Below are 48,674 nucleotides of genomic sequence, written 5' to 3'. Positions count from 1 at the left end.
ATTGTCCGGCACGTCGCAAATAGCATTGGCCGGTCCCGAAACCACCGTATATGTGTATAATCAAGGCAAATCCGATTATGCGGTGAATTTCGCTCAGCTGACCAAACGCGACGGTTCATTTCTGGTAGGACGCAAACCAGAAACCGATTTTAAGTGGGAAAGCCTTAGAGATAAGACCGTTATAGGGGCTCGCCCTGGTGGAATGCCTGAAATGGTATTAGAATACGTATTAAAGCAGCACGGCCTGATGCCAGGCAAAGACGTCGACGTTATAACCAATATACAATTGGATGCTGTGGCAGGGGCATTCAGCAGCGGTACAGGCGACTACGCGGCGTTGTTTGAACCTACAGCCACTATGGTAGAAAAAGAGAATCACGGTTACGTTGTGGCATCGATCGGTAAAGCCGGCGGTGAGGTACCTTATACGGCGTTTTCAGCTACCAAAAGCTATATAGAAAAAAATCCTGATATTATACAGAAATTCACTAATGCGATATATAAAGCCCAACTATGGGTGGAGCAGCACAACGCAAATGAAATTGCCGAAGCGATAAAATCCTTCTTCCCGGATACCGACATGGATGTATTGACGACGGTGGTACAGCGCTACAAGGATCAGGATACATGGGCCAAAGACCCGATAATGAAGGAAGAGGCCTTCATGCATATGCAGGATATAATCGAGGAGGCCGGCGAGCTTGATAAAAGAGCACCTTACGACGAATTGGTAACAGTGGAATTCGCTCAAAAAACCATTGAGAATATCAAGCCTTGAGCCGTAACTCAAAAATGCCCAATCCATAGGATTGGGCATTTTTGAATGAAACGGTACTTTTGCCTTAGCCATGGAATATAATGAAAAGGATCAACTTTGGAGGAGGCAGAACAAATGTCACAAATTATGGTACATGTGGACAGAATAGGACTGACATATCAGACCGCAGAAGGAGAAACCGATGCGATAAGAGATATATCAATGGATATATATGAAAAGGATTTTGTAGGCATTGTAGGACCGAGCGGCTGCGGCAAATCCACGTTGCTGTCTATTATAGCCGGTCTTATAAAGCCTACTCGCGGAATCGTGATTGTGGATGGTCAACCGGTTGACGGTCCATCCAATAAAATAGGATATATGCTGCAGGAGGATTACTTGTTTGAATGGAGAAGCATATGGCAAAACGTATTGCTGGGCCTTGAAATACAGAATAAAGTCAATGAAAGCACAAAATCGCACGTGGAGCAGCTATTAAAAAATTATGGCCTATACGACTTCAGACACCATTATCCGCACCAATTGTCCGGCGGTATGCGCCAACGCGCGGCTTTGATCCGGACGCTGGCACTGAACCCAGAGATACTGCTGCTGGATGAGCCTTTTTCAGCACTCGACTACCAAACCAGGCTGGCCGTATCTGAAGAAGTAGCCGCTATTATAAAGCAAGAAGGAAAAACAGCCGTTCTGGTGACCCATGACATATCGGAGGCTATATCCATGTCAGACAGGATATATGTGTTGAGTCAGCGCCCTGCCATCGTTAAGAATATATATGACATACAGCTTAGCTGCCAAGATAAAACGCCGCTCAATGCCAGAAAATGCCCCGAATTCAGGGAATATTTCAACAGTATATGGAAGGAGCTGGATATACATGTCGGTTAAGCGCGATACCGTCATCTCACCCGAAAGGCAAAGTTACTTAAAACAGATGAAAAAGCGACGCCAGAATATTGCTCTAGGAAGGATATTGATATTGATCGGCATTATCGTCGGATGGGAAGCAGCCGCCGATTTAGGTATAATCGATCCTTTTATAACCAGCCAACCGTCTAAAATACTTACAACCATAGTCGATCTGCATAATGATGGCCAATTATACAACCATATATGGGCTACCGTTGCGGAAACCATGGTCGGTTTCATCGTAGGCACAGCTCTCGGCACTCTGATGGCCATAGGTCTATGGTGGTCGGACTACGCATGTAAGATTTTAGATCCATATTTGGTAGTGTTAAACAGCCTGCCTAAACCGGCATTAGGCCCCATACTCATAGTATGGCTGGGCAACGGCAAGCCGGCCATTATAGCTATGGCCCTTTTGATATCGCTCATAGTAACTATTATAACGGTGCTGAACGGTTTTTTAGAAGTAGATAAAAATAAAATAAAGCTTTTGCAGACATTTGGCGCTGTCAAAGGGCAGATATTGACTAAAGTTATATTGCCTGCCAGTGTTCCCACTATTATATCGGCGCTTAAAATAAATGTGGGGCTTTCCTGGGTAGGTGTAATAATGGGTGAATTCCTGGTATCCAAAGAAGGGCTTGGATATCTTATAATATATGGCAGCCAGGTATTCGAATTGGACCTCGTTATGAGCAGCGTGATAATATTGGCCATTGTAGCTGCTATAATGTATCAGGCTGTAAGCTATCTTGAAACGCGGTTTATGCAATATAAAGATTAAAGTGTATGTTTTTGAAGCATAGAACCACAACAATCGTTTATTGCGTTATGGTTCAGCTTCACAGCTATTATCTTAACTGTTCCATAACTTTCCTTGTTACTTCAGCCACTATATCGGCTATATCGTCATTTTTTAGAGTTGATTGTTTTGGTCCGACCTGGCTATCCGATTGATTTTCTTCTATTTTGCACGTGCCATCAGCATATTGGCACCCTTCACAACCCGGATGACGTCCTTTTATACCCATCTTTTCCCTTACGTGCATCAATTTCTCCACATTGTCGGGCGATATGTCCTTTGCACCTCCAAGATTATTAGCCAGATACAACAATTGAGCGTAAAAATCCAGCGTTTCCATCTTGAAGTAGGCATTCATCAGATCATAACCATAGGTCAGAGCGCCGTGATTTTCCAGCAGCAAGGCATCATAATTCGGCAGGTATTTGGCTATGGCATTTGGTATTTCTTCGGTTGAAGGCGTACCATATTCGGCTATAGGTACCGCACCCAGCGAAATAACAGCCTCGGGCATAACGCAACGGGTCAGAGGTATGCCGGCTATGGCAAAGGCTGTTGCATATGGTGGATGAGCATGTACTACAGCTCTGACGTCCGGCCTGTCTTTATATACTCTCAGATGCATTTTGAGCTCGGACGACGGCTTCCAAGTACCGTTTACAACTTCACCGTTCATATTGACCTTGATCAACATATCCGGTGTCAGAAAGCCTTTGCTGACACCGGTAGGGGTAGTCCAAATTTCATCATCAGCTACCCTTACGGTTATATTACCGTCATTGGCTGCTACAAAGCCTCTATTGTATATGCGACGCCCTATCTCGCATATCTCTTCTTTTATCTTAAAATCAGAATACATAAGACCTTCTCCTCTTGTTGAATTAAATTTATACTTATTGTATCATTTATAAAGCAATTAATCAACATTTAAGTCCGTTTTATTTTGATTATAATCATTTGCTGCATCATTTTTCAGTGTATACAACAATTCTATATCATTATCCCTCATGAAAGTTTCCCATTCCTTAGGCAATGTTTCATCTGTTATAAACACGTCTATATCCTTTATAGAGCATATCGTAGCAAACGATACTTTATCCAATTTGGTATGGTCGGCCAATAACACGACGCGCTGTGCCGCTTTTATCATGATTTTCTTCAGTTCCGCTTCAAATTCGTTGGATTCGGTTACGAATCTATCCAGGCTCACGCCTTTGCATGACATGAAGAATATATCGGCATTATAATTGGATATGGCTCTCTCAGCTGAGTGACCCACAAAGGACAATGAGCTGCTACGCAACATACCGCCTGTGGAAATAACGGATATATTTTCATAAGGGGCTAATTCAGATGCTATTTTCAGGCCATTCGTTATCACTGTCAGGCGCTTTTTGTCTTTTAAAAATCTAGCCATCTGCAATACCGTAGTGCTGGAATCCATAATTATGGTATCCCCATCTTCGACAAGGCCGGCAGCCGCTCGTCCCATGAGTTCCTTGCTTTCTTTATTGGTTACCTCTCTTATTGATATAGGTAATTCTAAATGCAGGCCCTCGCTCAATACCGCACCACCGTACGTACGTCGCAGCAAACCTTCTTTTTCCAGTTTGGCCAAGTCCCTGCGCACGGTTTCCTCAGTTATATTGAACAACCGGCTCAGATCAGGCACAGCAACGCTTTGGTTTTCATAGAGAAGGTCCATGATTTTCTTTCGCCTTTCTACAGCTAACATAATGATCCTTCCTTCCCGTTTATCTATTGAATTATAGGAGTATTATATAATTTTATACGAAAATTATCAACACCAAATAAAAAACAAAGCCAAACCAAAAGATGATTTGGCCTGAAAAGCATGTCGATTTTGATTATACACGGAATTTTCTACTACCGGGTTTGACTACGGGGATACCATCCTTGCATAATGGACATTCTGATGTCTCATATGATGGTATATCCATAGCTATAGCAGAGCACAATTTTGTTCCAAAATCCACATTGCCATTGCTCCTGTCCACTACTACAGCCACACCGACCAATTCGGCATGGTATTGTTTTATTAATTCTATTACCTCTTTAACCGATCCACCGGTGGTTATAACATCTTCGGCCACTACCACTCTAGCGTTTGCCGGTATTTCAAACCCGCGTCGCAATGCCATGAGGCCGTCTTCCCTTTCGGCAAATATGGCTTTGGCATCAAGTTGCCTAGCCAATTCATATGCTATTATTATCCCACCTATGGCAGGGCCTATAACCAGATCCACTTTTTCATCCGAAAACCCTTCAGCCAGGGATTTACATACAAGTTGACTATATTCCGGGTACTGAAACAGTTTGGCGCATTGCATGTAGCGATCGCTATGCCTGCCTGATGTAAGAAGGAAATGGCCGTTCAATAAGACGCCGGTCTTATTGAGTATGTCCGTCACTTGTTCTTTTGTCAGCATATTAACCCTCCTGTTATATCTTTTATGGTTTTTAATCCATTATCGAGCATATATCGCTCTATATCATCTATGATTCTAACCGTTGCAGTAGGTTCTATGAGATTGGCCGTACCGACCTGCACCGCAACGGCTCCCGCCAGCATAAACTCGATGGCATCGTTGCCGTTCATTATACCTCCCATACCTATTACAGGTATATCCACCGTTTGCGCTGCCTGCCATACCATATAAAGTGCAACCGGTTTTATGGCCGGTCCGGATAGACCTCCCGTTACATTGCCTAATATCGGTTTTCTGGTGTGAGAATCTATGGCCATGCCGAGCAGGGTATTTATGAGCGATAATGCATCCGCACCGGCATTTTGCGCGGCCGATGCCACATCCTTTATATTTCCGACATTGGGGCTGAGCTTTACCACAAGCGGATGGTGGCAATAATTGCGCACCTGCCTTGTTATATCGTAAACGCTTTCAGGCGTCGCACCAAATGACAATCCGCCTTCTTTAACATTCGGGCATGAGATATTAAGCTCCAGCATATCTATATCAACTTTATCGAGTTTGTCTGCAGCGACGCAATATTCATCCCTGCTGTTGCCTGCCAGATTGGCTATTACAACGGTATCAAACTGTTTCAGATATGGCAGTTCATTGCTTATGAACGCATCGACGCCGGGGTTTTGTAAGCCTACGCTATTTAATATTCCTGCCGCAGTTTCTGCTATACGCGGAGGAGGATTGCCTTCCTTGGGGTATAATGTCAACCCTTTAACCGATATACCGCCCAATTTGTTTAGGTCTAAATATCTACTGTATTCGCGCCCGAAAGCGAAGGTGCCTGAAGCAGCTATGACCGGATTCTTAAGTTTCACGCCGCATATATCCACGCACATGTTTATGTCATTCATCGAAACTTACCTCATGGCTCCAAAATACTGGTCCGTCCGCGCATACGCGTCTATAGTGCCATTCACCGTCGCTTTTGATTTTACAATTGCATACTAAACAAGCGCCTATCCCACAGCCCATCCTCTCTTCCAGAGATACTATACACGGCACATCGTATTGTTCGGCTATATAGGCCAGCGATTTGAGCATCTTTGACGGCCCGCAACCCGCTATAATTTGGGGCTTATGTGCGCGCAACGCCAACGCCAGCTCGTCGGTTACCAAACCTTTATACCCATAACTGCCATCCTCGGTAGCTATGATAACGCGTTTGCTGTATTGCTCAAATGGTTGCCATAGAGGCTTAAATTCATCGCTTCTGAAACCCAGAATCGACACTATATCGGCTTTATCATTGTATTGTTGTGCTAGAAGCTGCAGAGGAAAAACACCTATTCCCCCGCCTACCAGCCACATTTCCTTAATATCGGCTGGCATTACAGCTTCAAACGAATTGCCGAGAGGACACAAAATATCGAGTTTGGCTCCTCTTACCTGTTCAGCCAGCCATTGGGTACCCTTACCTTTTACCTGATAGGTAATATATATGATACCATTCTCAACATCGGCCTGGCATACGCTTATAGGCCGTCGCAGTAACGGGTCATAACTTTGCCCGCATCGCACGTGCACAAACTGTCCTGCCAGTATGCTTTCGGCGGTATCCCCGAGCTGTATGCCCATCTTATATATGCTTGGCAATATCAAATCATTGCTGTATACTATCCCTGTCATAATTCTACTTAGCTCCTGAAAGCATGGCCTTTTCGAGGTCTTTAAGGTTCACAGGCCGCAATTTCTGGCCCTGGCGTTGTAAGCGCAGACTATTGACCAGTGCCCTTGCAGTATCCAAAGACGTGAGGCATGGGATGGATTGCTCCACTGCCAATCGCCTTATCTTAAATCCGTCCCTTTGAGGCTGCCTGCCTTTGGTGGGTGTGTTTATAACGAACTTCACCTTGCCTTCGAGCATCAGATCCATTATATTAGGGCTTCCTTCGTTAATCTTGTTAACGACGTTGGCGGCTACATAGTTGGCGTTAAGCACATGGGCCGTACCTGCGGTAGCTACTATATTATACCCCATATCTTGAAATGCCTGGGCTATCTCGATTAATTCATATTTATCCGCGTCGGCTACAGTCATCAGCACATAACCGCCGTCAGATACAGCATCTAATTTTATACCGCTGGCCAATAGGCCTTTGTATAGGGCTTCTGAATAATCTTTTGCTATGCCAAGCACTTCGCCTGTGGATTTCATCTCCGGCCCCAAGCCTACCTCCACATCCGGCAGCTTATCGAATGAGAATACAGGCACTTTTACCGCTATATATTCACCGGCCGGATATAATCCGGTGCCATAGCCCATATCGCGAAGCTTTTCCCCCATAACCGCTCTGGTAGCGAGATTAACCATCGGTATACCGGTTACTTTACTTATATACGGGACGGTACGGCTGGAACGTGGATTTACTTCTATTATATAGACATCATCGTTATATATGATAAACTGTATATTGACCAAACCTATGACATGCAGTGCTTTAGCCAATTTATAAGTATAGTCCACTATAATATCCCGATGTTTCGCTGATATATTCTGCGCCGGATATACCGATATGCTGTCGCCCGAATGTATGCCGGCTCGTTCGACATGCTCCATAATGCCGGGAATCAGTATATCCCGTCCGTCGCATATGGCATCGACCTCCAGCTCTTTGCCCATGAGGTACTTATCGACCAATATAGGATGTTCCTGCTTTACGCGGTTGACTATGCCTATATATTCTTCTATATCTTTATCGGAATGAGCTATCTCCATGCCTTGACCGCCGAGTACATACGATGGCCTTACCAGCACGGGATAACCCAGTCTGTTGGCCGCATCTATAGCCTCTTGAGCGGTGAATACCGTTGCCCCGGCCGGTCTCGGTATATTCAGCTCATTGAGAAGTTTATCGAATTCCTCTCTGTCCTCAGCCATATCTATATATAGCGGTTGCGTACCCATTATAGGCATACCCATGTCAGCTACTGACTTTGTCAGCTTTATGGCCGTCTGCCCACCGAATTGAACCACTACCCCCAACGGTTGCTCTGCTTCGAGGACATTGGCCACATCTTCGGTGGTCAAAGGCTCAAAGTACAGCCTATCGGATGTATCAAAATCGGTGCTGACGGTTTCAGGATTATTATTGATAATTATGGTACCGTAACCGGCTTCTCTCAATGCCCATACGCAATGCACCGAGCAATAATCGAATTCTATGCCTTGACCTATGCGTATAGGGCCGGAGCCTAACACGACTACTTTCGGCTTGTCGAATGGCCGCCAGTCATCGCCTTGATCATATGTCGAATAATAGTACGGGCTGACCGCTTCAAATTCGGCCGCACATGTATCCACCATCTTGAATACGGCTTTTATACCGTATTGTTTCCTCAATTGCCTCACCTCATCCTCCGATATACCCAGCCATTTGGCTATAGCTGCGTCTGCAAACCCCATTTTTTTTGCCCTAAGCAGCGTTTCTTTATCGAGAGCATCGCGGCTCAATGTTTTTATATGTTCCTCCAAAGCAACTATATTGTTGATCTTATTTAAGAAGAAGAAGTCGATTTTTGTTATATCATGTATATATTCCATGCTGAAGCCTCTGCGCAAGGCCTCGGCCACCACGAACAACCGTTCATCGCTTATCTCCGCTACCCTAGATTTGATCTCCTCGTCGGACAAGCGGTGTATATGATCTACTTCCAGCGAATATATGCCCAGCTCCAAGGAGCGCACTGCTTTGAGAAGGCTGGCTTCGAGGCTTGTGCTTATAGCCATAACCTCGCCTGTGGCTTTCATCCGCGTGCCCAGCGTCTTTTCTGCATATACGAACTTATCAAACGGCCATTTGGGTATTTTGGTGACCACATAATCCAGCGTGGGTTCAAAGCACGCATAAGTTTTGCCGGTAACGCTGTTTATTATCTCATCCAGCGTATATCCTATAGCTATCTTGGTTGCAACGCGCGCTATGGGATATCCGGTGGCTTTGGATGCCAATGCACTGGAACGGCTTACTCTCGGATTCACCTCTATTACAAAGTAATCCATGCTGTCCGGATCCAGCGCGAATTGGACATTGCAGCCTCCTTCTATTTCTAAAGCGTTTATTATATTTATAGAGGCCGACCGCAGCATCTGATACTCCTTATCCGACAAAGTCTGTGACGGGGCCACAACTATGCTATCCCCGGTATGGACGCCTACAGGATCTATATTTTCCATATTGCAGACGGTGATACAGTTCCCATTGCTGTCGCGCATAACCTCGTATTCTATTTCCTTCCATCCTGCTATCGAAGGCTCCACTATCACCTGATGCACGCGGCTCAATCTTAAACCATCTGAGGCTATACGACGTAATTCGTGTTCATCGCGGGCTATGCCACCTCCCGTGCCTCCGAGGGTATATGCCGGCCGCACTATAACAGGATATCCCACCTTCCGAGCAAAAGCCAGTGCCGCATCGAGATCATTGGCTATAACATTATCCACTATCGGTTCGCCTATCGCTTTCATAGTCTCCCTGAAAGCCTCGCGATCTTCGGCTTTCTTTATGGATTGTGCCGATGTGCCCAACAGTTTTATATTATATTTATCTAGTATACCCTTTTCGGCCATCTCCATTGCCAGGTTCAGGCCGGTCTGACCTCCCAGGGTAGGCAACAGGCTGTCCGGATGCTCTTTTTGTATTATAGCCTCTATCATATCTACGGTCAGTGGTTCAATATAAACATTGTCTGCCATGTTGGTATCAGTCATGATGGTGGCCGGATTGCTGTTTACCAATATCGTTTCTATGCCCTCTGCCTTCAAGGCCTGGCATGCTTGGGTGCCCGCATAATCAAATTCGGCGGCTTGGCCTATAATTATCGGACCTGAACCTATAACCATGACTTTTTTTACATCATCTCTTTTTGGCAATGTATTTATACTCCTCCTATCTTTTCCTTATCATAGCAGCGGCTATGTCGTTTCTCATATCTATGGCTTCGCACCGCGCCGCCTGATAAAACTCTTCTGGCGCGAAAGCTTTGTTCCATTTATCGCTTTTATAAGCGCATATAATGCTGCGCGAAGCGTTTACTATAGAACCCAGGCCGTATTCGTCGAAACCATTTATTATATCCTCGGCAGATGCGCCTTGTGCGCCGTAGCCAGGCACCAAGAAATAGGTATGTTTCATATCCTGTCGCAGCCGCAGCAACTGCTCCGGATAAGTAGCTCCTACCACTGCTCCTACAGCGCTGTAACCAAATTGGCCTATGACATCTTGCCCCCATTCTTCAACCAGCTGCCCTACGAGCTGATATATACTTCTGCCGTCTTGAGTTACCACATCCTGAATCTGCCCGGAAGATGGATTGGATGTCTTGACCAGTATGAACAGGCCCTTATCATAGGCTTTACATGCATCTACAAAAGGCTTTATGCCGTCGAATCCCAGATACGGATTTACTGTTATAAAATCCACGTCAAAGGCGTTGTGCGCCACACCATTATCTATGAAGGTTTGCCCAAGATAGGCTGTGGCATAAGCTTCAGCCGTAGCTCCTATATCGTTGCGCTTGACATCGCCTATGACTATAAGCCCCTTGCTCTTGGCATAGCGCGCCGTATCGTTAAAACATTTTATACCGTAGAAGCCATACATCTCATAATATGCCATCTGAATCTTAACTGCCGGTACTATATCATATACGGCATCTATTATGCTACAGTTAAACTCCAGTATAGCCTCACATGCCATCTTCATATCGATACCGGAAGCAAAATACCGTCTTTTTATATGTTCCGGTACATATTCGATACGTGTGTCCAGCCCCACAACAGTGGGATTTTGCTTTGCCACTGACGTTTGTATTAGCCTATCTATTATCATTGCCGTCCCCCTTAGCAATCTGTCCGCCGTAAACAGCATATCGTCCATCTACTATGGTATACAATACGCGCCCTTTTAGTCGCATACCGTCATAGGGCGAATTTTTCCCCTTGGATATGAATTTTCCTGTGTCTACCGTGTATTCGGCGTATGGATCCGCTATAACTACATCTGCGGGTGATCCAACCGATAATTGCCCAGCATTTATACCCAATATATCGGCCGGCACATGCGTCATCTTGGCTATGAACCGCATAGGTTCGAGTATACCTGTATCAACCAGATGGGTTATGCCTACAGACAATGCTGTTTCGAAGCCCGATATGCCAAAAGCCGCATTATATATGTCGTCGCCTTTGCTTGATAAATCATGAGGTGCATGGTCTGTGGCTATAGCATCTATGGTGCCATCTTTCAAGCCGGATATTATAGCGTCCACATCGGACGGCGATCGAAGCGGCGGATTAACTTTGGCTGCAGTATTATAGCCTTCAGCCATTTCATCAGTCAGAGAGAAATAATGGGGGCATGTTTCACAAGTAACATTTATACCCAACCGTTTAGCCTGCCTTATCATCTCAACAGAGCCGGCAGCGCTGACGTGGGCTATATGCAAACGCCCTCCTGTGGAAGCAGCCAATACGATATCACGAGCTACCATGACCTCTTCGGCGGCTGCCGGTATGCCTTTCAATCCCAGACGCGTAGCCACCGCCCCATCGTTTATAACGCCATCCGCCGCCAGCCCTTTATCCTCGCAGTGGGATATGATAGGCATATCGAATGATAAAGCGTATTGCAAGGCCAATCTCATGATACGGCTGTTTGCCACGCTGTCCCCGTCATCCGATAGGGCTACGGCACCGGCTTCTTTTAATATGCCAAAAGGTGCTAATTCCATGCCTTGGCGTCCCTTGGTTATACATCCGATCGGATAAACCTTTACTGCAGCCTCTTTCTCAGCTTTAAAGCGTATATATTCCACCATAAGCTTGCTATCGAGCGGGGGTTGCGTATTGGGCATGCATGCCACCGATGTAAAACCGCCGGCGGCAGCGCTGCGCGTACCTGTATATATGGTTTCTTTTGATTCGTAACCTGGTTCACGGAGATGGCAGTGCATATCTACTAATCCCGGAATTACCCATAATCCCCTGGCATCTATGACGCTGTCGGCATCGCATTCTATGTTATCGTCTATACCTTTGATGAAACCGCCTTCTATAAGAAGGTCCGATATTTTATCGGTATGAGAGAGTGGGTCTATTATACGGCCACCTTTAATCAGTATTCTCAATATCGTTGCCTCCTCCTAGTATAAGGTACAATAATGCCATGCGTACGGCCACGCCGTTTGCAACCTGCCGACTTATAACCGATTGCGGTCCATTTATGATATCCGCGCTTATTTCCACACCGATATTGGCCGGCCTGGGGTGCATCAATATGGCGTCGCTCTTAGCCATAGCCAGCCTTTGCGCGTTTATACCGAAATAGCGTGTATATTCGGCTAGCGACGGTACAAGGCCGGCGTTTTGCCTCTCTCGTTGCATACGCAGGCCCATTACCACATCAGCGTCTTTTATGGCATATTCGACGTCGAGCGATACTTGCGCCCCCATAGCCTCGATATCCTTCAGCAGTAGAGTGGGAGGCCCTGCTACTATGACCTGCGCGCCCATTTTAGTTAAGCCCCATATATTGCTGCGTGCCACGCGGCTGTGGTATATGTCGCCTACTATAGCGACTTTCAACCCATCCAGACGGCCCTTGTATTCAAGCATGGTATACATGTCCAAAAGGGCTTGGGTAGGGTGTTCATTCATACCGTCCCCGGCATTTATGATAGGTACATCGATCTTTAACGCCATGGCGGCCGGAGCACCTGAATGCGGGTGTCTTATAACGATAGCATCGGCCGCCATCATGGCTATGGTATCCAGGGTGTCTTCCAACGATTCTCCTTTTGCCACACTGCTGCCTTGTTCCGACATCGACACAACATGTGTGCCCAAGTATTTGGCGGCTAGTTCAAAAGAAAGGCGCGTGCGCGTGCTGTTCTCATAAAACACTATAGCCACGCTTTTGCCGGATAAAAGTTTCATATCCTTTTTGCCCTGTTGTAACAAGGCTTTCATCTTAGCCGTGGTATGCAATATCAGATCTATGGTATCTTTGGACATATCCTTCAGGCCAAGTATGTCATATCCATGTAATGCAGTTTGTCGCATTTATTCCTCCTTTTGTTCAAAAAAAGAGTAGTCGAAAACTACTCTTCTATAACGACTTTATCTATGCTATCTATCTCTTTGACATATACCGACACGACCTCCGCGCCGGAAGTGGGTACATTTTTGCCCACGAAATCAGCCCGTATAGGCAGTTCTCTATGCCCGCGGTCGATGAGCACGGCTAATTGGATTGATTTGGGGCGCCCCATATCCATCAGCGCATCCATTGCCGCTCTAACCGTTCTGCCGGTGAAGAGCACATCGTCCACCATCACGATCTTCTTATCGGCGATATCGAAAGGAATATCGGTAGTGGTGACGATGCATTTATCGGCGGCATCACCGCGATCGTCCCTGTATAACGTTATATCCAAAACGCCGACCGGAGGCAACAAGCCTTCTACCTGTTGCATTTTATCAGCCAATCGCAGGGCTAATGGCACGCCGCGACGGTGTATGCCTATAAACACCAGGTCGTCGACACCTTTGTTGCGCTCTATGATCTCGTGAGCTATGCGAGTTATGGCTCTATTCATCGCTATTTCGTCCATTATAAGGGCTTTTTCTCTCATCGTTTTCATCTCCGGACATAAAAAAATCTTACCTGTGCGGTAAGATTTTACAGATAATTCAATTCCACTGCAACTGCAATAACCTTACCAGCCTCACAGGGCTAATTTAAAGGTCATATATAAATTTTTTATAGTATACCATAAAGAAACAGCAATGTCCATAGTGAATTTTTAGCATCTTTATGCGCTTACACCAAAATAACCCTGTACTATCAGGCCAAAGATATAAGAAACTCCGGCGGCTCCCAGGCCAGATACCACCATCTCTATTATTTTGCCCTTTATATTCGCGTTTCCTGCGGATATTGATACTATCACAGCAACGGCGGCGAGTACAACGCCTGCCAAAACAGCCGATAGTATGAGCGCTGATATTGAGGATGGCAGTAAAAAGTACGGTAGTACAGGAAAGGCTACTCCCACTATATAAGCAAGACCGGTAAAAGCCGCCGAACGCATCTCATTTTCGTCGCTTTCCTCTATCAAAAGCCCTATCATAGCCTCTTGGTTCTCCCCTATTCTATCGGCAACCTCTTTCCCTACGTCCTCGGGCATGCCGGATTCGGTGAGTTTATCGCGCAGCTCCTGTTTTGCTCTATCCTTAGATACTCCAAAAAGCAATTCCATTTTCCTTCGTAGCCCATCGTTTACCTGCCTTTGTGACCTTACCGATATAAATGTTCCGATAGCCATAGACATTGCCCCTGCTAACCCTACTACAAGCCCGTTTATGCCAACGAACAGAGGGTTGGACGGATATACCGCCGAAAGCCCCGTCACCGCTCCCAAAAGCTCCACCAGGCCGTCGTTCATACCTAGTATGAAATCCCTAACGTTGTTTACCGGCATCACGCTCTTTTGGTTCTCAAAGAAACTCTCGTGGTCCAATTCATCCTCGATTATCTTCTTTAACCCCTCTCTTTCCTCTACGGTCAAGTCCTCCGATGAAAGGAATTCGGCGTAAGCTTCTATGCTGGTAGACTCCCCTATTTCGAGGATCGACGTATAAAGCCCGGCACCAAACAAATGCCTCAAAATTTTAGAAAGCGCTAATTTTAGATTGCCGGTACTGGATTTCGGTTCGTATCCCCTATTCTTTAAGAATAGATACCAAAATTTAACATGTTCTGCCTCAATATCATGAAGTTCGAGAAATTTGCTCTTGTTTGCATCGTTGCTCTCGTTTTTAGCCAGATAAAAATATAGTTTGGCCGCATCGAATTCCTCTTTGTAAAAGGAATACGCTTTTTTTATACTATCTGTCGCCATAATTACCCCCCTATAATATATTGCATATAGACCACGTCCAACCATCGTTCGAACTTATAGCCGGCTTCTTTTATGCATCCTGCAGTTTGAAAGCCCATCTTGCGATGAAGCTTTATGCTGGCTTCATTATCGCCGGTTATAACAGCTATGATGTTATGATACTTAATTCTTCTGGCACTGTTTATAAGATGCTGTAAAATAAGCGTGCCGGCACCAATGTGTTGGTACTCTGGAGCTATATATATCGAATCCTCAACGGTAAATCTGTAACCAGGTCTCGCAGCAAACCGGCTTAAACTGCCCCATCCTATTACGTCCTTATTATATGTAGCGACCAACACAGGATATCGATTGTTATGAGATAAAAACCATCTGTATCTGTCATCCATAGACGGAGGCTCTACGTCGAATGACGATGTGGTATTCAGCACAGCATACTCGTATATGCGGTTTATGTCCTCTAAATCCCCAACGACGGCATTTCTGACAACGATGCTCATAAAATACGGCTCTACCCCCTATTCTCGAAATATCATTTGCATCGCACAATTGTTGCTTGTTTGCAATAGGATCTCAATAACCACGATTATTATATCAGATTTACTACGATTATACTATCCGCATTTGCATTTATCGTCATACAGGTTTATAATATATTAGCATGGTAACTATCGTATGATAATGTAAAAAGGAAGGGTTTGCTGTAATGTCTCATAAAGATACAGAGAATGTGATCGGGGAGGAATCCGAAGAAGAGGAAGAATATCAGGAGATATTGGAAAGTACACTTCAGAAAAATCTTTCTATAGAAGAATTAACGCAAAACGAATCATTATTAAACAAGCGCATATGGACACTGGCGTGGCCGGCCATGTTGGAGCTGCTGCTCATGTCGCTTTTTGGCATGATAGATATGGTAATGGTGGGCAATGTGAATGCGCAGTCTTTAGCAGCAGTCGGCTTGACTAATCAGCCTACACAACTGGCGTTGGCTGTATTTCAGGCCCTCAACGTTGACAGTACGGCTCTGGTGGCACGCTTTATAGGTGCTGGCGATAAAGAAAAGGCCAAGGCTGCAGTCCGACAGTCTTTGGTGCTGGTGCTAATAATGGGCACGGCCATCAGTATAGTGGGATTTGTATTTGCAGAAGAGGTCGTAGCCTTTATGGGTGCAGAACCCGATGTATTGCCGCTTGGCACTGTATATTTTCAAATAATATCGGTCGGATGGATATTCACCACCATATCGATGGGCATGGCCGCCGTATTAAGGGGCGTAGGCGATACTATGACGCCAATGCGTTATAATATAGTATCAAATTTACTCAATGTTTTGGGCAACTATATACTAATATACGGCAAATTTGGTTTCCCTGCTATGGGTGTGGCCGGTGCGGCGCTTTCCACTACCATAACTCGGGGAATAGCGGCGGTTATGGCATTATATGCCATTTACAAACCCGGTTCGACAATAGGTCTATCGCTTAAAGACAACTACCGCTTCGATAAGGATTTATTAAAGCGCTTGTTGAATGTGGGGCTGCCTTCTGCCGCAGAGCAGTTATTGCTGCGTACCGGTCAGCTCGTATTTGTGCGTACGGTGGCTAGTTTAGGAACTTCGGTGATAGCCGCTCATCAGATAGTTTTAAACGTATTCTCCTTATCCTTTACGCCCGGAATGGCCTTCGGTATGGCAGCTACTACATTGGTGGGACAAAGCCTTGGCGCCAAAAGACCTGATATCGCCGAACGATGCGGTTATGCAGCTCGTCGCATAGGTATGTATATAGCCATGGGCATGGCGGTTATATTTTTCTTTTTTGGTTCTTATATAGCCGACCTGTTTACAAATGAGCCGGATATAATAGCTATGGCGGCCACATCTATGAAAATAATAGCGGTTATACAGCCGATGCAATCAACGCAGTTTATATTGGCCGGGGCTTTGCGAGGTGCAGGAGATACGCGATGGCCCTTATATTCCTCGTTTATAGGCATATGGGGGATACGCATCGTGTTGGCTTGGTTGTTTATAAGAATAGGTTGGGGGCTTATCGGCGCATGGTTTGCGCAAGGGTGCGATCAGATATTCCGCTCCATATTCATTTACAGCCGTTATAAGACAGGAAAATGGAAAAAGATCCGGGTTTAACGCGGATCTTTTATACTCTTATCTGACCATTGCCGTATATGATGTACTTTGTAGTGGTCAGCTCTTTTAAACCCATAGGTCCTCTGGCATGCAGCTTCTGCGTGCTTATACCTATCTCGGCGCCGAATCCGAATTCCCCGCCGTCGGTAAACCGCGTGGATGCATTAACGTAAACAGCCGCGGCGTCTACTTCCTGCAAAAACCGCTGGGCATGTTGATAATCGTTGGTTACTATAGCCTCTGAATGTTTTGTGCCGTATTTATTTATATGTTCTATCGCTTGGTCTATGCCATCTACCACTTTGACGGCCAATATATAATCGAGGTATTCAGTAGACCAATCCTCCTCAATAGCAGCTTTACAATCCGGATATATGGAGCGCGTTATCTCGCAACCGCGTAGTTCCACATTGCTCTGCTCCAAAGCCGGCAGAGCGACAGGCAAAAACGCCTCTGCTATGGCTTTATCTACGAGCAGTGTCTCGGCTGCATTGCACACGGCCGGACGACTGGTCTTTGCATTTACTATTATATCTGTGGCCATCTTTATATCGGCGTCGCCGTCTACATAAACATGACAATTGCCCACTCCTGTCTCAATGGTAGGTACAGTGGCATTTTCCACAACTGTGCGTATGAGGCCGGCGCCACCCCTCGGTATCAGTACGTCTATATAGCCGTGAAGTTTCATCATCTCGACAGCACTTTGCCTGTCGGTATTCTCTATCAACTGTATGGATTTCTCGGGAAGACCGACTTGAGTCGCTGCTTTAGCCAATATATCCACAATGGCCTTATTTGAATTAATAGCCTCCGAACCGCCGCGCAGGATAACAGCATTGCCGGTTTTAAGGCATAAGCCCACCGCATCTGCCGTAACATTGGGGCGCGCCTCGTATATTATGCCTATAACGCCCAGCGGTACACGCTGCTGGCCTATGAGCAAGCCGTTCGGGCGCTTCCACATAGATACAACCTCGCCCACGGGATCGGGCAAATCCCTAACCATGCGCAAGCCATCGGCCATCTGGGTTATGCGTTTATCATTTAATGACAATCTGTCCAGCATGGCTGTGCCGGTGCCGCGCGCTTTGGCACTGTTAAGGTCATCTGTATTGGCGGATAATATCCTATCCTTATTGTTTTCCAAAGCATCAGCCATGGCATCTAATGCCTGATTTTTAATCGCGGTGGATGCATTAGCCAATGGATAAGCTGCCTGTCTGGCCTGTTTCCCTATTTCTTGTACGCTCAACATATCGCGTTGCTCTCCTTCTTACCGTTTTTATTCGGTATAAATACCGTACCTATATTTTTGCCTTCTATGAGTTCATAAATATTATGCGGTTCATTGCCGTTTATTATAGCCATCGGTATGCCGCAACCGCCTGCTATCTTGGCCGCCATGATCTTGGTCCTCATGCCGCCTGTTCCCCTGTCGGTACCTTTATCATCTGCTATGCTCTCTATACGGCCGTCTATATCGTATACCTCCGGTATGAGCACTGCTCCGTGATGGCGATGTGGATCGCAAGTATATAAGCCATCTATATCAGACAACAGTATGAGCAGCGAAGCATTGACCAATGTGGCTACTATAGCCGAGAGTGTATCATTGTCACCGAATTCTATTTCCTCGGTAGCAACGGTGTCGTTCTCATTAACAATAGGTACGACATTCATGGACAACAGCGTATTTAAAGTATTGCAAGCGTTTTTGCGCGTGTGGAGATTATCTACTATATCCTTGGTCAGCAATACTTGAGCTGTAGTCTGGCCATACTCACCGAAAATCTTGCCGTACACATGCATTAGTATACCCTGGCCTATAGCCGCCATAGCCTGTTTTTCAGCTATGCTGGCAGGCGGATGCAATGGCCCCAATTTAGCGGCGCCTACGCTGATAGCGCCCGATGTAACTAATATTATATCCTTGCCCTGATTCTTAAAATCCGATAATACGCGAACAAGCTTCTCTATGCGCTGAAGGTTCAATTTGCCGGTATCATATGTAAGCGTCGACGTACCGACTTTAACCACTATTCGCGTACTATATTTAAGTCTCTCCCGAATATTTTCCACCCCTATTACCCCGTTTTTTGATAAAGTTGTTACTATTATTTTAATCCGATATTGTGATTTTGGCAATAAAAAAAGCGACTTTTCAGCCGCCTATTCGATACCTTCTTCATCATTTTTCATAAAGCCTTTAACCTCGTTCAATAGTTGGGGTACAGCGTCCACCAACCTATCCACCACGTTGTTGTAGAGCACCGGCAATAACCGAATCTGCTCTTTGCCTACCACAAGGAATGCCACCGGTTGAACGGTTACACCTGCTCCAGTACCGCCGGCAAAGGGTAATTTTGAGCCTTCCGTGGTGTCGGGGTTTGCCGACGTTTCTTTGCCTTTATTCGACGTAACCTTATTATAATCCCCGCCGCCTGATACAAAGCCAAAAGAAACCCGCGATATGGGGATTATAACCTTGCCTTCGGATGTTTCTACCGCATCCCCTACGATAGTATTTACATCTATCATATCTTTAATATTCTCCATGGTGGTACGCATTATGTCTTGTATAGGATGCTGTTCTGCCATTTTTTATCACCGCCTTTATTTTATTTGCAATAATGATTTTAAGCGCTTTAATGCTTGCGATAATAATATGGCCTAATCTAAGCCGTACTATACCATCGCCGTGTACGGTGATATTGTCGCCGGCGTAATTGGGTTTTATGCTTATATCGGCATCGCCTATCATAATCCTTATTTTAGCGTAGCTGAACAATATGTATACGAGCGATTGGATACTTCCTGTCAGAATGGCCGTAACAGCGGCGTCATATAAGCCGACGCTCATATGTAGCTGTATATACGGTATGCGCACCCTACCCAGTATATATAGAATTACCGCTTTCAATCCTTTAGCCGAGGATATCCAGCGCTTTATCAATTCGACGACTTTTTGTAAAGGTGTCTCTCCGGCTGCCGCATTATCTGTTTTTCTGATAAGCAAGCGCCAACGTTTTTTGCTATCGACCCCGATGGATATATTATACCGCAGCGTTACGAGGCCTTTAAGCCAACGCATCGATATAAACAGGTAGTTCTCAGCATTATTCACGAATATTTTTATTTCAAATTCTATAGTGGACAAACATAGCAGCGCTATTGCCGCGCCGACGATCGAAACTATCAAAAGCCACATTTATAAACACGCGCTCCATATCTGTATAGCAAAAATATACAGATATAGACTACCCATTGATGCTTAACGCTATTCAATTTTAGGCAGGTCTTTTAGATCCGACAACCCGAAATGTTTTAAGAATTCGTCGGTGGTGCCGTATTGAATGGGGCGGCCGGGAGTCGACAATCGGCCTACGGCTTTTATAAGGCCTTGTTCCAGCAACAGCGATATGACCTTATCGCTGTTCACCCCCCTTACATCCTCGATCTCCGCTTTGGTAACAGGTTGTCTGTATGCTATGACAGTCAATGTCTCCAACATGGCATTGGACATCTGCTTTTTATATACTGGGCGCAGAAATGCTTGTATGTATGATGCCATTTGGGGTTTGGTAACCATTTGATAACTGTCGGCTATTCTTTGCAAGCATATTCCGCTGTCTTCCCCTTCATATCTATGTTGCAGGGTTTCAATCGCCGCATATATGCTTTCTTCGTCGACATTGAACAACTCTGTCAACTGTTTAACGGACACGCTGTCGCCATTTACAAAAAGTATGGCCTCAATAGCTGCTGTAAGTTCATGAACGTCCATTTATTATTCCTCGCTTCACCATCGTCGCTTTATTCGCTTTATTATGAGCTCGGCAAACGGTTTGGACTGATAGGCATCGGCTTCGCCAGATTTCATCAGTTCCAAAACCGATAAAAAGGATACTACCACATGCGCTTTATCGAACCTATAGCGCGCCACAATGCGGCCAAAACGTATGCGCTCGAACAGGCTCAGCAAACGTTTGAATATATTTATCTGCCTATTTAAAGAAACGGCCTCGGCTTTAACATTATAAGGCGCTACCGGCTTGATTCGATTCAGCAATCTATGATAGCAGTTGAATAAATCTTCCGCAGCAGCGTTTATTTCTATAACGCGTATGGGTTCTGGTTTTGAAACATAGCGGATCGGCCCAGTAAAGACCATCTCCTGGCATTGTTCCAGCATACGCAAATATGCGGCTGCCTCCTTGTAAGCGTTATAGATTTGCAGCCTGGCCTTTAAACGCTGCTCGGGATCTGCCTCGTCGACCGGCTCATCCTCTCCGGCTTTGGGCGAATTTGGCAGCAATGATCTCGACTTTATCTCTATCAAAGTGGCTGCTGTTACCAGAAACTCACTGGTTAAATCCATATTGTTATCCTGGGCCTGCGATATGTACTCCATGTACTGATATGTTATATCAGCCATGGAGATATCGGTTATTTCGAGCTTTGATTGTTTTATTAAATACAAAAGCAGATCCAGAGGCCCTTCAAAGGCATCCAATTTCACATTGTAGCTCATAGTCCCATTTCGGATCTAACCTCTTCCATGGTTTCCTGCGCTATTGGCTTTATCTTATTATAGCCATCGTCGAGTACATCGTGAACGTAATCCATATTCTTCTCCAGTTCCTTACGGCGCTCATATATAGGCTCCAAAAACGCCACTACATTATCGGCTAACTGGCGTTTACACTGAACACATCCTATTTGACCGTCCTTGCACTCCTGCTCGCGTTGCTGCACTATGTCGGGACTGAATACTTTGTGGAAAGCGAACACGGAGCATATATCCGGATGCCCCGGGTCATCTTTTTTTATCCTGGCCGGGTCGGTAATCATCATGCTTATTTTCTTCCTTGCCGATTCCGGGTCTTCTGAAAGAAGTATGGTATTGCCATAACTCTTGCTCATCTTTCTGCCGTCTAAGCCCGGCAACACTTTTACATCATTTAAAAGCGCCTGAGGTTCGGGAAAGGTTTCACCATACAAAAAATTAAAACGCCTAACTATCTCGCGTGCTAATTCCAGATGGGGCAATTGATCCTCGCCTACGGGCACTATAGAGGCCTTGCATATCAATATGTCCGACGCCATCAGATTCGGATAACCGAGAAATCCGTATGTGGCTATCTCTTTATCCTTTAACTGCACCAGTTGATCCTTATAAGTGGGGCATCGCTCCAACCACGACACTGGCACTATCATGGACAGCAGCAGGTGAAGCTCGGCTATCTCTTTGACGCGCGATTGCACATATATGGCGCTCTTATTTGGGTCCAAGCCAACGCTCAGCCAATCTATAGCCATTTGCAATATATTCTCTTTTATATCCTCGCTTTCCTGATAAGCCGTCGTCAAGGCATGCCAATCCACTATCGAATGAAAGCATTCATATTTGCCCTGTAATTTAAGCCAGCTATCCAAGGCACCGAAGTAATTGCCCAAATGAAGCCTGCCCGTGGGTCTCATACCGCTCATAACGCGTTGTTTTGCCGTCATAAAACATCCTCCTGCTAAAAGAATATAGAGTAGAGCACCATTACTATGACATTCATGCTGTTTATAACTAGATTCATTAAAGGATTCATAATCATTCCTATAACACCTGTTATAATCAATATTATAAGTACTATGAAGCTATAGCGCTCGAATTCCCAAAAAAATTTTACATTATATTTGAAAAACAAACTCTTAAAAACATGATAACCGTCCAGCGGCGGGATAGGCAATATATTAAATACGGCCAGCCCTATATTGAGCCCTACTATAGTCCAAAGTATATTAGCTATTATCTGATTATCAAATGAAGCAGACATTGATAAAAAAGCCAGTACGATATATGCTATCAAGGCTATCATGAGATTGGTCAGTGGTCCGGCTATCGATACAAGTATATCGCCCCACTTGCGGTTTTTGAAGTTTCTCGGGTCTATCTCCACCGGCTTAGCCCATCCGAATCCGGCAAACAGCAAAAGCAAAAAGCCTATGACATCTATATGCGCCATAGGGTCCAATGTCAAACGGCCCTGCTGCCTGGGCGTGGGATCTCCCAATCGATCCGCCACCAAAGCATGCGCGAATTCATGGAAGGAAAAAGCGATTAAAAGCGCCAGCAACTGATATAAAAATGTCATCAGGTCAAAATTCCTAAAATCTAACATATTCCTTTACCAATACGACAGCAGCAATCGGAAGTCTGTTATAATTGCTGGCCATGGAATAATTATAAGCGCCGGTATCAAAAACAGCTAGTATATCGCCCGAGTCAACCTTAGGTAAATCTATGTCCCATATAAGCATATCGCCCGATTCACAGCATTTACCGGCTATCGATATCGTAGATTCCGCAGGTTTATCAGCCTTATTAGCTATCATGGCGCTGTATTTGGCTTGATATAAAGCCGGTCGCGGATTGTCAGCCATACCGCCGTCTACGCTCACATATGTGCGCACATCGGGTATATGCTTTATAGCACCGACCGTATACAGCGTTATACCGGCCGGACCTGCAATGGAACGCCCCGGTTCGATCAATATTCGGGGATATTGCCTTGAGTTATTATCGCAATAAGCCTTTATGCCGTCGGACAATGCGTTTATATAATCTTCCGGCTCAAGAGGGTTGTCTTCTTCAACATATCTTATGCCGAAACCTCCACCGAAATCTATCTCGTCCATGTTTAACCCATAAGCGTCATTTATATCCCACATAAGCCTAAGCATTATTTTAGCAGTCTCAATGTAAGGATCTGTTTCAAATATCTGCGATCCGATATGACAATGTAAGCCTTTTAACTCCAAATGAGGCTGGGTCAATATATATTCTATGATGCGGTATATCTGCCCGTCCTCTATGCCGAATCCGAATTTGGAATCCTGCTGACCGGTTTTTATATAGTGGTGCGTATGGGCATCTATACCTGGTTTAACCCGTACCGACACGCCTATATTTTTATCGTAGTTTATGGCTAATTGTTCCAACAGTTCTACCTCGTGAAAGCTATCTATCACTATGCGTTCTACGCCGTATTCCACGGCCATGCGCAGTTCCTCATATGATTTATTGTTTCCGTGCATATATATCCTCTCGGGAGGGAATCCGGCCTTCATAGCCGTATATAGTTCTCCGCCCGACACTACATCGAGACCCAAGCCTTCCTGCTGTATAAGCTTGCACATAGCTATATTGGAGAACGCTTTACCGGCATATAATACCATTCCGTTGCCATATTGTTGTATAGCGTTCACATATCGGCGGCATGCATCGCGTATCTGAGTATCGTCCATAACATAGAGCGGCGTGCCAAATCGCTGCGCCAGGCTTACGGTATCGCATCCGCCTATTTCCAAATGCCCTTTGCCATTTATCTTCATAGTACCCCACAGTTCCATAAATCTACAACATAAACCCCTTTACAATAATATTATAAACCGGCGTCTGGAATGTATCGCCATTCCTGGCACCGGCACGTCCAATGTATATATTTATAGTATAGCGCAAATATATCTATTTAGCAATTACATTTCAGAGCCATTGCACTAAAAGATCCTTCAATATATCGGTTACCGAAGCTCTTTCCACGGGCTTATCGGCTATTATATCAACACCGCCAACCTCTTGTCCACCTTTAAGAGCGGTTAACTTGCCTATCTTTTGGGATTGTGCTATCGGCGCTTCAATAGTTTCGGGCAATTCAATGCGTTTTTCTACCGAATCGGTATCGGCTTTTTGGGTCAGAACACTGAGATCATCGGCTGCTATACAATTAACCTGATCCGATTTACCCCTTGTGACCTTTATATTACGTATAACCTCACCTTTTTTCACTATTCGATTTATGGTAAAAGTATTGAAACCATAGTCCAGCAGCTTAGCTGCCTCATCAAAGCGCACTTGACTGGTAGGCCCACCCAATATCACCGCTATCAAACGCATGTCATCCTTTTTGGCAGTAGCAGATATGCAATATTTAGCCTTATCGGTGGAACCTGTCTTAAGCCCGTCGGCACCATATGTGCGTATCAATTTATTCGTATTAGCCAAACCGGTTTCTCCATCTCGAAGCGTGTCCATCCATATGCTGGTATACTTGAACACACCTTCATGCTTGACCAGTTCCCTGGACATTAATGCCACATCGTAAGCACTGGAGTAATGATTGTCATCATCGAGGCCATGTACATTAGCGAAGTTAGTATCGTTCATTCCCAACGATTTGGCCTTTTCATTCATCATTTTAACAAAATTCTCTTGAGTACCGGCTATATACTCGGCCATGGCCGCGGCGGCATCGTTGGCCGAATTGACAGCTATAGCCTTCATCATCTCATCCACCGTCATCTCCTCGCCTTCCTCCAACCAGATCTGTGACCCTCCGAGCGAAGCGGCATCTTTGCTGACCCTCACAACATCGGTGAGTTTGATGCGACCAGAATCCAATGCTTCCATTATGAGATCCATGGTCATTATCTTTGTGATACTGGCTATGGGGAGCTTTTCATGGGCATTTTTTTCATATAACAATTGGCCTGTGGCTGCATCCATTAAAACCGCCGATTTGCTTTGCAGCTTTAACGAATCTTCGCCGGCAGGCTGCTCATCCTGTTCGTTCGGCTCCTGAGCCGCTGCGATATTGCTTATAAACGCCCCATTCAGTAAAGCGAGGCATAACGATACAATAAAAATACCCTTATATAATTTTGAATTCAAAATAATCCCTCCTCAATGGTTGCTAATCCTAGCATATCCATAGAAAAGGGATGTTATTCAATCATATTAGGCCATTTCTTTTATTATGCTTATCATAAGCCTTTGAAATATATCGGCTATGGCATCAGCGGTGTCCATCACTTCTTTATGCGAAAGCGGCTGCGGCAAAACGCCTGCCGCCATATTGGTTATACATGATATGCCCAGCACTTTCATGCCGGCATGTACGGCGGCTATAACCTCAGGCACCGTAGACATACCTACGGCATCAGCGCCAAGCAAGCGCAGCATACGTATCTCAGCCGGCGTTTCATAGCTCGGTCCATTTAAGGCGACATATACGCCTTGGTGTAAATCTACGCCTTGCTTCTTTGCACATCCAAGAGCTATCTTTCTTAATTCGGCGTCATAAGCACAAGACATATCCGGAAACCTTGGACCGAGCTGATCGATATTTGGCCCTATAAGGGGATTATCGCCCATTAAATTTATATGATCCTCTATAAGCATGAGATCGCCGGCCTTGAAGTTCAGGTTAATACCGCCGGCGGCATTGGTGACCACCAATTTACTGCAACCGAGCATCGCCATAATCCTCACCGGCATACATACCTGTTGGAGCGAATATCCCTCGTAATGATGAAAGCGGCCCTGCATTACGGCTACGTTGCATCCGCTTAAGCTACCGAATATAAAACGCCCCACATGGCCTGACACTGTGGAAACAGGGAACTCCGGTATATCCCCATAATTCACTATAACAGGATCCTCTACCCTTTGAGCCAGATTGCCCAGGCCCGAGCCCAATATAAGCCCCACAGACGGTTTAAATCCGTTCAGATGTTCGAGTATGTAATTGCGTTGCTTTATAAGCGTGTCGTACATGTTTACCCCCTCCTTGCACTATGTCATTCTTTAAAGCTACGACCATTATCCAGTAAACCTGCGTTCAGTATATCGGTTGCTATCAAAGTTATTTTCCTTATCATCTAGCAACCCCTTTTGGATGCACGAATTGCATATATGTATATGTGGTGGATATATCGGTATGCCCCAGCAGCTGCTGCACGGTCTTTATGTCCATGCCGCTGCTCAACATATTTATGGCAAAGGAATGCCTTAAGGTATAAGGCGTTATAGGCTGATTTATACCGGCCCTTTTGGCATAATATTTCACTATTTTCCAAAAGCCTTGCCTGCTCATGGGTTGTCCGTGACAATTGACAAATACCACGGATTTTTCTTTACCCTTTAACAGCTTGTCCCGGGCCTGGACAATATAATTCTGAAGATATTGGCATGCCACACGGTTTATCGGCAGCAGACGTTCTTTATCACCGGACCTGCATTTTATATAATTCATTTCCGTATTTATATCATCCATGGTCAACTCTAGCAATTCCGATACCTTAAAACCTGTGGCATACAGTATTTCTAACATAGCTTTGTCGCGGATGCCCTTCGGCTCTTGTAAATTCGGCTGAGCCAGCAATAATTTAACCTTATCCGGCGACAAAATAGCAGGTACGCGTTTATCTATCTTAGGAGTTTGTAAATCAACAGATGGGTCGATATCGCTATACCCCTTTTGCACCATAAACTTACAAAAGCTCTTTATCGATGATATCTTACGCGACATAGTGGTCGATATGCAGCCTTTTTGTTTTAAATAATCCATATATTCGGCAATAGTATCGGACGACAGCATGTTCTGCAATGCGGCTTGTCCATTGGTAAATCCCAAATACTGGCGTACATCGGTAAGATAACATTCAACGGTATTGGGGGTCATCTTCTTTTCCTCGACCAAATAACGCTTATACCCATCGATATAGTTACTGTACCACATAAAACCGCTCCTTTGAAAGTTATTATTTACTATTATTATTTACCAAAATCAACTATTTTAATGCATCGGAAAATAATGATACCAACGCCGGCGATATGAACGTTTCTATCAACGTCGCTATAAACAATGCTCCGAACAAAATCAATACGATAGCTGTATATATCAGAAATTGCTGGCGGCGTTGGGCTTTATCCATTACATTTTGCCGATTTTTCCATAGATATATCGAATATCTCGTAGATACAACAGCCATAGCCATAGAAACCGGTATCGATATGATATTCGAAGGCAGCATCGATAAGGTCACAAAAAGCAGACCTCTGTATGCAAATTCTTTCACCATAAACCCCACAGTAAATCCTATAACAAAGCCGCGCATAACGATTAACAAAAAAATAAGCGGTACACCTATAATAGCTATAAGGCCGAATACCCAGCTCAACAAGGCCATCTCTCCATTGTTAAGCAAAGATTGTTTAAATATGGCCGATGTATCCATAGGAGTCGTACCGAGTATAACGAAAAAATTATTTATTGTATCTATCAGCTCGCTTCTTTGCGTTTCATCCATGGCCCCAACGGAAAATGAACCGGCTGCCGTACCCACCATGAACGCAAACAAAACTATAATATACAATATCCAATTATCGCTTATATGCCGAATAAGAGTACTCTTTATGCCATTTTTCAAATACTGCCACCCCCAGCTTTACACCTGTTCATAGAACATATGTATGCCGGCGGGCATTTTATTATGTATCTTATCGGGTTAACAATCGATCGACGAATAATATGCCAACAATGCTTTTGCTGTCTTTTATATCACCTGCCATTACCATCTCGACTAGTTGATTGAGTTTATAATGCTCCACTTCTATAAATTCATCGTCGTCGGTATTGCTGATGCCTTTTGTTATGCCGGTAGCCATGAATAAATACATATTTTCGGTGGAAAAACCCGGCGTAGAATAAAATGCGGTCAACAGTCGAATATTATCCGCTGTATAGCCCGTCTCCTCAGCTAATTCCCTTAAGGCGCACTGCCCGGGATCTTCGCCATATTCCATCTTGCCGGCTGGAAGTTCCAGCAGGGTATCGTCTACTGCTTTCCTGTACTGGCGTACCATCGGTACGTATCCGTCATCATCTATTGCCGCCACTACCACCGCTCCGGGATGAACCACTATATCCCTCGAGCTGACCTTGCCGTTTGGCAAGCGTACTATATCCTTGCGCAACGATAAAAAAGAACCGTTGTATATATTCTCGCTGCTTATCGTTTCCTCTCTCAAATCCATATATGCAATCCTTTTCCTTTTATTATCAAACTGCTTGAGCAGTGACCATTTTTATTAATGATATCGCCGCCAAGGCTTTATGTCAAATGTTTTTTAACGCGCCGGCTGCCTTAAAAAACGCCGGATCATCATTATAACTGCGTCCCATGGTCGTTACGTGTAAGCCGTAACGATCCATTATAGCTCCGATGCAATTCCCGTCTCTAAACCTCCATCGATGTCTGTTAAAAAGATTACTGCTTTCTATTTGCGATATTACTATCCTCATTTGCTCTTTCGGCAATATTGGCATATATACTTCAGCTTGTGTGTGAGCCGTTAAAGATAAAGCGGTCAACGAATGGTGGCTTATGCCAATATGCCTCGATCTTGGATCGGCAAAACTTATACGCGGCATGAATATAGCCCTCCCTCTCAATGCATTTACATCGTCTATATAATGCCCTTGCTCCAACGTGCTGAAACCATACATCGTGCCGGTCCCTATGATTCCCGGTCCTATAGCGACTATTGCAGCATCGACACCAGCTATGCTATGGGCTGTTATAAGAGCCGTATAAAGGTTGACCGCCTCATAATCGCCGCCGAAAGCATTGCCCACTGTTATGGTATAATCGAGCAATCCTTTGTGACGCAACTCTTTAACGGTGTCGCTGAAAGCTATCGGCAAACAAGCTCTATCGGTCATTATGTAAGCCAGCGTATCAAACCCTATATATTTCAATACAGCTGCCGCCGGCGCAAGCATACTGTGCAATTCGCATATTATAACAGGCATATCATCCAACGTGCATTCCCTTGTAAATGCGCTGTGATATGCGCTGTCGTCTTCCTCCACCGATAAACACCCGAACTGCCACGGGGTATAAGGCAATCTTATTATGTGACCGCTGTCATGAATTCCCCCGACATGCATGGCATCATGCCAAAGTACAAAATGGAATCCGCCGCTGCCCAGTTTTAATCTTACAGCGGTTGTATTCAGGTATACCTTCTGTCCGATCTCGATTCGCCCGTATATATCTTTATAATTTATAGCCTTTTCTACCGAACCGTTCAAGTCCACGTGCAATATTTGAATAGTATCATCCTCTTGTGTGATATCCGCCACTATGCCGTACTCCAATGTCATCATCTCTCCCTGCCCATCCTGTCAATCGCGCTCAATACCCTTGAATGTTCTATTAAAGCGCTGAATGAATAACGCTCAGCCAATAGATGAACCATGACCAGCCCTATTAAATAGATGTATTTATAGCTTTGAGGCCAGCTTACGACTATCGCCCAGCCTATGGCGGCACCAAGCATGTTAGCCCCCGTATCGCCGAGCATACCGGCCTCACTTGCATCCAACGGAAAGTATACTATGCTACCAACTAGCAGAGACAAAATAAACAGTATACCGCCTATATGCCCCGGAGCAAATACAATAACTATGGCCGTCATCAACCAAAAGACCTTCAGGCATCGACCGGGCCGCAAATCAAACAAATTCATAAAATTTGCCGATAGCGCGATGATAAATACATTTAAGACAAAAACGTATATACCAGAATATATTGAAAGGCAGGCCAATAATGCTATGGCTATACCGAGCAGCGCCTTAAAAGCCCCTGTCGTCATATGGCCGGACATGAGTTGAGTGAGGTGCCCTTTAACACCCTTTACCTGTCGTTCGCCAAAAATATCATCTATAAGGCCGATAAAGGCCATGCCGTAGAGCAGCAAAAGAAACGCTGTTAGATGCGATTTATTTATTGTATGGACAAAGTACAGGAAAGAAATCGATAAACTCGCAGCCGGTAGTAATATAACGCCCAGAGCTGTGGGTATCCTTCGCCCATTATAATTTGAGATGAGCGGGCCGGTTCGTTTTATCATATTATATATAGCGTCTTTGGAAAATAATGTTATGGCCATGCTGCTCAATAATGATAGTATTATATATATCATGCCGGCCGCCTTTGGTTTAATAATATAGTCAAAATAGTCATCAGTATATCTATAAATTGATGGAAACGGTGTATAAAGCCCTTGACATCTCTACCGCTGTAACGGTGCGCCATTGCAACGTCTACCTCCATCACCCTGTATCCGGCTCTCAATATATCCGTGCTCATGCCCAGTTCAATACCGTAACCGTTATATCGTATATCTATACTATCCAATACTGCCTTTTTAAAAGCTCTCTGACCGGACAAAACGCTCTCCAGGTGTTGTCCTGTCAGCATCTTTATGCCCCAGCGGGCGATGGCCTTAACTATACCAAAGCCTCCATGCATTTTATGCCCTTTGGTATATACAAGCCGCGCTATGGTCACATCGGCCCGATCTTCCAGCAATGGCTCTATCAATAGCGATGCCTGCTTGGCTGTATTACCTATATCTGCATCCAGAAATAGCACTATATCGGCTTGATCGATATATGTATAGCCTTCTCTCAAGGCGGCGCCCTTACCCCTGTTATGCTTAAAGCGTATCACTTTGGCACCGGCCATAGTGGCTTTTTTAGCGGTATCGTCGACAGAGCCGTCATCGATGATTATGATCTGCGATATATGAGGTATTTCTTTTACAGCAGCTACGGTGTCAGCAATGACGTCTGCTTCGTTAAAAGCTGGGATCAAAGCTGCCAAAGACAAATCATCGGGGTTCATCGTTTGATTCAACCTCCTGCGCGCTGATTTCCAGGGAATTTGCCATTATAGCTTCGGCGGCTGATTTAACGCCATAATGCCCATCGACTCCCCTGATAACAGCTATAAGGGATAATTTGCCTATAGACGAGTCTATATTATCTATTGTAGATATACCCTCTTTTTTATAAAGCTGCATATGAGAGTTGGATACCAATTCCTGTTCAACAGCTGCCAGAGGTATATCTGTCGCCTTTATTGCCCGCGTCAATTCTGATTCCAAGCGCTGGTTTGGAGGTCCGCCTACGGCCAATATGATAAAATCAGGCACCGATTTTATGGGTATAATAGACTTAATATAACCATTATCCAATAGTTGCCTATAATTATCGACTTCTATCCCTTGCTGCAAGGCAAGCGCTATCTGCTGGGCCATGTCTTTATATAAGTCTTTATCTGCATCATATATTATCTGCCATGATGCTATTTCCGCCCCCGTTGTTTCCAAGGCGCCTTTCATATCTTGATAATCATAAGCATCGCCTATTTGAACTATCGCGATGCTCGTGCCGACGAGCTTCTCTTTGGTCAGTTCCTGATACATAATCTTATTGATGGTTTCGTATGTATTACGTTCCCTCGTCAATTGAGAAAGCTCATCCAGCAAAGATGTATTCTCTTCTCTTAATCTGGAGAACTCAGATTGGATCTGATCGGCCAACGCTGCCTGGCTGTCATCTATAATATTGCCGTTATTCATATTAAAACCCACGAATATCCCTATTCCTATCGATAAAAATATGGTCATTATCAATATGATGTAATATTTGATACTGATCATAGCACTACCATCCTAACAGGATTTGGAACCTGACTAGCAACAATTTATACAACTGTTGAAAGGCCGGCGATAAGCCAGTCACCATGATTACCGGGAAAAGCGCTGCAGCGATCAAACCGATTATATGTGACGGCCTTATATGTGAGTTATATAGTTTGTTAACGCCCTTGGCATCCACCAGTTTATAGCCTATCTTCACACGCGTAAGCAGCGTGCTGGCCATACCGTTCCTGCCTTTCTCCAGAAAATCTATAACATTGCTGTGGCTGCCCACCGCCACTATGAGGTCCGCGCCCTTTTCATAGGCAAGCATTAATGCAGCATCCTCACTGGTACCTATACATGGGAATATTTGAGCATTCAAGCCCAATTGATTCACCCTTTCTATGCCTGGTGCCACACCATTAATATAAGCATGAACGATGATTTCCCTGGCCTTTTTTAGCGCAATGTCGCTGACGCTATCCATATCCCCTATTATTATGTCGGGTATATAGCCGCACTCCAATACAGCATCGGCGCCACCGTCTACGCCTATTATTACAGGATGTATTTCATCTATATACGATTTTATAGCCTTGAGATCATCTTTATAATCCCTTCCCCTTATGACTGTCAACACATGCCTGCCCTTAATATCCGTTGTAAGCGGCGGAATATCAAGCTGTTCCAATATGATGGCTTTTTCCTTTTTGGCATGCTCCAACGTATTATCTATGAATCTGTCCAACACTAACTTCAAGCCTTTGTCGGCTTGAGCCATCCGAGCTTCGAAGATAGATTTGGACATCAGAACGCCACAGCCTATTTTCCGACCATCTTTATAAATTTCGTTACCCTCTATGGTCAATATATCCCCATCTTTTACTATATCGAATATATCATCGCTCACATCGTCTATAACTGTTATCCCTACAGTTAACAGCATAAATATCCCCTTGGTAGGGAAAATACCTGTTATAGAACTTTCAGTATTTATTACGGCTTTAGGCCGCTTATCTAAAAGCAAGCGAGCCGCTACTTCATCTATATCTCTATGGGATATGATAGCTATATCGCCCGCTTTCAATCGTTTTACAAGATTTTTGGTTTTATGATCTATTTTAGTTGTCCCTTTAATCAACGATAAATCTATACCTCCCTTCCTTTAGTAGGATTATCATAAAACCATAATTTATACCATGCATAAAAAAAAGAAGCCTTAAAAGGCTTCATGTTAATTTAATCATTTTTGAATCCAATCGTAATTTATCTGCTATCATAGCTATAAACTCACCGTTAGTGGGCTTGCCTTTGTCGACCTGTATAGTATAACCAAACATTTTATTAAGTGTCTCAGGCTTGCCTCTGCTCCATGCCACCTCTATAGCGTGCCTTATGGCTCTTTCTACGCGACTGGGCGTGGTATTGTATTTCTCAGCTATTGTCGGATACAATTGTTTGGTTATCTTGCTGAGCAATCCCATATCGCTAACCACCATAGTTATGGCTTCGCGTAAGAATTGATAGCCTTTTATATGAGCTGGTATGCCCAGTTCATGCATGAGATCGGTTATTTTATTTTCTAAGGACACATCAGTGCGCATCACCACATCGCTGTGGCTTATAGAAGAAGATGCTAAAACGGGTTTCTTAACATATGTATCATCGCTTTTTTCGGTAAAAATCTCCCTTATGCGTTTAAGAAACATGGCAATGTCAAACGGTTTTACTATATAATAATCAGCCCCCAGCGTTATTGCCTTTTGCGTGATCCTATCTTGCCCTACGGCAGATAACATTATAATCTTAGGTACGTGCTCCATATCAGACGCGTTGAGCCTTTCCAGCACCCCCAGACCATCTAAATGCGGCATGATGATATCCAGAACCATCAGATTCGGCTCGGTACGCATCGCCAGGTCTATAGCCTCCATGCCATCATAAGCAATGCCCACCACCTCCATATCCTCCTGTTTATTGAGATATTCCGCCAAGATGTCACAAAAATCCTTGTTATCATCTGCTAACAGCACTCTTATCTTATCCTCCAAAGCATCCCACTATCCTTTCAAATATATTTGAGCTATATTTTAACAATTCGACATAATTTCGAAAAATCCTGCTAAAATTATAAAAAAAATTTATAAAAAAATAGAGGGGCACTTAAGCTCCCCTATTGATTGCGGCAATATATAATCCTCAATCCCTCTAATGTAAGTAGATTATCGGTTTTCTCTATCGTCTCAGACTCCGATGCTATAAGCCTGGCTAATCCGCCTGTAGCTATGACATGAGGCTTACCGGCATCTAATTCTAATGCCATGCGCCGTACCATATAATCCACCAAGCCCACATAACCGTATATGATACCCGATTGCATGCTGTTCACGGTATTCTTGGCTATGACGGTATCCGGTTTAGCCAATTCTATACGCGGCAATCGGGCTGTCCTCTCGAATAAGGCATCGCTGGATATCTTTATACCGGGCGCAATGGCGCCGCCCAAATATTCACCTTTATCCGAAACGGCACAAAATGTTGTGGCGGTACCGAAATCTATTATTATATCCGGACCCCCATACGTCTCATATGCCGCTACGGCATTGACTATCCTGTCGGCTCCAACCTCTTTGGGGTTATCGTATTTGATATTCATTCCGGTTTTTATACCCGGCCCTACCACAAGTGGATCAAGATGAAAATATTTGCGGCACATATGTTCTACGGAATACATTATAGGAGGTACCACCGATGATATTATGATACCATCTATAGTTTCGGTGCTTAAATGCTCATAAGCAAATAACTGTATTATCGATAAGCCATATTCATCAGCCGTTTTATTTTTATCGGTAGCTATACGCCAATACGAGATCAACTTTTTGTCGTCATAAACCCCTAATACTATATTGGTATTGCCTATATCCATTACTAAAATCATCGATCGATTTCTTCCTCCGCTTCAATTTACCGTTTCCTTATCCTACGCACAGCGCTTACCACTGCGATCGTTATTATTACAGCGATTATTATCTCCGGTATGCCATTGGTCAAACCTATCGCCGCTATTGCTCCGCCCGCGGCAGTTTCGCTTATGCCCATGGCTTTAGCCACACGGGCGGCATATATGAAATACATCATGCCCAACACGCCAATGGTGTTGGTAATTGTGCCTGCTGCTGCCGCTATACCTGTCGCTACGGTATTAGCAGCCGTCAAGCGCTTATCCCCGTCGCTCTTAGGCCATAACATCAGCACTGCTCTGTAGACATAATACGATACCACGCCTATCAAGACCCTTGGCAATACGGCTATCAGCGGATTCAGAAAGGCAAATGATAATACGTTAGGACGCATTACGGCTTGCAACATGCTGAATATACCGAATATCAATCCGACGAGAGCACCGACCAACGGCCCTTCCAGAATGGCTCCTATAATCACCGGTATGTGCATAGTCGTTGCACTGGCCGGTGGTATGGGGATAAAACCCAGCGGCGTAAGCCCAAGTACTATAGATATAGCCGAGAGCACGCCTATTATAGCCAATTTGCGCGTATCAATGCGCATAAAAAACACCTCCGTTCGAGTTCCTTAAAAGGATACCAGACGTTCTTATTTTATTTTTTGACTGCGGCAGTCTAGTTCAATGAGATACTAGCTAGTTAATATATATTTTACCACATGAACATTTCATCCGCAAGGATATTTTTCGGTCGTCTTATCAACGGAAGTTCAAGTTGTTTCATTTCTCAAGCAAAAAAATGAGCACTAAAAGTGCTCATTTTTGATCGGCAGCTGCTATTTCAGCTTTTTGCTTTTCCTCCAAATGCTTTTGCCATATCTCGTCGGCCTCAGCGCCCCATTTCTCTGAGTACGGTTTGAGCTTATCGGCAAGCTCATCGACCGGCTCAGGATCATCATATTGGGTTGAGTAAGCATCCGCTTCATGCACCATTTCCCTGAGCTGTTCTGGATTATCCAGCATGGGACACGGCCGTAACATATTTTCATTGAACGGTTGTCGTTTCCTGTAGGCCTGCATTAACGGCGATTTCAGCGCTTCGAATAACGTCGTATCTTTGATATTGCAAGTGGCATAATGTATGAACGCGCATGGCTCCACATCGCCGTGAGCATTTATATGCAAGTATCTTCTCCCACCGGCAATACAACCCATAGCAGCCTCACCGTCATTCCAAAAATCCAATACAAATATAGGCTTGGTAGCTCTAATCTCATTTATGCGCTTATACATAGTAGCTCTTTCTTCCGGCGTGGCCATCAAGCCCAAATCAGCATCTCTGCCCACCGGTACGTACGTAAAGTACCAACCGAATACGCAGCCTTTTTCCACCATTAAGTCGATAAATTCATCGGATGAAACCTCATCTATATTACCGCGCTTATAAGTTGTAGAGAAACCGAATATACAGCCGGCATCCCTCAATTTTTCCATAGCTGATATAACCTTCTTATAGACGCCTTTACCTCTACGTTCGTCGGTGGTTTGCTCAAAACCCTCTATGCTTATAGCAAAAGCAAGGTTGCCCACACGCTTTACTTCTTCAATAAATGGCTCATCTATAAGCGTGGCATTGGTGAATGCCAGAAATACCGAGTCCGGATGTGCCTCAGCCAACCTTATAAGGTCCTTTTTGCGCACCGTAGGTTCGCCGCCAGAAAATATGGTAAAGTATATACCGAGGTCCTCAGCTTCGCCTATCACTCGGTCCAAGGTCTCATAATCCAAATTAGCACTCTTTTTATATTCTCCGGCCCAACACCCCACACAGCGGAGATTGCATGCAGCCGTCGGGTCTATCAATATAGCCCATGGAACATTTATATCGTATTTTTCGGATAATTCCAATTGTTTCGGCGTGCCCAGTAAGCTGGCATTAAGAAAGAAATTAACGCCTATTTTTTCCGCCACATGGGGGTCAGTTCGTGTCAGCAGGGTTACGGCAAATTTATGCCAGTTATTATTCGGATCAAGAACATTTTTCTTTAAGATTTCTATAGTTTCCTTATCTTGTTTGCGTATAGCTATTTTCTGAGCCCAATTAAGTATTTTAGGAAGATTCTTTTCGGGATCCTTCCCTAAATATCTTAGCCCTTGCTTCAGAACTGCCTCTCCTAATATCTTAGTCGCTGCACTCATAATTTATATCCACCCTTTCTATAAAGAAATTATATAGCTTTAACGATTTATTGATAATGCCTAAGGACCTCTACCACAGGATCTTATATTATTTACCATAAATCTCCCCTTCTTTTTGACATATTTAACTGGCCGTATTTACAGCAAAATCCCATAACATATTCTGCTGTTCAGTAGATATATCCGATATATTATGCTGAAGCTTATTTACATACTGCATAATATTTTGGATCATGGCTTTATTTTTCCCTGTCTTTATAGCCTGGCCTATTAACAGACCTATAAGTATTGACAATTTTAGTTCTGCTTTAATTTTCATTCTGGCAATTTCTTTTAAGCTGTCATTTATCTCCTCTTTTTTTAACTCGTCTCCTAAATCTACCATTAAAAGCGCTATAGTATAGGCACACAATACCAGAGAATCATCTAAATGCGATATTTCTTCAATGATATCCTCTAAAACGCGATTTTTATCCTCATGTTTTGCCTTCCTGATCTTTGCCAGCAAACTTTCCTCTACTAATTTCCATTTATCATCACTGGTCACCGCATCTTTACATTCCATTTCAACAGGTATAAAACCAACGGTTGAGCGTCCAGGCATATTATCATTTCTTACTATATATGTAATATCCAATATGCCCGACTCGTTTAACTGCTTCATGACATCGTAAGCCGTCCACTTGCTCACACCCAATTGATCTGCCACTTCGGAATAATGCACTGGACGCTTAAACTTGCCATAAAGCTGATTTATAGTATTCAAAAAGTCCTGTTGCCGTCCAGTCAGCTTCATTCAAATCATCTCCCAAAAAACCAAAAAATATCTTGCTATTATGATAATAGAAATATATTCATTTGTCAATAGCTTATTTTGCTAATTCTGAAAAATAATCTCCTATAAATTTATAGCTTCATGTTGCCGAAAAATAATTATGAGGTGATTTTTGTTGGACATACATTATATATTTTTATCCAAGGTGCGCGAGATAAACGAGAGATTACCCGAAGTAGCAAAGAATATGCAGCAAATAAGCTTTAGCAGGGTGTTTAACGCTAAAGTACAACAAGAACAGCAGGTAACGCCGCGTTCTGCTATAAGCATGCCGGTTAAATATTATGCACCTGACGTTGCATGGAAAACCATCGACGATCAGTCTTACAGCGAATCCATAGATGCCGTTTCGCAGTTTCAATATTTGCCAACTGAAATAAACGACGCCATATTGCAAACATCTCAGAAATATGATATAAATCCGGCCTTGATCGCAGCGGTTATAAAGGCCGAATCGAATTTTAATCCCAAGGCCGTGTCATCAGCCGGAGCTTTAGGTTTGATGCAATTGATGCCCTCTACGGCCAAAGCTTTGGGGGTGGCAAATCCGTTCGATATATGGGAAAATATCGACGGTGGTACGCGTTATCTAAAAAATATGTTGGAGCGTTTTGATAGTGTATCATTAGCTCTAGCGGCATATAATGCGGGACCGGGCAGCGTAGAAAAATATGGAGGTATACCTCCATATTCTGAAACACAAAATTATGTTAAAAATGTGTCGCGCTATATCGACGATTATAATGGGGAGCAAACCTCATTCATGATATAATGGCTTAAAGCATAGGCTACGCCATCCTGATCGTTTGAAGGCGCTATATATTTGGCGAGTTCTTTTACAGCGTCTATAGCATTACCCATAGCTATGGGTAAGCCGACGCACTCGAGCATGGACAAGTCGTTTTCGCTATCCCCTATGGCCGCTGTTTCTTCCATGGCCACATTATAATGTTGTGCCAGCATTTGCAGTGCCTTACCTTTGCTCACCCCTTCGGCCATAACCTCAAAATTGTTGGGCATGGATGCGCTTATGGCCAACGATGGTATACTCATAGCCTCACTTCGAGCCTTTGCCAATTTATCCAACTCATCATCGATCATTACAAGTTTCACTATATCGTAGCCGCTATGCAGGACAAAATCCACGCCGTCATCTATATGCCGTATGGCTATTCGTTCTTCAGGCGGCAGTTTATCATTCAGCTTGGCATATCCCCAAGAGGAGTAGGCTAACTGCTCAGTATAGAGCACATCATTAGAGTAAAGATGATAATATATATCATACTTTTTAGCTGTTTCTATGCACTTGGCTGCCGCTGTAACCTCCATAGGTTTAGTGTATATGATATTATCGCCCGTAGCATCGCTTACCACAGCGCCATTGGACGAAATAACATAAGTCTGCAATCCCAATATACCGGCATAGTGCTTAACAGCCGCAAAAATCCTACCTGTGGCGATCACTACCCTGATACCTTGGTCTAATGCATATCTTATAACACGTAAATTAGTTTCGGTTATATCGTCATTCGAATCCAGTAACGTCCCATCCATATCTATGGCGACCATTTTATATTTCAAAATATTAGTAGACACAAATTTACTCTCCATCTCACATTTATTCTTTTGCATTTTATTTTAGCATATGCGCCTTACCATATCAACTACAGATACATAGCTCCCAATTCTGCTAACTTGGAGCGCTCACCTTTGGTCAACGTCATATGGCCGGAAATCTCTTGATCCTTTAGCTTGTCTATGAGGTATGTGAGGCCGTTGCTGCTCGCATCTAAGTAGGGATTATCTATCTGTTGGGGGTCACCGGTAAATACAATCTTGGAGCCCTCTCCCACCCTTGTTATAATGGTCTTTACCATATGCGGTGTGAGATTTTGCGCCTCATCGCATATGATGAATTGATTGGGCAGCGTGCGCCCCCTTATATAAGTCAAAGCTTCTATCTCCAGCATACCGCGCTGTTGGAATTCCTGCACCAAATCCCTGCTGCTTATATCAGACCGACAAAGATACTCTAAATTATCGAATATCGGCTGCATCCACGGGCGCAGCTTCTCATCTTTATCGCCCGGCAAATAGCCTATATCTCTGCCCAACGGTACCACTGGTCTGGTTACAAGCAATCGCTTATACCGTTTCTCCTCCACGACCTCATGAAGCCCGGCAGCCAAAGCCAAAAGCGTCTTGCCGGTACCGGCCTGTCCGATCAACGTTACAAGGGATATATCAGGGTCCAGCAACAATTCTATGGCAAAACGCTGCTCTTTATTTTTAGGCCTTATGCCCCATATTTCAAAATCTTTGTAAAAAAGCGGAACCAAGCACTTTTCTCTGGCTGAATAACGCGCCATCATAGAATGAGATGGGTTAGCATAATCCGTTAAAATTACAAACTCATTAGGCAGCAATTCTATATTATCTATTGACAGCCGCGAATACTGGTAAAAGTCATCTATATATTTGGCCTCTACTCGCAGCGTTTTTACACTGCTTAAAAGGTTGGAAACATCGACCTTATCGTTTTTATAATCTTCAGCCTCTAATCCCATGGCATCAGCTTTTATCCTAAGATTTATATCTTTGGTTACCAGCTTTACCGAACCGGAATGTTCAGTATTTAAGCCATATGCTACCGCCAATATCCTATTATCGTATTTTTCATTGTTTAATCCTATCGGAAGATTGTTCGGCGATTGGTGATTAAGCTCTACTTTTACAGTGCCGCCGCTGTCGATATGCACGCCGTCGGATAATGACCCTTTAGACCTCAATGCGTCCATTATGCGCGATACGCGACGGGCATTATCGCCTAGATCATCCTGGTGTTTTTTTTGATTATCTATTTCCTCCACTACGGCTATAGGTATGACGACGCAATTATCTTGAAATGCGAATATGGCTTCGGGATCGTGTAAAAGGACATTGGTGTCCAGTACGTAAATTTTATCCAAAAAGCATCCTCCTTCGCTGTATCTATCTACTTGTTATGATAACAAATTATTATGCTCAACGAGTTAAATCTATGTTAATTTTTATAGGCATAACTTAACATAAATTTTACACAGTATTAACCGCGAATACCTTTAATTGAAATACAATTTGTATTATAATTAATATACGTCTCGGCTATCGATGGAACGCAAGCGCTTTAACGGTGATAAAAAAGGAATTTTACGATGAAAGATGGTTCGGCTATGGATATACACGATGAATTCGAGCATATAGTAAAGCAAAAGAACATAAGGACAGTGTTTCAACCCATAGTATCGCTTGTGGATGCCCAAATAATAGGCTATGAGGCTTTAAGCAGAGGCCCATCCGGCTCTCCTTTGGAAAGCCCAAGGGAGCTCTTCGGTATTGCCCAGCAATTGGACATGGTGTGGGAGCTTGAGTTGTTATGCCGTACGTTGGCGCTGGAAAGAGCGGCGGGTATCTTATCGGAGAGCATATTGTTCCTCAACGTGGATCCAAACGTTATAAAAGATGAAGCTTTTAAAAAGGGCTTTACTCGGGAGATACTAAAAGGATATGGGCTTTCGCCGCAAAATCTCATATTTGAGATAACCGAAAAGACCGCTATAGAGGATTTCAAAAACTTTCGGTCTATTTTAGATCATTATAGAAGCCAAGGCTACAAGATCGCCATCGATGATACAGGTGCTGGTTACTCCGGTCTGACGTTGTTAGCCGAGACACATCCGCAATATATAAAGATCGATATGGATCTGGTCAGGAATATAGACAAGGATTCGTTAAAGCAAGCTCTGATGAAAACATTTCATCAATTTTCTATGGAAACCGGTATAAAGATAATAGCCGAAGGCATTGAGACGCTGGACGAACTCAATTGCCTAATAGATATAGGCGTGGAGTTCGGACAGGGATACCTGCTTCAAAGGCCGTCAGAGGGTTTCTTACGTCTATCGCCTAATATAAAAGAGGCTGTATTAGGACGTAATAAGCAAAAACGCAGGTTTTATTCCAATACGCCCAGATTTATATCTATAGGAGAAATTATGCGTCAGGCTCCGCCTATACAAGCCACGACCACCGGCGCGGAGGTAAACGACATATTTAAGCACAACCCTAATTTGCAGGGTCTGGCCGTAACGAATGGTGGTAAACCGGTCGGATTATTAATGAGAGAACATTTTTTTGCTCAGGTAGCCAATCCGTATGGTACCGCTATATTCATGAAACGGCCGGTAACACTGTTAATGGATCCGCATCCTCTGATGGTAGATTATGATACACCTTTGGATCAGGTATCGCGTTTGTCTACCAATCGGCACGAAGATCATCTGTACGACTATATAATAGTGACCAAAAATGAACGGTATTGCGGTATAGTAACGGTCAAAGACCTACTGGAACGCACTACGCAAATAGAATTAAACATGGCTAAACACTGCAATCCTTTGACCGGTTTGCCGGGCAACATGATCATAGAAGAAAATCTGAAGATAATAATAGAGGATAACGTGCCGTTTGCCGTATTGTACATAGATATAGACAACTTTAAGGAATATAATGATGTTTATGGCTTTGAGAACGGCGATAAAGCCCTTTTGATGACAGCCGATGTCATAAATACAGCGTTAAATGATAAGAAGATATCTAATTCTTTTGTTGGGCATATAGGCGGCGACGATTTCATTGCAATAATATATGATACAGAATACGCTGAAGCGATTTGCCAGCGCATCATAGAACTTTTTGATTCCAACATTAAAGACCTTTATACCGAGGACGATAAGCGAAAAGGGTATATAGTGGCCAAGAATCGCTATGGCATAGAAGAGCAGTTCCCATTAATGAGCGTATCCATAGCGGTCGTGACCAATAAGGATAGATGCTATACCAGCGTGGAAAGCTTCAGCGAGATTGCCAGCAGCATAAAGAAATTATGCAAGGAATATCCGAAGAGTTGCTATATAATAGATGGGAACTTATGACAGGTTATCATCGTTTAAGCACATCTCCAAAAGATATCTCAACCTATCGTAATCCCCTTTAAGATATATATAACCGATCAGGGCTTCGAATCCCGTGGCATATCTGTACTGTATAGGGCTGGTATGGCGCGGCACATTGCTCGATTTTGTGTTGCGGCCGCGCCTCACTATGTCGGCTTCTTCTTCGTTCAGCATGCCTTCCAACCGCTTAAGCATTTCTGCCTGAGCCTTGGCGTTAACCAGCGCCACTGTTTTTTTATTGAGCTCATGCGCTGATATATTATATCGCGTCGCCATACGCGTGCGAACAAAAAGCTCGTATACGGCGTCGCCTATATATGCCAGTGTTGACGGCGACATATCATGCCGGCAACGCTCCAACTTACTCGTTATATTCTCTTCCATCTCACGCCCTGCGGTGTATCCTCCAGCACTATACCCATTGCCTTTAATTCATCCCTTATTCTATCTGCGGTAGCCCAATCACGTTGTACCCTGGCTTGCTGACGCTGTTGTATCATCTGTTCTATCTCTTTATCCAATTGTGAACAGGCGCTATCTTTGTAAAGCAATCCCATGACGCCAGATAATTCCATGAGCATATCCAATGCTGCCGAAGCAAATTCTGCGGAAGCGCTATCGGTTATAACAATATTTATATCTTTTGCCAAATCGAATATAACGCTCATTGCACTGGCCGTGTTCATATCATCGTCCATGGCCTCTATAAATTTTTGCCTGTATTTGGATATATCGTTTATAAATAGCCGTTCCTGTTCCGATACAACGCTTATATAACTACTATTTTTTATATCTTCCAGACGGAATTTAACATTATACAGCCTGTCCAAGGCATTTTTGGCTTGTTCCAGCAACTGATGGCTGAAATTTATCGGACTGCGGTAGTGGGACAACAGCATGAATATGCGCACTGCTTCAAGGTCGTATTCCTTGGATATATCCCGCACTGTAAAGAAATTACCCAGCGACTTGGACATTTTCTGACCATCGACGTTTATATAACCGTTATGCAGCCAAAATCGCGCCAATGGTTTGCCTGTCAAGGCCTCGCTCTGAGCTATTTCATTCTCATGATGCGGAAAGATCAGGTCCTGACCGCCGCCGTGTATATCTATGGTATCTCCTAAATATTTCATAGACATAACAGAACATTCTATATGCCATCCGGGGCGCCCCATGCCCCACGGGCTATCCCATGCAGGTTCTCCGGGCTTTTGAGCTTTCCATAGCACAAAGTCCATAGGATTGTGTTTATTTTCGTTAACCTCCACGCGAGCTCCGGTTTCTATCTCGTTAAAATCTTGGTGAGACAGTTTACCATATTGAGGAAATTTCGAGATGTCAAAATATACATCTCCATCTACAACATATGCTACACCCTTATCGATCAATTTTTTTATAAACTCGATCATATCGGTTATATGTTCTGTAGCCCGCGGATGAACATCCGCCGGTCGTATATTTAGGCCTTTTGCATCCTTAAAGTATTCCTCTATAAACCTGTCGCCGAGTTCTCTTACAGTAATACCTTCCTGATTGGCGCGTTTAATCATTTTATCATCGATATCGGTAAAGTTCTGAACGTACTTTACTTTATAACCGCGATACTCAAAATAGCGCCTCAATGTATCGAATACTACCAGCGGCCTGGCGTTGCCTATATGAAAATAATCATATACGGTGGGACCGCACACATACATCGTTACTGTATTATCGTTTAACGGTTCAAATATCTCCTGTTTCCTTGTCAGCGTATTGTATAGACTTACCATCTTGTTTTACCTCTAACTCCGCTATCCTTTCCTCAAGTATTTTTAATTTATTCAGCAAATAGTTTATATCATTCAGCACAGGGTCAGGCAAATGTATCTGATCCATGTCGAATTGGCTTGCAGTGGCATCAACGCGCATATTATTCCTTCTTACTATGCGTCCCGGCACTCCCACAACCGTACAGTTGGATGGAACATCTTTTAACACTACGGCGCCAGCGCCGATCTTGCAGTTATCTCCTATCTTTATAGGCCCTAATACCTTAGCTCCGGCACTTATCATCACATTATTGCCTATTGTGGGATGCCTCTTACCCTTGTCTTTTCCGGTACCCCCTAATGTGGCTCCCTGATATATAAGCACATCATTGCCTATCTCAGCGGTTTCCCCTATAACCACGCCCATTCCGTGATCTATAAACAGTCTCTCGCCTATTTTAGCCCCCGGGTGGATCTCTATCCCTGTAAAAAAGCGACTGGTCTGCGAAATAAGCCTCGCAATCAAAAACCAACCGTGTCTATAGAAGAAGTGCGCTATGCGATGCATGAGCACTGCCCAAAAGCTGGGATAGCATAGCACCACTTCCAGAACATTTCTAGCCGCTGGATCGCGGTCCAATATTCCCCTTATATCGCTACTCAAGCGTTTAAACATATATACTCTCCTCCATATACCAAAAAACCTCCATCTCTTTCAGAGACGAAGGCTCGCGGTTCCACTCTGTTTGAATACAAGGCACTATATGCCGTATTCCACTCATGTAGCATTAACGCTGCCAAGCGGTTTGCCCTACTGCAACTTCGGGCAACAGCTCCCGAGCGCACAAGATATATGCTCATACCGATGCCGCTCTCAGCCGGTGACGGCATCTCTCTGTGGCCGCTTTTATATCCATCTGCTCGTTCAAAGCCTTTACAAATTCCAAGCAAATCGCTATAATTTCACTTGCTTTTATTATATTATATGCATAACGCAGTGTCAATACTCAATAAAAATGCGCTATGGCATATCGGCGGCTGAAAAGTAGTCCTTTATGCCCATGTATATAGCATAGGCTATATCCTGCTGATACTCATCCTGCTGTAGCAGTTTCTCTTCTTCGGGATTGGATAAGAAACCGCATTCCACTATGACCGCAGGCATTTTGACATTGCGTATCACGTAATAACTGTTTGAAGCTTTGGCTTGACGTGTGTTACCTCTATCCAATTTTTCCAATAACCGTGACTGTATATTGTTGGCCAGTTTCTCACCCTGCTGCGACCCTTCCATATAGAACGTCTGAGCGCCATAATATTGTGACTGCGAGAATTTATTTAGATGTATGCTTACAAATATGTCAGCATCGGAATTATTGGCTATATCTACCCTTTTAGCCATATCCTCGCTTTTGGTCGAAGCTACGGCTTTATCATCCCTGCGCGTAAGGATCGTCTTAAAGCCTTCGCGTTGCAGCAATTCTTGGAGTTTTTTGGCTATGATGAGGTTTATATCGCGCTCGCTGACTCCGTTTGTGCTGCTGGCCCCCATATCATTGCCTCCATGACCGGCATCGATCACTATAACACCTTTAGCATTATCCTTGAATGTCTCCATAATGCTCGTATATGAAAGATTCCATACCATTATGCTTACAAGAACAGCTGCAGTTACCACCGCAATCCTTATCCTTTTTGTTGCGGACAAATCTATTATAATCAACGGCGCGATTTCCTTTCCTCTGACCAATCTCAATATAATGTTATTCAGCCTTCTTGTCCATAATGCATGGTGCTTATAAAAATAAAAATCCCCCGCAGTATTGCGGGGGGCTGTCGTTATTTCAAATTAAACCAGGCTTTTAGACCTAAATATTGGGCTGTATCTCCGAGCGCCTCTTCTATGCGAAGCAACTGGTTGTATTTGGCCACCCTGTCCACGCGGGACGGTGCACCGGTCTTTATCTGCCCGGCATTTACGCCTACTACTATATCGGCTATGGTCGTATCCTCGGTTTCTCCGGAACGATGCGATACCACAGCGGTATAACCGGCGCGGTTGGCCATTTGAATGGCATCCAACGTTTCGGTCAGAGACCCTATCTGATTTACCTTTATCAATATGGAATTGGCTACTCCTAAGTCGATGCCTTTGGCCAATCTTTCGGTATTTGTTACGAATAAATCGTCGCCTACCAATTGTATCTTCTTGCCCAGGCGCTGCGTCAGCAGTTTCCAACCTTCCCAATCCTCTTCGGCTACGCCGTCTTCCAACGATATTATCGGATATTTATCGACCAGATGCTCATAGAAATCCACCATTTCCTCTGCTGTGCGGACGATACCCTCACCTGGGAAATGATATTTGCCGTCTTTTTCATCGTACAATTCGGTGGCTGCCGTATCTATGGCTATGCGTATATCATCGCCTGCTCTATAGCCCGCCTTTTCCACAGCCTCCAGTATGACATCTATGGCCTCCTCATTGGTCTTAAGATTGGGCGCAAAGCCTCCCTCATCTCCCACGGCGGTGCTATAGCCTTTATCGCTCAATACCTTCTTCAGTGTGTGGAATACCTCGGCGCACATGCGCAAAGCTTCCTTAAACGATGGCGCGCCAACCGGCATTACCATGAATTCCTGTATATCCACCGTGTTATCAGCATGTTTACCGCCGTTTAATATGTTCATCATAGGCACAGGGAGTACTTTGGCGTTAACGCCGCCTATGTACTGGTATAAAGGCAGACCCACGCTGGCTGCGGCAGCCTTTGCTACCGCCAATGATACACCCAATATAGCGTTAGCGCCCAGCTTCGATTTATTCGGAGTACCGTCCAGTTCGATCATAAGCTTATCGATGGCTACCTGATCGACGGCGTCCATGCCGATGAGCTCGGGTGCTATAACATTATTGACGTTGTCAACGGCCTGCAATACGCCTTTGCCCATATAGCGGTTTTTATCGCCATCCCTTAATTCAATAGCTTCAAAAGCACCTGTCGATGCTCCCGACGGTACAGCGGCGCGGCCTATGAATCCACCTTCTGTCAGTACTTCTACCTCAACGGTGGGATTGCCTCTTGAATCCAGTATTTCCCTAGCCAATATGTCTATTATCTCGCTCATATTATATTGCTCCTTTCTCTTTTTATATTATCAAACTTTGTCCGCTCATCTCAGCGGGTTGTTGTACATTCATTATCTCCAATAGAGTAGGTATTACATCGGCTAGCCGTCCTTGTTCTCGAAGTTTAACCGTTTTGCGCTTATCGTCCACTAATATGAAAGGCACCGGGTTGGATGTATGAGCTGTAAACGGCTCGCCTGTGGCATAATCCACCATTTGCTCGGCATTGCCGTGATCGGCCGTTATTATTACCCTGCCTCCACGGCCGCGCACGGTTTCGACAACGCGGCCCACGCATTTATCTACCGCTTCTATAGCGGCTACGGCCGCTTCCATAATACCCGTATGCCCCACCATATCCGGATTGGCATAATTTATGATAATGGTATCGTATTTATCCGATTCTATACGGCGTATC

General features: G+C 44.2%; 50 protein-coding genes. 6 read left to right on the top strand and 44 right to left on the bottom strand.

All coding sequences use genetic code 11. From position 1 onward, the window contains the following. The 3 genes from JG770_RS05185 to JG770_RS05175 form a co-directional block, all read left to right on the top strand. A partial coding sequence (locus tag JG770_RS05185; protein WP_291956075.1) for an ABC transporter substrate-binding protein occupies positions 1 to 778 on the top strand: 778 nt, incomplete at its 5' end. 114 nt (positions 779 to 892) lie between these two features. Next, on the top strand, positions 893 to 1,666 hold the full coding sequence (locus JG770_RS05180) for an ABC transporter ATP-binding protein (protein ID WP_291956072.1): 774 nt from the start codon (positions 893 to 895) through the stop codon (positions 1,664 to 1,666). Beyond that, complete coding sequence (locus JG770_RS05175) at positions 1,656 to 2,471, top strand: ABC transporter permease (RefSeq protein ID WP_291956069.1); 816 nt, start codon at positions 1,656 to 1,658, stop codon at positions 2,469 to 2,471. Before JG770_RS05180 ends, JG770_RS05175 begins: the two co-directional genes overlap by 11 nt. Before the next feature lie 67 nt (positions 2,472 to 2,538). Here JG770_RS05175 and JG770_RS05170 read toward each other — a convergent pair whose 3' ends face one another. The 12 genes from JG770_RS05170 to JG770_RS05115 all read right to left on the bottom strand — a co-directional run bounded on the left by JG770_RS05170 (position 2,539) and on the right by JG770_RS05115 (position 15,399). Continuing rightward, complete coding sequence (locus JG770_RS05170; RefSeq protein WP_291956067.1) at positions 2,539 to 3,348, bottom strand: class II aldolase/adducin family protein; 810 nt, start codon at positions 3,346 to 3,348, stop codon at positions 2,539 to 2,541. A 57-nt stretch (positions 3,349 to 3,405) separates the two neighbouring features. Beyond that, the gene (locus tag JG770_RS05165) at positions 3,406 to 4,224 is read right to left on the bottom strand and encodes a DeoR/GlpR family DNA-binding transcription regulator (RefSeq protein WP_291956065.1); all 819 of its coding nucleotides are present in this window, start codon (positions 4,222 to 4,224) and stop codon (positions 3,406 to 3,408) included. 133 nt (positions 4,225 to 4,357) lie between these two features. Beyond that, positions 4,358 to 4,936 carry an orotate phosphoribosyltransferase gene (pyrE, locus tag JG770_RS05160; protein WP_291956083.1) on the bottom strand — a complete coding sequence of 193 codons (579 nt, stop codon included), beginning with the start codon at positions 4,934 to 4,936 and terminating at the stop codon, positions 4,358 to 4,360. Further along, the gene (locus tag JG770_RS05155) at positions 4,933 to 5,847 is read right to left on the bottom strand and encodes a dihydroorotate dehydrogenase (RefSeq protein ID WP_363320927.1); all 915 of its coding nucleotides are present in this window, start codon (positions 5,845 to 5,847) and stop codon (positions 4,933 to 4,935) included. Before JG770_RS05155 ends, pyrE begins: the two co-directional genes overlap by 4 nt. After that, positions 5,840 to 6,622, bottom strand: coding sequence for a dihydroorotate dehydrogenase electron transfer subunit (locus JG770_RS05150; protein WP_291956063.1), 783 nt, complete (start codon positions 6,620 to 6,622; stop codon positions 5,840 to 5,842). The genes JG770_RS05155 and JG770_RS05150 overlap by 8 nt, the downstream gene beginning before the upstream one ends. A gap of 4 nt (positions 6,623 to 6,626) precedes the next feature. Continuing rightward, a complete protein-coding gene (gene carB / locus JG770_RS05145; protein ID WP_291956062.1) occupies positions 6,627 to 9,869 on the bottom strand; it encodes a carbamoyl-phosphate synthase large subunit in 3,243 nt (1,080 codons plus the stop codon). Positions 9,870 to 9,885: 16 nt separating this feature from the next. Continuing rightward, the gene (gene pyrF / locus JG770_RS05140; protein ID WP_291956061.1) at positions 9,886 to 10,827 is read right to left on the bottom strand and encodes an orotidine-5'-phosphate decarboxylase; all 942 of its coding nucleotides are present in this window, start codon (positions 10,825 to 10,827) and stop codon (positions 9,886 to 9,888) included. Next, on the bottom strand, positions 10,814 to 12,124 hold the full coding sequence (locus JG770_RS05135) for a dihydroorotase (RefSeq protein ID WP_291956059.1): 1,311 nt from the start codon (positions 12,122 to 12,124) through the stop codon (positions 10,814 to 10,816). Before JG770_RS05135 ends, pyrF begins: the two co-directional genes overlap by 14 nt. Further along, positions 12,108 to 13,058: an aspartate carbamoyltransferase catalytic subunit gene (locus tag JG770_RS05130; protein ID WP_291956058.1), complete on the bottom strand. Its 951-nt coding sequence runs from the start codon at positions 13,056 to 13,058 to the stop codon at positions 12,108 to 12,110. The genes JG770_RS05135 and JG770_RS05130 overlap by 17 nt, the downstream gene beginning before the upstream one ends. 38 nt (positions 13,059 to 13,096) lie before the next feature. Further along, complete coding sequence (gene pyrR / locus JG770_RS05125) at positions 13,097 to 13,639, bottom strand: bifunctional pyr operon transcriptional regulator/uracil phosphoribosyltransferase PyrR (protein WP_363320926.1); 543 nt, start codon at positions 13,637 to 13,639, stop codon at positions 13,097 to 13,099. A 171-nt stretch (positions 13,640 to 13,810) separates the two neighbouring features. Then, a complete protein-coding gene (locus tag JG770_RS05120) occupies positions 13,811 to 14,899 on the bottom strand; it encodes a VIT1/CCC1 transporter family protein (RefSeq protein ID WP_291956056.1) in 1,089 nt (362 codons plus the stop codon). Between the two features lie 2 nt (positions 14,900 to 14,901). Continuing rightward, the gene (locus tag JG770_RS05115) at positions 14,902 to 15,399 is read right to left on the bottom strand and encodes a GNAT family N-acetyltransferase (RefSeq protein ID WP_291956054.1); all 498 of its coding nucleotides are present in this window, start codon (positions 15,397 to 15,399) and stop codon (positions 14,902 to 14,904) included. A 206-nt stretch (positions 15,400 to 15,605) separates the two neighbouring features. Between JG770_RS05115 and JG770_RS05110 the strand changes: the two genes are divergently transcribed. Beyond that, complete coding sequence (locus tag JG770_RS05110; protein WP_291956052.1) at positions 15,606 to 17,051, top strand: MATE family efflux transporter; 1,446 nt, start codon at positions 15,606 to 15,608, stop codon at positions 17,049 to 17,051. A 10-nt stretch (positions 17,052 to 17,061) separates the two neighbouring features. Here JG770_RS05110 and JG770_RS05105 read toward each other — a convergent pair whose 3' ends face one another. From JG770_RS05105 to JG770_RS04990, 24 genes are all read right to left on the bottom strand, one after another. Further along, positions 17,062 to 18,309 (bottom strand): glutamate-5-semialdehyde dehydrogenase, encoded by a 1,248-nt coding sequence (locus tag JG770_RS05105; protein WP_291956050.1) that lies wholly within the window; start codon positions 18,307 to 18,309, stop codon positions 17,062 to 17,064. Then, complete coding sequence (gene proB / locus JG770_RS05100) at positions 18,303 to 19,133, bottom strand: glutamate 5-kinase (RefSeq protein WP_291956048.1); 831 nt, start codon at positions 19,131 to 19,133, stop codon at positions 18,303 to 18,305. Before proB ends, JG770_RS05105 begins: the two co-directional genes overlap by 7 nt. A 90-nt stretch (positions 19,134 to 19,223) precedes the next feature. Next, positions 19,224 to 19,652 carry a GerW family sporulation protein gene (ytfJ, locus tag JG770_RS05095; RefSeq protein ID WP_291956046.1) on the bottom strand — a complete coding sequence of 143 codons (429 nt, stop codon included), beginning with the start codon at positions 19,650 to 19,652 and terminating at the stop codon, positions 19,224 to 19,226. Next, positions 19,597 to 20,262, bottom strand: a complete 666-nt coding sequence (locus tag JG770_RS05090; protein WP_291956044.1) for a DUF2953 domain-containing protein — start codon at positions 20,260 to 20,262, stop codon at positions 19,597 to 19,599. Before JG770_RS05090 ends, ytfJ begins: the two co-directional genes overlap by 56 nt. 69 nt (positions 20,263 to 20,331) lie before the next feature. Next, positions 20,332 to 20,838, bottom strand: coding sequence for an SMC-Scp complex subunit ScpB (gene scpB / locus JG770_RS05085; protein WP_291956043.1), 507 nt, complete (start codon positions 20,836 to 20,838; stop codon positions 20,332 to 20,334). A gap of 15 nt (positions 20,839 to 20,853) precedes the next feature. After that, positions 20,854 to 21,573 (bottom strand): segregation/condensation protein A, encoded by a 720-nt coding sequence (locus tag JG770_RS05080; protein ID WP_291956041.1) that lies wholly within the window; start codon positions 21,571 to 21,573, stop codon positions 20,854 to 20,856. Positions 21,574 to 21,581: 8 nt separating this feature from the next. Beyond that, entirely contained in the window at positions 21,582 to 22,565 is a 984-nt protein-coding gene (trpS, locus tag JG770_RS05075) for a tryptophan--tRNA ligase (RefSeq protein WP_291956040.1), read from the bottom strand. Positions 22,566 to 22,579: 14 nt separating this feature from the next. Beyond that, positions 22,580 to 23,200: a site-2 protease family protein gene (locus JG770_RS05070; RefSeq protein ID WP_291956038.1), complete on the bottom strand. Its 621-nt coding sequence runs from the start codon at positions 23,198 to 23,200 to the stop codon at positions 22,580 to 22,582. 13 nt (positions 23,201 to 23,213) lie between these two features. Then, complete coding sequence (gene lysA, locus JG770_RS05065; RefSeq protein WP_291956036.1) at positions 23,214 to 24,458, bottom strand: diaminopimelate decarboxylase; 1,245 nt, start codon at positions 24,456 to 24,458, stop codon at positions 23,214 to 23,216. Positions 24,459 to 24,591: 133 nt separating this feature from the next. Next, entirely contained in the window at positions 24,592 to 25,776 is a 1,185-nt protein-coding gene (locus JG770_RS05060) for a D-alanyl-D-alanine carboxypeptidase family protein (protein ID WP_291956034.1), read from the bottom strand. A gap of 66 nt (positions 25,777 to 25,842) precedes the next feature. Beyond that, the gene (locus tag JG770_RS05055; RefSeq protein ID WP_291956032.1) at positions 25,843 to 26,661 is read right to left on the bottom strand and encodes a purine-nucleoside phosphorylase; all 819 of its coding nucleotides are present in this window, start codon (positions 26,659 to 26,661) and stop codon (positions 25,843 to 25,845) included. A 100-nt stretch (positions 26,662 to 26,761) separates the two neighbouring features. After that, on the bottom strand, positions 26,762 to 27,625 hold the full coding sequence (locus JG770_RS05050; RefSeq protein ID WP_291956030.1) for a tyrosine-type recombinase/integrase: 864 nt from the start codon (positions 27,623 to 27,625) through the stop codon (positions 26,762 to 26,764). Positions 27,626 to 27,677: 52 nt separating this feature from the next. After that, positions 27,678 to 28,316 (bottom strand): stage II sporulation protein M, encoded by a 639-nt coding sequence (spoIIM, locus tag JG770_RS05045; protein ID WP_291956028.1) that lies wholly within the window; start codon positions 28,314 to 28,316, stop codon positions 27,678 to 27,680. A 70-nt stretch (positions 28,317 to 28,386) separates the two neighbouring features. Next, positions 28,387 to 28,923, bottom strand: a complete 537-nt coding sequence (locus tag JG770_RS05040) for an NUDIX hydrolase (protein WP_291956026.1) — start codon at positions 28,921 to 28,923, stop codon at positions 28,387 to 28,389. Positions 28,924 to 29,005: 82 nt separating this feature from the next. Further along, the gene (locus JG770_RS05035) at positions 29,006 to 30,058 is read right to left on the bottom strand and encodes a DUF3866 family protein (protein WP_291956024.1); all 1,053 of its coding nucleotides are present in this window, start codon (positions 30,056 to 30,058) and stop codon (positions 29,006 to 29,008) included. Beyond that, entirely contained in the window at positions 30,055 to 30,876 is an 822-nt protein-coding gene (locus tag JG770_RS05030) for a hypothetical protein (RefSeq protein WP_291956022.1), read from the bottom strand. Before JG770_RS05030 ends, JG770_RS05035 begins: the two co-directional genes overlap by 4 nt. Further along, complete coding sequence (locus JG770_RS05025; RefSeq protein WP_291956020.1) at positions 30,873 to 31,580, bottom strand: glycosyltransferase family 2 protein; 708 nt, start codon at positions 31,578 to 31,580, stop codon at positions 30,873 to 30,875. Before JG770_RS05025 ends, JG770_RS05030 begins: the two co-directional genes overlap by 4 nt. After that, the gene (locus JG770_RS05020) at positions 31,567 to 32,400 is read right to left on the bottom strand and encodes a copper transporter (RefSeq protein ID WP_291956018.1); all 834 of its coding nucleotides are present in this window, start codon (positions 32,398 to 32,400) and stop codon (positions 31,567 to 31,569) included. Before JG770_RS05020 ends, JG770_RS05025 begins: the two co-directional genes overlap by 14 nt. A gap of 4 nt (positions 32,401 to 32,404) precedes the next feature. Continuing rightward, positions 32,405 to 33,523, bottom strand: a complete 1,119-nt coding sequence (gene steA / locus JG770_RS05015; protein ID WP_291956016.1) for a putative cytokinetic ring protein SteA — start codon at positions 33,521 to 33,523, stop codon at positions 32,405 to 32,407. Between the two features lie 88 nt (positions 33,524 to 33,611). Next, a complete protein-coding gene (gene spo0A, locus JG770_RS05010; protein WP_291956014.1) occupies positions 33,612 to 34,433 on the bottom strand; it encodes a sporulation transcription factor Spo0A in 822 nt (273 codons plus the stop codon). Between the two features lie 122 nt (positions 34,434 to 34,555). After that, positions 34,556 to 35,323: a type III pantothenate kinase gene (locus JG770_RS05005; protein ID WP_291956013.1), complete on the bottom strand. Its 768-nt coding sequence runs from the start codon at positions 35,321 to 35,323 to the stop codon at positions 34,556 to 34,558. Between the two features lie 26 nt (positions 35,324 to 35,349). After that, on the bottom strand, positions 35,350 to 35,952 hold the full coding sequence (locus JG770_RS05000; RefSeq protein ID WP_291956011.1) for an ECF transporter S component: 603 nt from the start codon (positions 35,950 to 35,952) through the stop codon (positions 35,350 to 35,352). 211 nt (positions 35,953 to 36,163) lie between these two features. Then, positions 36,164 to 37,546, bottom strand: a complete 1,383-nt coding sequence (locus tag JG770_RS04995) for a radical SAM protein (protein ID WP_291956010.1) — start codon at positions 37,544 to 37,546, stop codon at positions 36,164 to 36,166. Positions 37,547 to 37,670: 124 nt separating this feature from the next. Beyond that, a complete protein-coding gene (locus JG770_RS04990) occupies positions 37,671 to 38,342 on the bottom strand; it encodes an Lrp/AsnC family transcriptional regulator (protein WP_291956008.1) in 672 nt (223 codons plus the stop codon). A 154-nt stretch (positions 38,343 to 38,496) separates the two neighbouring features. Between JG770_RS04990 and JG770_RS04985 the strand changes: the two genes are divergently transcribed. Beyond that, entirely contained in the window at positions 38,497 to 39,153 is a 657-nt protein-coding gene (locus JG770_RS04985) for a lytic transglycosylase domain-containing protein (protein WP_363320925.1), read from the top strand. On the opposite strand, the gene JG770_RS04980 is transcribed toward JG770_RS04985, so the two are convergent. Both JG770_RS04980 and JG770_RS04975 read right to left on the bottom strand, forming a co-directional pair. Continuing rightward, positions 39,120 to 39,977 (bottom strand): Cof-type HAD-IIB family hydrolase, encoded by an 858-nt coding sequence (locus JG770_RS04980; RefSeq protein WP_291956005.1) that lies wholly within the window; start codon positions 39,975 to 39,977, stop codon positions 39,120 to 39,122. The genes JG770_RS04985 and JG770_RS04980 overlap by 34 nt on opposite strands. Positions 39,978 to 40,045: 68 nt before the next feature. Continuing rightward, complete coding sequence (locus tag JG770_RS04975) at positions 40,046 to 41,350, bottom strand: PhoH family protein (protein WP_291956002.1); 1,305 nt, start codon at positions 41,348 to 41,350, stop codon at positions 40,046 to 40,048. 225 nt (positions 41,351 to 41,575) lie between these two features. On the opposite strand from JG770_RS04975, the gene JG770_RS04970 reads away from it, so the two are divergent. Next, entirely contained in the window at positions 41,576 to 43,354 is a 1,779-nt protein-coding gene (locus tag JG770_RS04970; protein ID WP_291956000.1) for a GGDEF domain-containing protein, read from the top strand. Here JG770_RS04970 and JG770_RS04965 read toward each other — a convergent pair. The 6 genes from JG770_RS04965 to JG770_RS04940 all read right to left on the bottom strand — a co-directional run. Continuing rightward, on the bottom strand, positions 43,349 to 43,759 hold the full coding sequence (locus tag JG770_RS04965) for a ribonuclease III domain-containing protein (RefSeq protein ID WP_291955997.1): 411 nt from the start codon (positions 43,757 to 43,759) through the stop codon (positions 43,349 to 43,351). The two genes, JG770_RS04970 and JG770_RS04965, sit on opposite strands and share 6 nt — an antisense overlap. After that, entirely contained in the window at positions 43,744 to 45,147 is a 1,404-nt protein-coding gene (cysS, locus tag JG770_RS04960) for a cysteine--tRNA ligase (RefSeq protein WP_291955995.1), read from the bottom strand. Before cysS ends, JG770_RS04965 begins: the two co-directional genes overlap by 16 nt. After that, entirely contained in the window at positions 45,101 to 45,802 is a 702-nt protein-coding gene (gene epsC, locus JG770_RS04955; protein ID WP_291955993.1) for a serine O-acetyltransferase EpsC, read from the bottom strand. Before epsC ends, cysS begins: the two co-directional genes overlap by 47 nt. A gap of 345 nt (positions 45,803 to 46,147) precedes the next feature. After that, on the bottom strand, positions 46,148 to 46,882 hold the full coding sequence (gene cwlD / locus JG770_RS04950) for an N-acetylmuramoyl-L-alanine amidase CwlD (RefSeq protein WP_291955990.1): 735 nt from the start codon (positions 46,880 to 46,882) through the stop codon (positions 46,148 to 46,150). An 83-nt stretch (positions 46,883 to 46,965) separates the two neighbouring features. Then, the gene (eno, locus tag JG770_RS04945; RefSeq protein WP_291955988.1) at positions 46,966 to 48,255 is read right to left on the bottom strand and encodes a phosphopyruvate hydratase; all 1,290 of its coding nucleotides are present in this window, start codon (positions 48,253 to 48,255) and stop codon (positions 46,966 to 46,968) included. A 22-nt stretch (positions 48,256 to 48,277) separates the two neighbouring features. Further along, positions 48,278 to 48,674 (bottom strand): alkaline phosphatase family protein (locus tag JG770_RS04940; RefSeq protein ID WP_291955986.1); only part of this gene is annotated, 397 nt, incomplete at its 5' end.

Origin of the sequence: Mahella sp., assembly GCF_020054945.1 — a bacterium.
Classification (GTDB): Bacteria; Bacillota; Clostridia; order Mahellales; family Mahellaceae; genus Mahella.
Note: the sequence above shows the minus strand (reverse complement) of the source record. Positions and strands in the feature narration are given on the sequence as shown.

Bases quoted from the DNA above. Each gene is read 5' to 3' on its own strand.
- JG770_RS05180 (WP_291956072.1), top strand. From the start codon at position 893: ATGTCACAAATTATGGTACATGTGGACAGAATAGGACTGACATATCAG.
- JG770_RS05175 (WP_291956069.1), top strand. From the start codon at position 1,656: ATGTCGGTTAAGCGCGATACCGTCATCTCACCCGAAAGGCAAAGTTAC.
- JG770_RS05170 (WP_291956067.1), bottom strand. From the start codon at position 3,348: ATGTATTCTGATTTTAAGATAAAAGAAGAGATATGCGAGATAGGGCGT.
- JG770_RS05165 (WP_291956065.1), bottom strand. From the start codon at position 4,224: ATGTTAGCTGTAGAAAGGCGAAAGAAAATCATGGACCTTCTCTATGAA.
- JG770_RS05155 (WP_363320927.1), bottom strand. From the start codon at position 5,847: ATGAATGACATAAACATGTGCGTGGATATATGCGGCGTGAAACTTAAG.
- JG770_RS05150 (WP_291956063.1), bottom strand. From the start codon at position 6,622: ATGACAGGGATAGTATACAGCAATGATTTGATATTGCCAAGCATATAT.
- pyrF (WP_291956061.1), bottom strand. From the start codon at position 10,827: ATGATAATAGATAGGCTAATACAAACGTCAGTGGCAAAGCAAAATCCC.
- JG770_RS05130 (WP_291956058.1), bottom strand. From the start codon at position 13,058: ATGCGACAAACTGCATTACATGGATATGACATACTTGGCCTGAAGGAT.
- pyrR (WP_363320926.1), bottom strand. From the start codon at position 13,639: ATGAAAACGATGAGAGAAAAAGCCCTTATAATGGACGAAATAGCGATG.
- JG770_RS05120 (WP_291956056.1), bottom strand. From the start codon at position 14,899: ATGGCGACAGATAGTATAAAAAAAGCGTATTCCTTTTACAAAGAGGAA.
- JG770_RS05115 (WP_291956054.1), bottom strand. From the start codon at position 15,399: ATGAGCATCGTTGTCAGAAATGCCGTCGTTGGGGATTTAGAGGACATA.
- JG770_RS05110 (WP_291956052.1), top strand. From the start codon at position 15,606: ATGTCTCATAAAGATACAGAGAATGTGATCGGGGAGGAATCCGAAGAA.
- JG770_RS05105 (WP_291956050.1), bottom strand. From the start codon at position 18,309: ATGTTGAGCGTACAAGAAATAGGGAAACAGGCCAGACAGGCAGCTTAT.
- ytfJ (WP_291956046.1), bottom strand. From the start codon at position 19,652: ATGGCAGAACAGCATCCTATACAAGACATAATGCGTACCACCATGGAG.
- JG770_RS05090 (WP_291956044.1), bottom strand. From the start codon at position 20,262: ATGTGGCTTTTGATAGTTTCGATCGTCGGCGCGGCAATAGCGCTGCTA.
- scpB (WP_291956043.1), bottom strand. From the start codon at position 20,838: ATGGACGTTCATGAACTTACAGCAGCTATTGAGGCCATACTTTTTGTA.
- trpS (WP_291956040.1), bottom strand. From the start codon at position 22,565: ATGACGGCAAAACAACGCGTTATGAGCGGTATGAGACCCACGGGCAGG.
- JG770_RS05070 (WP_291956038.1), bottom strand. From the start codon at position 23,200: ATGACATTTTTATATCAGTTGCTGGCGCTTTTAATCGCTTTTTCCTTC.
- lysA (WP_291956036.1), bottom strand. From the start codon at position 24,458: ATGGAACTGTGGGGTACTATGAAGATAAATGGCAAAGGGCATTTGGAA.
- JG770_RS05055 (WP_291956032.1), bottom strand. From the start codon at position 26,661: ATGTACGACACGCTTATAAAGCAACGCAATTACATACTCGAACATCTG.
- JG770_RS05050 (WP_291956030.1), bottom strand. From the start codon at position 27,625: ATGTGGTACAGTAACTATATCGATGGGTATAAGCGTTATTTGGTCGAG.
- JG770_RS05040 (WP_291956026.1), bottom strand. From the start codon at position 28,923: ATGGATTTGAGAGAGGAAACGATAAGCAGCGAGAATATATACAACGGT.
- JG770_RS05035 (WP_291956024.1), bottom strand. From the start codon at position 30,058: ATGATGACATTGGAGTACGGCATAGTGGCGGATATCACACAAGAGGAT.
- JG770_RS05030 (WP_291956022.1), bottom strand. From the start codon at position 30,876: ATGATATATATAATACTATCATTATTGAGCAGCATGGCCATAACATTA.
- JG770_RS05025 (WP_291956020.1), bottom strand. From the start codon at position 31,580: ATGAACCCCGATGATTTGTCTTTGGCAGCTTTGATCCCAGCTTTTAAC.
- JG770_RS05020 (WP_291956018.1), bottom strand. From the start codon at position 32,400: ATGATCAGTATCAAATATTACATCATATTGATAATGACCATATTTTTA.
- JG770_RS05005 (WP_291956013.1), bottom strand. From the start codon at position 35,323: ATGATTTTAGTAATGGATATAGGCAATACCAATATAGTATTAGGGGTT.
- JG770_RS05000 (WP_291956011.1), bottom strand. From the start codon at position 35,952: ATGCGCATTGATACGCGCAAATTGGCTATAATAGGCGTGCTCTCGGCT.
- JG770_RS04995 (WP_291956010.1), bottom strand. From the start codon at position 37,546: ATGAGTGCAGCGACTAAGATATTAGGAGAGGCAGTTCTGAAGCAAGGG.
- JG770_RS04990 (WP_291956008.1), bottom strand. From the start codon at position 38,342: ATGAAGCTGACTGGACGGCAACAGGACTTTTTGAATACTATAAATCAG.
- JG770_RS04970 (WP_291956000.1), top strand. From the start codon at position 41,576: ATGAAAGATGGTTCGGCTATGGATATACACGATGAATTCGAGCATATA.
- JG770_RS04965 (WP_291955997.1), bottom strand. From the start codon at position 43,759: ATGGAAGAGAATATAACGAGTAAGTTGGAGCGTTGCCGGCATGATATG.
- cysS (WP_291955995.1), bottom strand. From the start codon at position 45,147: ATGGTAAGTCTATACAATACGCTGACAAGGAAACAGGAGATATTTGAA.
- epsC (WP_291955993.1), bottom strand. From the start codon at position 45,802: ATGTTTAAACGCTTGAGTAGCGATATAAGGGGAATATTGGACCGCGAT.
- eno (WP_291955988.1), bottom strand. From the start codon at position 48,255: ATGAGCGAGATAATAGACATATTGGCTAGGGAAATACTGGATTCAAGA.